Raw genomic sequence first — 55845 nt, 5'->3', positions numbered from 1 at the left:
AAAAACACTGCCACGGCCGTGTCATCTCCTGCCTCGAAGGTGGCTACGTGCTCAGCCCCCTGGCCCGCAGCGTGGCCGCACATGTCAGGGTCCTCATCGGGGCCGACTGAAAGAAATATGGACAAACACTACCTCACCCCCCTCTTCCAGCCCGAGTCCATCGCCGTCTTCGCCGGCAACCACGAAGACCCGGACAGCCAGATCGCCCACGCGCGCACCCTCTGCGCCGCGCTGACCGGCCAGCGCTTCTCGGGCACGCTGGTCTTCCTGGACATCCACACCAGCGGCACCCTGGCCGACCTGGCCCAGACCCGGGCCGACCTGGCCATCATCGCGCTGCCGCCGGCCGAGGCCCTGTCGGCGCTGGAAGTGGCCGGCCGCATCAAGTGCAAGGCCGCCCTGGTGGTGGGCAGCGGTGCCAACGCCGAGATCGCGGGCGAGATGCACCAGGTGGCGCGGCGCCACGGCATGCACCTGCTCGGCCCCAACAGCCTGGGCTTCCAGCGCCCGCGCAGCGGCCTGAACGCCAGCGTCGCCGGCCCGCTGGCGGCGGTCGGTCCGCTGGCCCTGGTGTCGCAGTCGGGCGCCCTGACCTCGTCCATCCTGGACTGGGCCACCCAGAACGGCGTCGGCTTCTCCACCGTGGTCTCATTGGGCCCCAAGACCTCGGTCGACATCGCCCAGGTGCTCGATTTCCTGGCGTCCGACGCACAAACGCACAGCATCGTCGTCTATCTTGAAGGCATCTCCAACGCGCGCCGCTTCATGAGCGCGCTGCGCGCCGCCGCCAACGCCAAGCCGGTGGTGGTGCTCAAGGCCGGCCGCAAGACCGCCGGCAACGAAGCCGCCCAGACTCACAGCGGTGCCATCGTCGGCAGCGACGACGTGTTCGACGCCGCCCTGCGCCGTGCGGGTGCGGTGCGGGTGCGCTCCTTCGTCGAACTGTTTTCGGCCGCCAAATGCCTGGCCTCGCGCTACCGCCCGGTGGGCAAGCGGCTGGCCATCATCACCAACGGCGGCGGCCCCGGCGTGCTGGCGGCCGACTGGGTCAGCGAGATCGCGCTGCAGCTGGGCAAGCTCTCGCCCGAGACCATGGCCGAACTGAAGCCCAAGCTGCCCCCGCTGGCATCGCTGAGCGACCTGGTCGACCTGTCCGAAGAAGCCGTCGCCGAACACTACCTGGCCGCCCTCCACGCCGCCGGTCAGGACCGCTCGGTCGACGGCGTGCTGGTGGTGCACTCGCCCAAGGCCGGCGTCGACGCCACCGACGTGGCGCGCGTGATGGCCGAGGCCAAGGCGCGCATGAACAAGCCCCTGCTGTGCTGCTGGATGGGCGATGCGTCCGTCGGCGAGGCGCGCGAGGTGCTGGGCAAGGCCGCCATTCCAAGCTTCCGCACGCCCGAGGCAGCGGTGGGCGCCTTCGGCAACATCGCCAGCTTCTATCAGAACCAGCAGCTGCTGCAGCAGACGCCGCCGCCGCTCTCCACCCTGGCCAACCCCGACATCGAGGGCGCACGCCTGATCATCGAGAACGTGCTGACCGAGCGCCGCAAGGTGCTGACGGAGATGGAGTCCAAGGCCCTGCTCTCGGCCTTCCACATCCCGGTCACCCAGACCATCCTGGCGCGCTCGCCCAACGAGGCCATGATGATCGCGACCCAGCTGGGCTACCCGGTGGCCCTCAAGATCGACTCGCCCGACATCAGCCACAAGAGCGACGTCAACGGTGTGGCGCTCAACGTGATGAACGCGACCGCGGTGCGCGACGTCTACAACACCATGATCCAGAGCGTGGCCAGGCTGCAGCCCGGCGCCCGGATCAACGGCGTGACGATCCAGAAGATGGCGCGCAGCAAGCGCGGCCGCGAGCTCTACATCGGCCTCAAGACCGACGACCCCTTCGGGCCGGTGATCGCCTTCGGCGCCGGCGGCACCATGATCGAGCTGATCGGCGACCAGGCCATGGAGCTGCCGCCGCTCAACCAGTTCCTGGCGCGCCGCCTGATCGAGCGCTCGCGCGTGGCCGACACCCTGGGCGAGTGGCGCGGCGCCACCGCGGTCGACATGGACGCGCTGGAACACGTGCTGCTGCGCGTCTCCGAGATGGTCTGCGAGCTGCCCCAGCTGCGCGAGATGGACATCAACCCCATCATCGTGGACGAGGACGGCGCGGTGGCGGTGGACGCCCGCATCGTGATCGAGAGCGCACCCGCCACGGCGCGCAACTACGCCCACCTGGCCATCCTGCCCTACCCGGCGCGCTACGAGCAGGTCTGGCCGCTGCGCGGCGGCGGCGAGTACACCATCCGCCCGATCCACCCGGACGACGCCCAGATGCTGCAGGACCTGGTGCAGAACCTCTCGCCCGAGAGCCGCTACTACCGCTTCGTCTCCAGCATGACCGAGCTGCCGCCGTCCATGCTCTCGCGCCTGACCCTGATCGACTACGACCGCGAAATGGCCCTGGTGGCCATCCACCGTGAGCGCAAGGTCGCCGACGGGGGCGAGTTCGTCGAGACCGAGCGCGTCGTCGGTGTCTCGCGCTACATCACCAACCCGGACAAATCGAGCTGCGAGTTCTCGCTGGTGGTGGCCGACGACTTCAACGGCAAGGGCCTGGGATCGCGCCTGATGCTCAGCATCATGGAAGAGGCCCGGGACAAGGGGCTGGCCGAAATCGAGGGCCTGGTGCTGGCCAACAACCCCGGCATGCTCAAGCTCATGAAGGGCCTGGGCTTCCAGATCAAGCCCTTCGCGGAAGACCCGGACTTCAAGCTCGTCACCCACACCCTCTGAACGGCCGCCAGCGCGGTTGAACACCCGTCAAAAAGCGCCCCGGAACCCCTTCCGGCGGCGCTTTTTTTGTCCCCATCTTGTTTAACTATTCCAATATCTCTAATTCGTTGTAGTAGTAGAGGGCGGCTTCTGGTGTGGACAAGTCTGTTTTTCCTTTTGAAATCAAACCTCTGAAGGCCTTAAAACACTGTTCGAAAAGTTCTGACGCTGTTCAGTCGAAAAAGGAACAACTTGGCGACAGCCGCTTCGATTGTGGATAACAATGGTGTTCTTAAAAAGTTATCAACAGAGTTGTTGAAAACTGCTCAGTGGTTCCAGCCCAGCCAGGCAAAACCAGCCGCCATGCCCAGGCCGTGCAGCAAGGTGGCCGCCACCGTCGCGGCCAGGGCCGGGCGCAGACGGACGGTCTGGTGCCGGTGGTGGAACAGCCAGCCCGAGGCGAACAACGACAGCGGCAGCGAGACCAGCCCCCCCAGCGCAGGCACTGGCGGAATCAGCAGCCACACCGATGCCGCCAGCCACGCGTGTGCCCCGAGCGTGAGCGCGGTGTACAGCGCCCAGGCGCCGGTGGGGCCCAGCCGGACCGCCAGCGTGCGCTTGCCGACCCGGGCGTCGGCGGTGGCGTCCGGCACCCCGTTGATCAGCAGCAAGGCCGCCACCATGGCCGCGAAGTTCAGGGCCACGCTGGCCGGGATCACGAAGAACTGGCGCCGCTGGACGAAATCGGCACCCAGCACCACCAGGAACCAGGCCAGCGCCACGGTGAGTTCGCCCAGGCCGCGCGACATCAGCTTCAGCGGCGGCGCCGAATAGGCCCAGACCAGCAGCAGGCCGGCCAGCCCCAGCCCGATCACCCCGCCCCCCGCCTTCACCGCCAGCAGCAGGCCGCCGGGCACCAGCAGCAGCAACAGGGCCCTGGCCAGATCGGCGGTCTCGCGCTCGCTGGTCTCGCCGTTCTGGATCAGGCGCGAGCCGCCGGTGAAGGGAAAGAGGCCACCGGTGTTGCCGGCGTCGGCGCCGCTGCGCGCGTCGTGCAGGTCGTTGAGCACGTTGCCGGCGGCGTGCGCCATCACCGCCAGCGCCGTGGTGCCGATGGCCAGCGGGAGGTCCAGACCGCAGCCGCAGGCCGAGGCCGTCGCCGTGCCCAGGGCGCAGGCCACCACGGTCAGCAGCAGGAAGGCCGGCCGGGTCATGCGCCACCAGAGGCCGGGCCGCCAGCCGGAGGAACCAGGGGGGGTATCGCGCGCGTCCATGGCGCGCAGTGTGCCCGACACATGTGGACACGGTGCGGGTGCGGGCCGCCGGTGGTCGGCTGGTAAACTGCCCGCCGACCTGGCCGGACCCTTTCCGGCCATCTGTTCAACGCCGGATTCATGTCCACTGTCCTCAGCGCCAGCGCCCCGACCAGTTTCGAAATCAAGAGCGCCCAGCTGCCGCTGGTGGCTTTGCTGCTCAAGACCGCCGACCTCGGCCAGCTGGCCGAGGAAATGACCCAGCGTTACGGCGACATCCCCGATTTCTTCGACCACGACCCGCTGCTGGTCGACCTGTCGCCGCTGCAGGCGGGCGAGCAGGCCGACAGCCCGGTCGATTTCCCTGCGCTGGTCTCGCTGCTGCGCCGGTTCCGGCTGGCGCCGGTGGCGGTGCGCGGTGGCAACGATGCCCAGGCCGCCGCCGCCGAGCTGGCCGGCCTGATGCCGGCCCAGGACGCCACCGTACAGCGCAGCGCCGCCGCGCGCGCGCACGAGGCGCCGGTCCAGCAGGCCGCCCCCGCCGCGCCGGCCCCGGTGTCGGCCCCTGTTCCCACCGCGCCGCCGAGCGCCCTGGTCATCGACAAGCCGCTGCGCTCCGGGCAGCAGGTCTATGCGCGGGGCCGCGACCTGGTCGTTCTGGCCATGGTCAACCCCGGTGCCGAGGTCATCGCAGACGGCCACATCCACGTCTACGCACCGCTGCGCGGCAAGGCCATTGCCGGAGCGCGCGGCAACGCCGAAGCCCGCATCTTCGCGATGTCCATGGACCCCGAGCTGATTTCCATCGCTGGCATCTACCGCACCAGCGACACCCCGCTGCCGGCCGAGGTGCTCGGCAAACCCGGGCAAGTGCGCCTGGTCTCCGGCCCCGAGGGCGACAAGCTCGTCATCGAATCCCTGAATCCCTGAACCCGAGGAACCCTCACCATGACCAAGATCGTTGTCGTCACTTCCGGCAAAGGCGGCGTGGGCAAGACCACGACCAGCGCCAGCTTCGCCGCCGGCCTGGCCCTGCGCGGCCACAAGACCGCCGTCATCGACTTCGACGTTGGCCTGCGCAACCTCGACCTCATCATGGGTTGCGAGCGGCGTGTGGTCTATGACCTGGTCAACGTCATCCACGGCGAGGCCAATCTGAACCAGGCCCTGATCAAGGACAAGACCTGCGACAACCTGTTCATCCTGGCCGCCAGCCAGACCCGCGACAAGGACGCCCTGACGCAGGAAGGCGTGGAGAAGGTGCTGAACGACCTGTCCGGCATGGGTTTCGACTACATCGTCTGCGACTCGCCGGCCGGCATCGAGACCGGCGCCCTGCTGGCCATGCACTACGCCGACGAGGCCCTGGTGGTGACCAACCCCGAGGTGTCTTCCGTGCGCGACTCCGACCGCATCCTGGGCATGCTGGGCAGCAAGACCAAGCGCGCCATCGAGGGCAAGGAGCCGATCAAGGAACACCTGCTGATCACCCGTTACAACCCCAACCGCGTGGCCGACGGCCAGATGCTCAGCCTGGAGGACATCCAGGACATTCTGCGCATCCAGCTGATCGGCGTGATCCCCGAGAGCGAGAACGTGCTGCAGGCCTCCAACCAGGGCACGCCGGCGATCCACCTCAAGGGCACCGACGTGGCCGAGGCCTACAGCGACGTCATCGACCGCTTCCTGGGGGCGGACAAGCCGCTGCGCTTCATTGACGCCGAGAAGCCCGGCTTCTTCAAGCGCCTGTTCGGGAGCAAATGAGCATGTCCTTCCTCTCTTTTCTGCTGGGCGAGAAGAAGAAGACCGCCAGCGTCGCCAAGGAACGCCTGCAGATCATCCTGGCGCACGAGCGCGCCGGCCGCAACGCCTCCACGCCCGACTACCTGCCGGCCCTTCAGCGCGAGCTGGTGGCCGTGATCAGCAAGTACATCCAGATCAACCAGGACGACATCAAGGTCCACCTGGAGCGCCAGGACGACCTGGAGGTGCTGGAAGTCAAGATCGAGCTGCCGGACCGCAAGTGAAGACGGGCGGGTAGTCCCTTGAGCCGCATCCAGTTCGACCTGCCCGGGCACTTCGTCTTCTCGACGCAGATCCAGATCTACATCAGCCACGTCAACCAGGGCGGGCACCTGGACAACGCCCAGCTGCTGACCCTGGTGTCCGAGGCGCGGGTGCGCTTCTTCAAGTCCCTCGGTTACCGCGAGTCCAATGTGGCGGGCTGTCCCATCGTGGTGGGCGACCTGGTGGCCCAGTACAAGTCCGAGGGCTTCCACGGCGAGACCATGCGGGTGCGCATGCTGCCGCAGGACTTCAGCCGCTGCGGCCTCGACCTGGCCTACTGCATGGACTGCGTGGACACCGGCCGCGAGGTCGCGCGCGGCAAGATCGGCATCGTCTTCATCGACCCCGCCACGCGCAAGCCGGCCGACGTGCCACCGGTATTTCTGGCGCAGCTGGGCACCCTCGCACCGCTGAGCTGACTATCATGGCTCCCATGGCGGCGAAAGCCGCTGACAGGAGCCCAGAATGCCGAGACTTCTCGCCAGCGCCCTGCTGCTGGCCGCGACCCTGCTGGCCGGCTGCGGCACCACGGTGGTCAACCCCGTCACCGGCCAGTCCGAGCGCACGGTCATGGACGAGCGCACCGAGCTGGCCGAGGGCAAGAAGGCCCACGACGAGGTGCTCAAGGAATACGGCGTCTACAAGGACGAGCGCCTGCAGGCCTATGTGAACGAGGTCGGTCAGAAGCTGGCGAAGCAGTCGCACCGCGCCAACATCCCCTGGACCTTCACCGTGCTCGACAGCCCGGAGATCAACGCCTTCGCGCTGCCCGGCGGCTACGTCTACATCACGCGCGGCATCCTGGCCTACATGGAAAGCGAGGCCGACATGGCCGGCGTGATCGGCCACGAGATCGGCCACGTCACCGCCCGACACGGCGCGCAGCGCGCCACGCGCCAGCAGACCGCGGGCCTGGGCGTGCTGGCCGCGACGGTGCTGGGCGCGGTGCTGGAGAGCAAGGTCGGAGTCTCGGGCGGCACCGAGATGTTCGGGCAGATGGCGCAGGGCGTGGCGGCCGGGTACGTCGCGAAGTACAGCCGCGAGCAGGAGCTGCAGGCCGACAGCCTGGGCGCCGAGTACCTGGCGCGCAGCAACTACGACCCGCGCAACATGATCGACGTGATCCGGGTGCTCAAGCTGCAGGAGGCGTTCGCCGTCGAAGAGGCGCGCGCCGAAGGCCGCCCCGCGCCCGAGGGCGCCAACTGGCTGTCCTCCCACCCCAGCAACGACCAGCGCCTGCAGCAGATCAGCCAGAACGCCGCGAAGTACCAGGGCAGCTACGCGTCCGACGGCGCGCAGCGCTTCCTTCAGGTGGTCCGGGGCATGCGCTTCGGCGAGAGCCCCGAACAGGGGCTGACGCGTGGCCAGAACTTCTACCACGCCGGGCTGGGCCTGGCGATGACGGCGCCGGCCGGCTGGCGCATCCAGAACGAGCCCGAGGCGCTGACCATCGTCGCACCGCAGGGCGACGCCGCGTTGCGCATGGTCGCGATGCCGCCCCGGGCCGGCCGCACGCACGACGAGATCATCCGCAACGCCCTGCAACCCAGCGAGGGCAAGGTGACGCGCGGCCAGATCAACGGCTTTGCCGCGACCCACTTCGTCGGTGCGCGCAAGGCGCAGAACGGAGAGTCCCAGGCGATCGAAGCCACCGTGGTCACCGGCCTGAAGAACAACAGCTATGTGATGCTCTACCTCGCGGCCGATGCTGCTGCGCGCAACCGTGCCATGCCCGGCCTGGTGGCGGCCGAGAAGTCCTTTCGCGCCATGACTGCGGCCGACCAGCAGGCCGCCCGGCCCTGGGTGGTGCAGACCGTGCCGCTGCCGCGCGGCGGCTTCACCGAACTGGCCCGACAGTCGCCCCTGACCGAAAAGCGCCTGCAGCTGCTCAACGGCACCTGGGGCCGCAGCGATCCGCCGGTGGGGCAGGTGGTCAAGACCGTGGTCGAACAGTAAGCGACCCTGGTGGCTGCAATGGCAACGCCCGACACGACCCCCGAACCCGACAACGGGCCAGACACCACGCCCGGCATCCCGCCTTCCCGGCCCGCGCCTTTGGCGCCGCCAACGCCGCACCAGGTATCCGACACCGCGTTCCGTCCGCCCGAGCGAGACGGCATGAGCGGCCTGACCATCGGGTTGCTGGCCGCGGTCGTGGTCCTGGGGCTGTATGTGCTGGTGAACTGGCCCTGGTCGCGACCTCCGTTGGCCGTCGCGGAGCCGGCAGCGGCGTCCGTCCCCGCCGCGCCCGCCGCTCCCTCAGTGGTCCCAAAACCCACGGTCACCGCTGCCGCTGGCCCGGCGCCCGCTGCCGAGCCACCACCCGCCGAGCCGTTGTCGGCGGTGCACCGCTGCGAAAACGCCAGCCAGGTGACCTACACCGACGGCCCCTGCCCGGCCGGCATGCGCGGCCACCCGGTCGACACCACGACCGCGCTGAACGTCGAGGGCGCGCAGGGCACCACGCTCTACCGCTGCCGCGGTGCCGGCCGGTTCTGGTCGGTGGTGCATTGCCAGCACCGCGGCGCCGAGATCGTCAGCATGCACACGGTGCCCGCGAACCTTTCGCTGGCCGAACAGATCGTGTTTGCCCGCAACCGGGAAGCCCTGGCCAGGCCCACCAAGGGGGTTGCGCCGCGGCCGACCGGTGTCGGCCCTGTCGCCCCCCCGAATGCTGCCCAGAAGAAGGCGGAAGATTGCAGGCGCCTGGACAACCTCGTGGCTGTGCTGGACGACTACGCGCGCCAGCCACTTCCGCCAAGGGAGCAGGACTCGGTCCGGCGCGACCGCAAGAAGGCGCGCGACGAACAGTTCCGCCTGCGCTGTGGCCGTTGAACCGGCCCCACTTGGCAATTTTTTCCACATCGTGGTACATTAGCGGCTTCGCCTTGGGCGACAGACCCGGTTGCAGCGCCCCTGGCGCGGCCCACCACCCCGGCAGAGGGTCGGTCTGTCCAGCCCCTCCATCGCGAGCCAAGCCCTCACCGCACCCAACGCGGTCCCCCGGCGAGGCACTTTTTCCCCGCTGCTCTCCCCATGCCTCTGCCGAGGGCTGGTACCAGAAAGCCCCGATGCCGCTGATGCGGTGCGGTGCTTCGGGTTGGCGCAGTTGGGCACCCCGGCACCCTGGGGCTGCCACCGTGTATGTCGGGCCTTGTCGGGCCGGCGGCCCAGCCGCAGGTCCTGCCCATAGAAGTTCTTGATGATCCAGACGTTTCCCGTGTCCGCCCCTGTGGTGCGGACCCCTTGTACCTCCGCCCCCCTGACCCTGGGGCGTTACCGCATCAGCGCCCGCCCGCGGGCCCTGGCGGACGGGCGCTATGCCGCCTTCGTATCCATCGCCAGCGGCACCGGCAGCGCCAGCACCGACCGCGTGATGCGCTTTACCGAAGATTTCGCCACCCACGAGGCCGCGGCAAGATACGCCATGGCCCAGGGCATCGACTGGGTGCGCGAGACCGCGCGCCCCGCGATCCGCACCAACTGATCCGAATCCCACGACTCCAGGAGAACCACACCATGGCCAAGGAAGAACTGATCGACATGATGGGCATCGTCAACGAGGTGCTGCCCGACACCCGTTTTCGCGTCACGCTGGACAACGGTCACCAGCTGATCGCCTACTCCGCCGGCAAGATGAAGAAGAACCACATCCGCATCCTGGCGGGTGACCGGGTCTCGCTCGAACTCTCGCCCTACGACCTGAGCAAGGGCCGCATCAACTTCCGCCACATCGAGGGCCGCGGCCCGATGGCGCCGCGCAAGCCGCGCTGATCGGCCCACCGCGGCATGGTCGGGTTCACATCCCCATGCCGCCGTCCACCGGCAGGCCCGCGCCCGTGATGAAGCGCGCGGCGTCGGAACACAGGAACACCACCGCATCGGCCATGTCGGCCACCGTGCCCAGGCGCCCCAGCGGCGTCTGCGCGACGATGGCGCCGACCGCGGCCTCCGGCGCCGGGAACAGCCCGGCCGTCACCACGTCGGCTGCCAGTTTCATGCCCATGTCGGTCGGCACCAGACCCGGGTAGATGCAGTTCACCCGCACGCCGTAGCCCAGCTGGCCGGCTTCCATCGCAGCCACCCGCGTGAGCCGATCCACCGCCGACTTGGTGGCCGAGTAGCCGGCGATCGCCGGGAAGGCGATGGTGGCCGCGACCGAGGCCACGTTGACCACGGCCCCTCCTTTCCCGGCCACGCCGCCCGGGCGCATGGCGCGGAATGCGTGCTTGAGGCCCAGCGCAGTGCCGACGATGTTCACGTCCAGCATGCGCCGCAGCGCATCGGCATCCAGCTCCGACACCAGCGCGGTCTCCTCGATCCCGGCGTTGTTGATCAGGATGTCGAAGCCGCCGAAGGTGGTGTGGACGGCATAGATCGCGGCGAGCCAGCCAGCCTCGTCGGTCACATCCAGCTGCACGAAGGCGGCTCGGCCGCCGGTGGCGCTGATCGACCGGGCCGTCTCGCGGCCCGTGTCTTCAAGAATGTCGCCGATCATCACGGCCGCGCCGGCCGCGGCGAGGGCCTGCGCCATGCCGGCGCCCAAGCCACGGGCACCCCCGGTGACCAGGGCGGTGCGGCCTTGCAAGAGAGAGCTCATGGGTGTTTCTCCGGTGGGGGACGGCCCGCCAGGGCGATCCGGGCCCACCATTGTCGGCAGCGCCGGTCCCGGGTCAGCCGAACAGCCCGGCAAGTTCGACAGTGCCGTGGCGACCGACGGCTGCCCGGTGCGTGTCCAGCCACTGCCGGCCCTGCCCCCGCCCCGCATCGAACAGCATCTCGAAGAAGCGCTGGCCGGCGGCGGCCTTGGTGTCGGTCCCCAGTTCCCCCAGCACCGGGCCGGGCTCGATGGCGTGAAAGCGTGCCCCGGCCAGCCGCCGCTCCAGAGGGCCGCGGCGCCACCAGCTGATGTGGGCGATGCGCTCGCGCAGGTGCGCGAACATGCGCATCTCGCGCAGGAAGGTGGCGTTGAAGGCCAGCTCCTGCATGCGGTGTTCGATGTCCTGCGCCGACTGCGGCGTGGCGGCGTAGCGCAGCGGCGTGAGCATCACCAGCAGCGTGTCGCGCGTGGGGGTTTCCAGCAGCAGCGGGTAGACGGCGGGGTTGGCCGAATAGCCGCCGTCCCAGTGCGGCTGACCGTCGATCAGCACGCTGCGGTGCAGGCGCGGCAGGCAGGCCGAGGCCAGCACCGCGTCCAGCGACAGGTCGGCGTTGCGGAACAGCCGCAGCCGGCCGGTGTTGGCCTCGGTGGTGGCGATGAACAGCCGCACCGGCGAGCGCTGGCGCAGGCCCTCGATGTCCAGCTGCTGGCGCAGCACGTCGCGCAGCGGGTTGAGGTCGAAGGGGTTGAGCTGCTCGGGCGTGAAGTGATGGGTCCACTGCAGCATCAGGCGCATGGCCGGCGCCAGCTGGTAGCCCGAGCCGTCGGCCCGCGGCACCGCCACCTCGAACGGCAGGCTGCCGGCCACGGCGGTCCAGAAGCGGCGCAGCGCGGCGCGCGCGCCCTCGCGGCCACCGTGCATCAGGCCCTGGGCCAGCACCACCGCGTTCATGGCGCCCGCGCTGGTACCGCTGACGCCGTCGAAGGCGAGCTGTCCGTCCTCCAGCAGCGCGTCGAGCACGCCCCAGGTGAAGGCCCCGTGCGCCCCACCGCCCTGCAGCGCCAGGTTCAGCGCGGGCGTGGCGGTCTGCCAGGGCAGGCGCATGTCGCGCGTCAGCGGGCGCGGCGCTGGCGCACGGCGGCCGCCAGCCCCTGCAGCACCGGTACGGTCTGCTCGAAGCTGATGCAGGCGTCGGTCACGCTCACGCCGGGCAGCAGCGGCTGGCCGGGCACGATGTCCTGCCGGCCCTCGAACAGGTGGCTCTCGATCATGATGCCGGTGATGCGCGCATCGCCCGCGGCGATCTGGTCGGCCACTTCGGCCGCCACGTCGATCTGCCGGCGGTGCTGCTTGCTGCTGTTGGCGTGCGAGACGTCGATCATCACCTGCTCGCGCTGGCCGGCGGCCTTGAGCAGGGTGCAAGCGGTGTTGACGTCCTCGGCGCTGTAGTTGGGCGCCTTGCCGCCGCGCAGGATGACGTGGCAGTCCTGGTTGCCACGGGTCTCGAAGATCGCGGCCTGGCCCATCTTGGTCATGCCCATGAAGGCGTGCGGCGCCTGTGCGGCCTGGATCGCGTCGCTGGCGACCTTGACGCTGCCGTCGGTGCCGTTCTTGAACCCCACCGGGCAGGACAGGCCCGAGGCCAGCTGGCGGTGGCTCTGGCTCTCGGTGGTGCGCGCGCCGATGGCCCCCCAGCTGACCAGGTCGCTGATGAACTGCGGCGAGAGCAGGTCCAGGAACTCGGTGCCCACCGGCAGGCCGGCGCCCAGCACGTCCAGCAGCAGCTGGCGCGCCAGCTCCAGGCCTTCGTTGATGGCGAAGCTGCCGTCCAGGTGCGGATCGTTGATGTAGCCCTTCCAGCCCACGGTGGTGCGCGGCTTCTCGAAGTACACGCGCATCACGATCAGCAGGTCCTCGGCCAGCGCATCGGCCTGCTCTTTCAGGCGCCGTGCGTAGTCCATGGCCTGGCCGTGGTCGTGGATCGAGCACGGCCCGACCACCACGATCAGCCGGTCGTCCTGTCCGTGCAGCACGCGCGAGAGCGCCGCGCGGCTGCTCTCCACCAAGGCCTGGGCGGCCGGCGGCGTGGGCAGCCACTCCTGCAGCAGCGCGGGCGTGATCAGCGGCCGCACCGCGCCGATGCGCAGGTCGTCGATGCGGGTGGTGTCGTGGGTGGACAGCGGCGGGGTGGCGTGAACGTGGGGCATGGCTCCGATTGTCGCCGGCTTGTCCGGAAAAACCGTGTCAGGGCCTGCGATAACGCACCGTCTGGCGCGCCCAGTAGCGGTTGTCCAGCCGGTCCAGCCGCACCGTGCCGCCGCTGGACGGCGCATGCACGAAGCGGCCGTCGCCGACGTAGATGCCCGCGTGCCAGGCCGGGTCGCGGCCGAAGATCACCAGGTCGCCGGTGCGCAGCTCGTCGGCATCCACCGCCTGGCCGAAGCCCGACAGCTGGGCCACGGTGCGCGGCGGCGCCACACCGGCGCGGTGCCGGTAGACATAGCCGATCAGGCCGCTGCAGTCGAAGCCGCTCTCAGGCGTGTTGCCGCCCCAGCGGTAGGGCGTGCCCACCAGGCCCATGGCGTGGATGGCGAGGTCGCTGCTGTGTTCGGCCGACAGCGGCGGCAGCGACGACGAGGGTGGGCGGGCCGGCGGCGCGCTGCCGCAGGCGGCCAGCAGCAGGGCGGTGGTGAGACTCAGGGTGTGCAGGACCAGACGCATGGCGGCGAGCTTACGGCATGCCCGTGGAGGCGTCGGTGTCCAACGGTGTCAGGACCGCCAGAGCAGCAGGCTGCCCAGATAGCCGGCGTAGGCCAGCACGAAGCCGATGCCCTCGCGGCGCGAGACCAGCCGGTCGCTGCGGAACACCGGCAGGCAGACGATGGCCACCAGCGCGGCCAGCGGCAGGTCGATCCACAGCACCTCGGCGCTGACGTCCACCCCGCTGGTGGGTGCGGCCACCATGGTCAGGCCGAGGATGACCAGCACGTTGTAGATGCTGCTGCCGATGAGGTTGCCGATCGCCACGTCGCGGTCGTTGCGCAGGGTCGAGATCATCGTGGTCACCAGCTCCGGCGCCGAGGTGCCGATGGCCACGATGCTCAGGCCGATGAAGGCGTCCGACACGCCGTAGGCCTTGGCCAGTTCGACTGCGCCGGCCACCAGCAGCTCGGCACCCAGCACCGCCAGCGCCATGCCTGCCAGCAGCAGCGCACCGTTCCAGGCCCAGGCCGCGGCACCGGTGGGCATGTTCAACCGCGGAGGCGCCTGCGCTGCCAGCGCGTCGCGGAACGCCAGCCGGGTGTCCGGCGCCTCCTGCCGGCTCAGCTGCACCAGCGCCACGGTGTAGACCACCGCCGCCAGCAGCAGGCCCAGACCCTCGGCCCGGGTGAGCACGCCGTCCATCGCCATGACGAGCAGGGCCACGGCGGTGGCAATCATCACCGGCACGTCCAGCCGCACGCTCAGCGAACGCGTGGGCAGCGGGCGGATGGCCGCACTCAGGCCCAGGATGAGCAGGATGTTGACGATGTTGGTGCCGGCGATGTTGCCCACCGCCAGCGGACCCTTGCCCTCGTGCGCGGCGGTCAGGCCCACCGCCAGCTCGGGCGCACTGGTGCCCACCGAGACCACCGTCAGGCCGATGACGATGGGGCTGATGCGCAGCAGGGTCGCAATGCGGGTCGCGCCGCGCAGCAGCATCTCGGCGCCCAGCACCACCACGACCAGGCCACCGAGGAACAGCAGGGCGGGATGCAGCGCCACGGCCCGTCCCGCGTCAGCCGGCGTCCTGCGGACCGCGCTTGTCGACTACCACCAGCACGTCGGCGTCGCCCTCGGAGAGCACCCGCTTGGTCACGCTGCCCAGCAGCAGTTCTTCGGTCACATGGGTGCCGTGTTTGCCCATCACCACCAGGTCGCAGCCCAGGCGTTGCTGGTGGCCGGTGATCAGCGCCACGGCGTCGCCGTGTTCGACCAGCGGTGTGTAGTCGCCAGCCGCCAGGCCCTGTTCGGCCGCCATCTCGCGCAGCTGCTGCAGGGCGCGCTCGCGCGCCTCGATGCGGTACTGGTGGATGATGTCCTGCGACACGCCGGCGTACTGCAGCATGCCCTCGAAGGGCACGTCGAAGGCGTGCAGCAGCACCAGGCCGGCTCGGGGCGCGAGTTCGCGCGCCAGTGCCAGCGCCAGCGCGGAACCGGGCGAGAAGTCCATGGGCAGCAGCACGCGGCGGTAGGGCTGCTGGAACGGGTTTTTGACCACCAGCACCGGGCAATGGCTCCTGCGCAGCAGGTGCGAGGCGGTGGAACCCACCACCAGGCGGCGCAGCAGGCTCTGCCCGCGCGCGCCCACCACCACCAGGTCGGTGTCGGTCTCGCGCACCAGCGCCGGCACCACGCGCGAGGCCAGGCCCTCTTCCACCCGCAGGGTGGGCGCCGGCCCGGGGTGGCGTGCCGGGTCGGCCATGGCGGCGGCCAGTGCGGCCTGCTGCTGCTGCACGGCGGTGTGGGCCACGCTGTCGGCGCGCTCGCCCAGCAGGTTGCGCAGCGGGCCCAGCGCGTCCAGCCCCAGCGCGTGCAGCACGGTGTGGCGGGCGCCGGTGGTCGTGGCCAGGTCGGCCGCGCGGTCCACCGCCTGCAGTGAGTGCGCCGACAGGTCGGTGGCGCTCAGGATGTGTCGGGTCATGGTCATGGCTCTCTCCTCGCAGGTTCTTCAGATGCGGCGCACACCGCGGCGACGCAACAGCGCCTTCTCGGCCTCCACCAGCACGAACACGCCCGCCCCCATGGCCAGGATCATGGCCCAGGAGCTGGCGTGCAGCGGCGTGGTGTGGAACAGCCGCTGCAGCGGCGGCGCGTAGGTGAACAGCAGCTGCAGCCCCACCAGCAGGGCCGCCACACCCAGCGCGACGGGGTTGCCGGTCAGCGTCTCGGACCGCCAGGCATGGCGGGTGAAGTGGCGCACGTTGAACAGGTAGAACAGCTCGCACATCACGATGGTGTTGACCGCCGCGGTGCGCGCGGTCTCCAGTGCGGTGCCGCGCGCGAGCTCCCAGTGGAACACCCAGAAGGTGGCGGCGATCATCAGCCCGATGACGAACAGGATGCGCCCGCCCAGCGCGCGGGTGATGATGGATTCCTGCGGGGGCCGCGGCGGGTGCCGCATCACGCCCGGCTCGGCCGGCTCGAAAGCCAGCGACAGCGCCAGCGTCACCGAGGTCACGGTGTTGACCCACAGGATCTGCCCGGCCGTCACCGGCAGCGGCAGGCCCGCGAAGATGGCCAGCAGGATCACGCCGGCCTCGCCGCCGTTGGTGGGCAGCATGTGCATCAGCGACTTCTTGATGTTGTCGTAGACCACCCGGCCCTCGCGCACGGCGCGCGCGATGGTGGCGAAGTTGTCGTCGGTCAGCACCAGGTCGGAGGCCTCGCGCGCCGCGTCCGTGCCCTTGCCGCCCATGGCCACGCCCACATCGGCGGCTTTCAGCGCGGGCGCGTCGTTCACGCCGTCGCCGGTCATGGCCACCTGGTGGCCCTCGGCCTGCAGTGCGGCGATCAGCCGCAGCTTGTGCTCGGGGCTGGCGCGCGCGAACACGTCGGTGTCCTGGGCGGCGCGGCGCAGCGCCGCGTCGTCGAGCGCGGCGACGGCGTCGCCCGTCAGTGCCCGGTCGGCCTGCAGGCCCAGCTGGCGGCCGATGGCCGCGGCCGTCACCGCGTGGTCGCCGGTGATCATCTTCACGCGGATGCCGGCCTCTCGGCACTCCGCCACGGCAGCCACCGCCTCCTCGCGCGGCGGGTCGATGATGCCCACCAGGCCCAGCATCTCGAAGCGCGGGGTGAGGTCGGCCAGGTCCACCTCGGTGCGCCCTGTGGGCCAGTCGCAGCGGGCCAGTGCCAGCACGCGCTCGCCCGCGCCGCCGGCGCGCTCCACCGCCGCGGTCCAGCGCGCGCAGTCCAGGGGGCGGCCGCCCGCTTCGCCCGTGCACAGCGCCAGCACCCGCTCGGGCGCGCCCTTGAGCAGCAGCTCGTGGTGGCCGGCGTGGTCGTGGTGCAGCGTGACCATGATCTGCCGCTCGGACTCGAAGGGGATCGCGTCCAGCCGCGGGAAGGCCTGGGCCGCGGTCGCGGCGTCCAGGTCGGCCTTGTGCGCCAGGGTGGTCAGCGCACCCTCGGTCGGATCGCCCGTGAGCACCCAGCCTTTGTCGTCTTCGCGGTGAATGCGCGCGTCGTTGCACAGCAGCGCGCAGTGCAGCAGGGCCATCAGCGCCGGCTCGTCGCCAGGGTGCAGCACCGATCCGTCCGCAAGGTGGAAACCGCCCTCGGGCACATAGCCGGTGCCGGTCACGCGCAGCTCGCGGCCCGGCAGCACCACGCGCACGGCGGTCATCTCGTTGCGGGTGAGGGTGCCGGTCTTGTCGCTGCAGATGACGGTGACGGAGCCCAGCGACTCCACCGCCGGCAGCCGCCGCACGATGGCCTTCTTGCGCGCCATCACCCGGGTGCCGATGGCCAGCACGATGGTCACCACCGCCGGCATGCCCTCGGGGATGGCGGCCACCGCCAGCCCCACCACCGCCAGAAACAGGTCGAACAGCGCCATGCCGGCCACGAAGTGGCCCCAGGCCATGGTCAGCACCGACACCCCGAGGATGAAGGCGGTGATCTGGCGCGCGAAGCGGTCGAGCCGGCGCGTCAGCGGCGTGGCCAGGGTCTGCACGCCGCTGACCAGCTGGCCGATGTGGCCGATCTCGGTGGCGCCGCCGGTGGCCACCACCACGCCGCTGCCGCTGCCGTAGGCCACCAGCGTGCCCGAGAAGGCCATGCCGTGGCGATCGCCCAGCGGCGCGCCCTCGGCCGCGGCGCCCGTGTCCTTGTCCACCGCGGCCGATTCGCCGGTCAGCGCCGATTCCACCGTGCGCAGGTTGCGGCCCTGCAGCAGGCGCAGGTCGGCCGGCACGCGGTCGCCCGGCTCCAGCCAGACGATGTCGCCCGGCACCAGCTCCCCGGCGTCGATCTGGTGGCGCTCGCCGCCGCGCTGCACCGTGGCGCGCGCGGCCAGCATGCGGCGCACGGCGGCCAGGGCCTGCTCGGCCTTGCCCTCCTGGATGTGGCCGATGAGCGCGTTGATCAGCACCACGCCCAGGATCACGCCCGCGTCCACCAGGCTGCCCAGCAGCAGCGTGGCCAGCCCGGCGGCCAGCAGCACATAGATCAGCGGGTTGTGGAACTGCAGCGCGAAGCGCTGCCAGGCCGGCCGGCGCGGCGGCTCGGGCAGGCGGTTGGGACCGTGCTGGGCCAGCCGCCGGGCCACCTCGCCGGCGTCCAGGCCGTCGGCCGGGTCCACGCCCAGGCGCTGCAGCACCTCGGGTCCTTCCAGGGCATGCCAGGAGTTCTTCATGCGGCCTCCCTTGCGGGTGCGGTCTCCTGCAGCCGGTCCAGGATGTGCGAGGCCATGCCGCGCGCCAGCTCGTGCTCGCCCAGGAACACCGTGCCCAGGCTTTCCTTGCGCAGCAGATCGGCCTCTTCCTCGTTGTGGGTGCGCAGCACCACGGCGATGCCGGGGTTGAGCGTGCGGGCGATCTCCACCATCTTGCGCACGTCCACCGCGTCGGGAATCGCCACCACCAGCATCGCCGCCTCGGCGATGTGGCCCTGCACCAGCACCTCGGGTGTCATGGCGTCGCCGCTGACGGCCGCGATGCCCTCGCGGCGCAGCGCGTCCACCGTCTCGCGGTTCTGCTCCACCACCACGAACGGCAGCTGGTGTTCGCGCAGCGCCTGGGCGATGCGCCGGCCCACGCGGCCATAGCCCACCAGCACCACCTGGCCGCTGAGCAGCTGGCGGTCGGTCGAGGTCGGCAGTTCGGCCAGCGGATCGTCGCGCATCTCCAGCTGGCGCGCGAAGGCCGACCGCGCCAGGACCCAGCGCCGCAGCGGCTCGACGGCCGAGAACAGCGCCGCGTTGGCCGCGATCGAGATCAGTGCGGCCGCCAGCACCAGGCTCTGGCCCTCGCGCGGCATCAGCTCCAGCGCCACGCCCAGGCCGGCCAGGATGAAGGAGAACTCGCCGATCTGCGCCAGGCTCGCGCCCACCGTCAGCGCGGTGTTCAGCGGGTAGCGGAACAGCAGCACCAGGGCCACGGCTGCCACGGTCTTGCCGATCAGGACGATGGCCACCACCGCCAGCAGCTTGACCGGCTGCTGAAAGACCACCGCCGGTTCGAACAGCATGCCCACCGAGACGAAGAACAGCACGGCGAAGGCGTCGCGCAGCGGCAGCGACTCGTCGGCCGCGCGGTGGCTGAACTCGGACTCGCGCATCATCATGCCGGCGAAGAAGGCGCCCAGCGCGAAGGACACGTCGAACAGCATGGCCGCGCCGAAGGCCACACCCACGGCGATGGCCACCACGCCCAGGGTGAACAGCTCCTGCGAGCCGGTGCGCGCCACCCACCACAGCAGCTTGGGCAGCAGCCGGCGGCCCACCACCAGCATCAGCACCACGAAGGCCGTGACCTTGGCCAGGGTGATGCCCACCGTGGTCCAGATCTCGCCGGCCTGGGGCGCCACCGCGGCCTCCCCGCCGTGCGCCTTGAGCACGCCCGCCAGCGCAGGCAGCAGCACCAGCACCATCACCATCACCAGGTCTTCCACCACCAGCCAGCCGACCGCGATCTGGCCGTTGACCGACTTGAGCAGGCCCTTGGACTCCAGCGCGCGCAGCAGCACCACCGTGCTGGCCACCGACAGGCACAGGCCAAACACGATGGCGGCGCCCAGGTCCCAGCCCCAGAGCATGGCCACGCCGCCCCCCAGCGCGGTGGCCACGGCGATCTGCACCACCGCGCCCGGCACAGCGATCTTCTTGACCGACATCAGGTCGGCCAGCGAGAAGTGCAGACCCACCCCGAACATCAGCAGCATCACCCCGATCTCGGCCAGCTGGCCGGCCAGGCCGACATCGGCCACGAAACCCGGCGTGGCCGGGCTGACCACGATGCCCGCCAGCAGGTAGCCCACCAGCGGGGGCAGCTTCAGCCGGGCAGCGAGCAGTCCGAACACCATGGCCAGGCCAAAGGCGGTCGCGATGGTGGCGATCAGCGTGACGTCATGGGGCATCCGTGCGGGCTTCCTTCGGGCGTGGAAAAAGGGTCTTTTGGCGGGTGGCGCTTTTGACCTTATCACGCGCGGGGCCACCCGCCCGGGTGTCCGAGCGTGGGCGTGGGCGACCCGGGCGGGCGCCTATTTCCGCAGGTGCCGGTAGACCAGGCCGCGCGAGACGCCGAGCTGGCGCGCGGTGCGCGCGACGTTGCCGCCGTTGGCCTGCAGCGCGTCTTCGATCAGGCGCTGCTGGGTCTGGGCCAGCGAGGGGGCGGGCGCCGGGGCGGGCGCCGGGACCTCGGGCTCGGCGGCGGGTACCGGCCCGGGCGCGGGTGGCATGGTGGCCGGCCAGGCGACCGCGTGCCGGAAGTCGATGCCATCGCGCAGACCCAGGGTCGCGCGCACCCAGATGCCCAGGCCGCTGGGCAGCTGCAGGCGCAGGGCTTCGGTGGCGCCGCACAGGGGCAGCAGCTGCGCCAGCCCGTGGCCGAACAGCTCTTCCACCGGCGCCACCTCCTGGCGCGACGGGCGGCCCAGCAGGCTGTGGCCGGTGGCGTTGACCCAGACCACGCGACCGCCGTGGTCCACGCCGGCCAGTCCCTCCATCGGCGTGCCCAGCAGCGCGGGGGCGGCCTGGAAATGCAGCACCAGGTGCTCGTCGGATTGCGCCTGCAGCAGGCGGTTCTCGATCGAGGTGGCGTACACGCCGACCACGGCCGCGGCGTCGAAGCCGAAGGCGCGCGATTCGGTGGACACGTCCAGCACACCGACCAGCCGGCCGTGCACGTCGTGGATCGGTGCGGCCGCGCAGCGCACCTGGCCGAACACCTCGTAGAAGTGCTCGCAGCACTGCACGGTGCAGGCCATGCCGGTCTGCACCACGATGCCCGGCGCGTTGGTGCCCAGCACCTCCTCGGCCAGCTGGACACCCACGCGCGTGGCGGCGTCCAGCACCTTCTGTTCGGGGTCGCCCGTGCCGCGCGAGGCGTGCACGATGACCCCGTGCGCGTCGGTCAGCATCAGGCGGCTGGCGGTGCCTGCGAGCGCGGCTTCGAGCTGCTGCAGGTCGCCGTGCGCCGCCTCCAGCAGGCGCCGGTTGCGCGCCAGCGCGGCGCTCAGCGCGCTGCGGTTGACCGGGTCCAGCGCGGGCATCTTGTGGCTGGCGTGGCCCAGCGTGCGGCTGCGGCCCCAGGAGCGGATCACCGCCTCGCTCACCAGACCGGCGGGGTGCTGCTGTTCCTCGAAGAAGCGCTGGCGCGCCAGCGCCGCACGCTGCTCGGGCGTCTGGAAGAACGGCTGCGGCGGAAGGTCCTGGGTGGACAGGGTTCGGTGGGTGGCGCGCATGGTGGTGGGGGCGAAGTCTCGCGTCCGAAGCGGCGGTGTGGGTGAGTGTTCCACTGCAGAACACTTTTCCCACCGGGAAAACCCGGACGTGATCCGCGGCGCCCAAATTCCCACAATGAAAGAGGACAGACAACAACCAGAGGCGCAGCCTCAACCCACAGGAGACATCCATGCAACAGACCACCCGATGGGCGGGCGCGGCCGCGCTTGCGCTGCTCGCCACCAGCCTGCACGCCCAGTCCCTGGACGACCTCAAGCGCGACAGCGCCACGCCCGGCGACGTGCTCACCTACGGCATGGGCTACAACAACCAGCGCTACAGCCCGCTCAAGCAGATCAACACGGGGAACGCGGCCAAGCTGCGCCCGGTCTGGGCCTACAGCCTGAACAACCCGCAGGGCCAGGAGTCGCAGCCCATCGTGCACAACGGCGTGATGTACGTGACCACGCACAACACGACGGTGGCGATCGACCCGGCCACCGGCAAGCAGATCTGGAAGCAGGAGATCGAGCTGCCCCAGGACGTGTTCAAGATGGCCTGCTGCGGCATCCTCAACCGCGGTGCCGCCATCTACGACGGCAAGCTGTTCCGCAGCACGCTGGACGCCCACGTGATGGCGATGGACGCCAAGACCGGCAAGCAGCTGTGGAAGAGCAAGGCCGCCGACTACCAGAACGGCCAGGCCATGACCAGCGCGCCGCTGATTGCCAATGGCGTGGTGCTGACCGGCATCGCCGGCGGCGAGTACGGCACGCGCGGCTTCATCGACGGCTGGGACCCGGCCACCGGCAAGCAGCTCTGGCGCTTCTACACCACCGCCGCGCCCGACCAGAAGGGCGGCGACACCTGGCCTGGTGACACCCACCTCAAGGGCGGCGCACCGACCTGGCTGACCGGCGCCTACGACCCCGATCTGGACCTGGTCTATTGGGGCACCGGCAACGGCGGCCCCTGGAACCCGAACGCGCGCAAGGGCGACAACCTCTACATCGCCTCCGTCGTGGCGATCCGCCCCAAGACCGGCGAGCTCGTGTGGCACTACCAGTTCAGCCCCAACGACCCCTACGACTACGACGCCACCGAGGTCGGCATGCTGGTCGACATGAAGATCGGCGGCAAGGACCGCAAGGTGCTGGCGCAGGCCAACCGCAACGGCTTCTTCTACGTGCTCGACCGCGCCAGCGGCGAGCTGCTGGCGGCCAATCCCTATGTGAAGGTCAACTGGGCCGAGCGCATCGACCTCAAGACCGGCCGCCCGGTGCCCACCGAAACCGACAAGAAGGCGCGCGCCGGTGAAGACGTGGAGATCTTCCCCAGCGTGCTCGGCGGCAAGAACTGGACGCCGATGTCCTGGAACCCGTCCACGGGCCTCGCCTACGCCAACACGCTCAACATCAGCTGGCCGTACCAGCTGGCCAAGCCCGAGTACAAGAAGGGCGAGTGGTACCTGGGCGTGAACTTCCGCGGCGTGAACATGCCCAAGAACGAACCGCACGGGTATCTGAGCGCCATCGACCCGATGACCGGCAAGAGCAAGTGGCAGATGGCGTGGCCGGGCCAACCGAGCATGGCCGGCACGCTGTCGACCGGCGGCGGCCTGGTGTTCACCGGCGCGGCCACGGGCGAGTTCATCGCGGTGGACGCGAACAACGGCAAGAAGCTCTACGAGTTCCAGACCAGCAGCGGCATCATCGGCCTGCCGGTGACCTTCGAGCACAAGGGCAAGCAGTACGTGACCATCGTCTCGGGTGCGGGCGGTGTGTGGGCGCTGATGGGCGACGAGCGCATGTCGCAGGTGCCCGCCGGCGGTTCGGTCTGGACCTTTGCTGTCGATTGACGATGCGCTGGCGCGAAACCATCCTGTGTGCGCTCGCCCTCACGGGCGCGGCGCTGGCGCAGTCGAACACCGTGCCGGCGGAATCGGTGCCGGTGGTGATGCCACCTGCGGCCCCCTTCACCGCCGAGGCGGTGGAGAAAGGCCGCGAGCAGTTCCACCGCACCTGCGCCCAGTGCCACGGCCGCAACATGGTCAACGCGGGCACCACGGTGTATGACCTGCGCAAGTTCCCCACCGAGCAGCGCGAGCGCTTCTACAACTCCGTGACCAACGGCAAGGGCAACATGCCCTCGTTCAAGGGCGCGCTGGAGCCGGAGGCGATCGAGCTGCTGTGGAACTACGTCGCCACAAGAGGAGGCAAGGAGTTGTGAACACCCCCCGCGCGCTGATGGCGCCGCTGCTGCTCGCACCGGTGATGGCGCTGGCGCAGGCGGCGCCGCTGACCGTTTGCATGGCCGAGGACAACCCGCCGTTCTCGCTGGCGCGCAAGGGCCAGGTCACGGGCTTCGACGTGAAGCTGGCGGAGGCCGTGGCGCGCGAGCTGGGGAGGGAGTTGAAGCTCATGCCCTTCGAGCCCGAGGTCGAGAAGGAGGCGATGCTGACGCACGAGGTCAACGCCATGCTCTCGGCCGGCCTGTGCGATCTGGCCAGCGGTTTTCCGCTGCTGGCCTCGGACCTGGGGCCGCCCACGCGCGAGCGTTTCAAGACGCCGGACCACCCGGGCGCCAAGCCGCCGCGCGAGCGGCCTTTCGTGCCGCTGGGCACGCTGGCAGCGAGCCAGCCTTACCAGGGCACGGCGCTGGTGATCGTGCAGCGCGCCGGTGCGCCCGTGGCGGCGTCGCTGGGTGATCTGAAGGGCCGCAAGGTGGCCGCGGTGGCGGGCACGCTCGAAGGCACGCTGGTGGCCATGTACGGCGGCGGTACGCTGGCCAAGGACATGGTGTCGCTGGGGCAGCGCGAGGATGTCTGGGCGGCGCTGGACAGTGGCCGGGTGGACGCGCTGATGGTGCCTTCTGCGGCGTTCGACACGCACCGGGCGCGCAAGCCGGGCACGACCCTGCAGGCGGGGCCCGCGCGGCCGCTGGGGATCAACCTGGGCTGGGTGGCGCTGTCGTCGAAGGCGGATCTGCTGGAGGCGGTGAACCGGGTGGTGGCGCGTGCTTCGGCTTCCGGGGAGCTGCAGGTGTGGGCGCGGGAGGCGGGTCTGTCGTGGCAGGCGTCTTCTGTGCCTGCTGTGACCGGGACTCTGTCGTTGGCTGGGTTGCTTCGGGACTGAGCTTCTTTCGTGTCTTTTCTGGGCTTGGACCTCGCGCCAGGGTGATGTCGCCGCCCGCAGGCTCCGGCCCACCTCGCACGCGCGCTCGCCTGTTCGCCGCCATTGCTTCATGAACACCGGGTGGGCGCGCCCAACTCTGTGGCATGCGCGAATGGGGCCTGCGCCTTCGGACAGCGCCATCACCCTGTGAGGAGCGCGAGAGAGCGCTTCGAAAGAAGGCTCCCGAACCACGGTGTTCCGTCTTCCTGCCGTGAACAGTGATGCCACTGGAGCCGGGTGTGCGCATGGGCGGGCGCAGGCCCCATTCGCGGTTGCCCGAGCGGAGGCGAACAACAAGCGCTGTTGACGAAGCAAACACAGCGAACAGGTGAGCCAGCCCGCGAGCGTGGGCCGGAGAACGCCCATGCGCACACCCGGCTCAGAACAACAGCAACGAAAGAAACAGGACGAAGGAAAAAATTCAGGCCAGCGCAGCCACCTGCCGAGCAAAGAACTTCGGCAAAGCAGCCTTCGAACACGCCTGCAAGGCACAAAGAAACGCGTGGTCCGGCCGCGCCACCCCGTGCTTCAACATCAGGTCGTGCCGGATGCGCCCCAGCAACTCCGTCGCCATCTCCGCATCCGCCAGCGCCCGGTGCGCCTGCCCCGTGCGCGGCAGGCCGAACCAGTCCACCAGCTGCCCCAGCTTGTGGCTTGGCGCCTCCGGGTAGAGCCGGCGCGAGAGCAGCACCGTGCAGGCGAAGGGCTGCAACGCCGGCAGGCCGCAGTGCGCCAGCTCGGCCTGCCAGTAGCGCCGGTCGAAGCCCGCGTTGTGGGCCACCATCGGCGCATCGCCCACGAAGCGCGCCGCCTCGGCCATCACCTGCGCGGCCGGCGGCGCGGCGGCCACCATCGCGTTCGTGATGCCCGTCAGCTGCGTGATGAAGGCCGGGATGCGCACGCCCGCGTTCATCAGACTCTGGAACCGGTCCACCACCCGCCCGCCCTCGGTCATCACGATCGCGACCTCGGTCGCGCGGTCGCCCAGGTTCGGCGAGGTGCCGGTGGTTTCAAAGTCGATGACGGCGATGCGGTTCATGCGGAAGTGGGCGTTCGTGAGGTGGCGCGCGGCAGGCGCAGCGTGAAGCTGACGCCGTCGCCGACGTTCGCGGCCGTGATGGTGCCACCCATCTTGGCCATGTAGGTGCGTGCGACGAACAGGCCCTGACCGCGGCCCTCGCCCTGCGCGCCGCTGGCCGCGCCGTCGCTCGCGCCGTAGTCGAAGATCTTGTCCAGCAGCGCCTCGGGAATCGCCGGGCCGGTGTTGTGGATCTCCAGCGCCACCATCGCCTCGCCCAGGCCCGACAGCGCCAGCGTCACCGGCGTGCCCGTGGGGCGGTAGCGGTCGGCGTTGCGCAGCACGTGGGTCACCACGTCCTCCAGCGAGTGTTCGTCGGCCTGCACCCACACCGGCGCGCCGGCCGGCGCGTAGACCACGTCGGCGATGCCGGCGTAGGGCGCGTTCTCGGCCACGTGGCGCAGGAAGGTGTCCAGGTCCAGCGCGTCCACCTCCACGGTCGCCGCCGTGATCGCCTCGCTCGGCGAGGCCGTGCCGTAGAGCGCGCGCACCGCCTGCTGCATGCGGTGCACATAGCGGTGGCTGGGGTCGGCCGCGTCGCCGTGCAGCACCATCAGCGACTGCAGCGGCGACATGATCTCGTGGCCCACCGCGTGCCACATGTCGCGCTCCTGCTCGTTGCGCAGGTGCTCGCGCCGCACGCCCTCCTTCACCCGCTGCAGCAGCGCCGCCAGCGAGCCGGCCAGGATGCCCATCTCGTCGCGTCCGCGGAACTCGCTCACGTCCAGATCGCCCAGCCGCCGCTCGACCTGCGGGTCCTGCATGTTGTAGTTCAGCGCCGCCGCGCGCTGGGTCAGCAGCGCCACCGGCCGGATCAGGCCCAGTTCGATCACCAGCCAGGCCAGGAAGATCGCCGCCAGCATCGCGCCCACAAAGCCACTCACGCGCGTGGCGGTGGCGCTCAGGCTGCGGTCCACGCTGGCCAGCTCGCCGCTGAGGCTCAGCTGGTAGCGGCCGCTGGAGGTGCTGACGGTTTCGCTGGCCGACACCTGCGTGCGGGTGTCGCTGGAGGGCAGCCGCAGGATCAGGCGCGTGAGCCAGGGCGCGGCCACGCCCTCGCCCTGCGCCTGGCCGCGCAGCTGCGTCACCAGCTGCGGCTGGTCGGCGCCCAGGCGCTCGATGCGCAGCACCTCGCCCTCGGACAGCGTGCCCGCCAGCTGCTGCAGCGAAAACGCCCGCTCCGCGCCCGGCCGCGCGCTGTCGAACAGCACCCGCCCGCCCGGCGCCACCCATTGCAGGTGCAGCCGCGTCTGCGCCAGATCGGCCGGCGGCCAGGTGCGTGGGCCCTTGGCAAACAGCGCCTTGCGCCAGGCCTCGACCGGCACGCGCAGCGAGAGCAGGCTGCGGCGCGCGCAGTCCGGCAGGGCCTGGCCCGGCACCGCGCAGCCGGCCTCCTGCCAGAGCCAGCCGCGGAAGTCGCGCACCGGCCGCGAGCCCTTGACCAGCAGCGTGCCCTCGCCCGCGAAGCCGGTGATGCGGCCGCGCAGGCCGCCGTCGCCCAGGTCGGCCGGTGCGTCGCCCGGTGCCTCGAAGGGCGCGACCCAGCGCTCGGTGCCGGCGGCGGTCTCGGCGCGGATCACCGCGTGGCTCACCGGGTCCAGCTCCAGCGTGCCCTTCTCGCGCGCCACCGCGGGCGGCAGCACCAGGTCGGCCACCAGGTAGACCACGCCGCCCGCGTACGCGCTGTTGCCCACACCCACACACAGCTGCCCGCCGTCGTTCGGCCAGTGCACCGCGCAGCCGCTCATCTCCACCGCCTGCCGCGCCTTGAACGGGTCGGAGTAGTCGAGCGCGGAGAACGGCAGCACCACCGGCGAGAGCCCCGCGTCCGAAGGCGCCACCGCGTCGGCGTTGATCAGCGCCAGCTGCCCGGTCGGGTGGCGCAGCTGCGCGGCCATGGTCGAGAGCGTCTGCCGGAAGCCCGCCTCGTAGCGCGCCCGCGCGCGCTGCTTCTCCTCGGCCAGCAGCGTCAGCGCCAGCCCCATCACCGCCAGCGCCAGCAGCAGGAACACGCCGTGAAACACGATGCGCCGTCGGAACGCCGCCAGCGGCAGCCGCGGCAGCGTGAGCGCCGGCAGCGAGGGCAGGTCCAGCGGGCCGAACTTCACGGCCGTGACCAGCGGAAGCCGCGCATGGGCACGTTTTCAATGGCGTCGAAGCCCGGGTCCAAGTCGCGGAACGCGTCGCGGATCGCGCTCACGTGCTTGCGCACGTTGTCGCGGTTGCGCCCGCTCTTGACCACCTCGAACAGGTCCTCGTAGCTCACCGTCTGGCCTTTGTGCTGCACCAGCACGGCCAGGATGCGCTGCGCGGTCAGCGGCAGGTTGATGCGCTGGCCGCGCCAGGTGGGCGAGCGCTGCCACAGCGGGTCCAGGCTCAGTTCCTCGTCGGCCGCGGCCACCGGCGCCGCGCCCTTCTGCGCCCGCGCGCTGCGCAGGATGTCCAGGAAGGTCTCGACGAACTCGGCCTCGTCGAAGGTGGTCTTCTGCAGGTAATCCCAGGCGTCCAGCGCCTTCATGATGCTGCGGTAGATGGCGGCCGGCATGGCCGAGACCACCAGCACCGGCGTGCCCTGGTGCAGCTTGTTGATGGTGTTGATGATGGCCACGCCCGCGTGCCGCTCACGGCCCAGTTCGATATCCAGCACCACCAGGTCGTAGCGCTCGCGCGCCAGCGCGGCCTCGGCGCTGTCGCGGTCGAACCACTGGTGCACGGTCAGTTCGGGGCGTGCGGCTTTGATCCAGCCGGCCAGCTGGTCGCTGGTGGGGCGGTCGTCTTCGATCACGGCAACGGTGGGCATGGGCCGATTATCGAAGCGGCCCGGAATGGGCCCCTGTGAGTATTTCTTCCGGGGCCGGCGGCAAACCCGCCCGCTGGCCGCATTGAGACTTCCGCGCGTCTTGGGAACGATGCAGGGCATGGCGAACCCGCGGTTGGGAACGCCAGCCACAACACCTGGAGGACCCCATGCTGCACCGACTCAAGACCCTCACCCGTTCCACCCGCCTGGCGCTGGCCCAATGGCTGCGCGGGGACCGCGCCGCCGCCACCGAAGAGGGCGACGAGGGCTCCACACCCCCGCTGCGCCCGATGCGCCCCATGCCCAGCGTCGGCCTGCGCCCCGTGCTGCTCACCCTGGGCACCGCCGCCGTCGCCGCAGGCGCCGCCTGGACGCTCGTGAAGCACCCACCGGTGCAGCCGCTGGAGCCCGGCCACCTGGCCGTGCGCACCAACAACCTGACGGGCGAGACCAGTGTCTGGCGCGAGGGCCCGGTCTGGGTCTGGCCCGGCCTGCACCAGCTCGCCACGCTCTCGCTGCAGGACCGCAGCTGGACCGCCGCGGCCATGGCCACCGCCGACGGCGCCGCGCCGGCCCAGACGGTGGAAGGCCTGTCCATCGGCATGGACCTGCGGGTGCGCTACGCCATCGACCCCTCGCGCATCGGCGGTGCCCAGGCCATGAGCTACCCGAAGGACATCGACGGCCAGATCATCGAACCCGCGGTGCAGGCCACGGTCTACAAGATCGTCGCGCGCCACACGGTGCGCGAGATCTTCTCGTCGCAGCGCGCCCAGATCGAACAGGACATCGAGACCCAGATCCGCGAGCGCCTGAAGGCCGACGGCCTGCTGCTGCGCTCGGTGCACATCGGCCAGATCGACCTGCCCGAGGACTACCGCCGCGGCATGGAGGTGCTGCTGACCGAAGGCCTGTCGGCCGAGAAGATGCGCTACACGCTGGAGCTGCGCGAGAAGCAGGTGAAGGAAAGTGAACTCACCGCCGCCGCCGAGAAGGCGCGGCGCGAGGTCGCGGCCGAGGCCGCGGCGCGCGAGCAGGTGATCGCGGCCAAGGCGCAGGAAGAGGCGATGAAACACGTGCTGCCGCTCAAGCAGCGCCAGATCGAACAGCGACAGCTGGAAGCCGAGGCCGCGCGCGTCTCGCGCGTGAAGCAGGCCGAGGGCGCGGCCCAGGCGCGCCGCATCGAGGCCGAGGGCGAGGCCGAAGCGCGCCAGAAGCTGGCCGACGCCGAGGCCTACCGCCTCAGGAACATCGGCAAGGTCAACGCCGAGCAGATGGCGATGGAAGGTGCGCTGATCACCAGGCACCCGCTGCTGATCCAGAAGACCATGGCCGACCGCCTGAGCGACAAGGTGCAGGTGATCATCGCGCCGCCGAACAGCAACGGCTTCATCGGCGGCAACCTGCTGGGCAACGTGGCTGCCGCGCCGCGCGACACCGAACTGCCCGACGACGACGGGGAGCAATGAGATGGGCCTCGGACCGAAGACCCGTTGGGCGCGCTACCTCTGGGCCGGCACGCTGGCCATCGCGCTGGCCGCCACGCTCTACACCGCCGCTGCACGCGCTGCGACCTCCGCACCCGTCACCGCCGTCGGCCTGGTGACGCGCGACAAGGTCGCCCTGCGCGCCGCGCCCAGCGACCGCGCCGCCAGCCAGACCCTGCTCTGGCGCGGCGAGGCGCTGGAGATCCGTGGTGCCCGGGGCGACTTCCTGCAGGTGTGGGACCACCACCGCGAGCGCGGCGGCTATGTGCGCGCCACGCAGCTGATGCGCGTGGCCGGCGACGCCGCCGAAGCGCCGCAGCTGCTGGCCCTGCTGGGCTTCGTGAGCGAGCAGCCGGGCGCCGAGCCGCTGGGCCTGGCGCTGGCCGCCGCCACCATCCAGGCCCTGCCCGCGGCCGCGCTGCAGGGGCCGCCCGGCGCGGCCGTGATGGACGCCATCGGCCGCCAGGCCGAGCGCCTGGCCGAACGCGCCACGGTGGGCACCGGCCGCGCCGACGACCCGCTGCTGACCGCTCACCTGGACGTGGCGCGCCGCCACGGCGTGGAACTTGTGACCCGTGAACGCGATGACCGCATGAGCGTCTGCTACGAAGGCGACGCCTGGCGCCGCCTGCTGGTCCTGCGCGCCGCCAGCGCCGAACAGAAGGCCCGCGCCGCGCTGGCCCTGACCCGCGCCGAGTGCGTGGAACAGCCGGCCCGCCTCGCCGACCGCGAGGCGCTGGACGAAGACCTGGCCGACCTGCTGGCCCACGCCGACGCACCGGCGCTCGCGCCCCACTGGCGCGCCCGCATCGCCACGCGCCAGGCCGAGGTCTGGAGCCGCATCGCCTACGCCCGCGCCCAGCGCGACCAGGCCGACACCGCGCGCCAGGCGGCACAACGAGCCATCGACGCCATCGACCGCATCGAGAAGGCCGAGCTGGTCGACGACGACCTCGCGCGCTTCCACGCCGCCGCCGTGCGCGTGAACGCCGTGCGCTGGGCCGCCGCACCGGCCGTGCCCGCATCGGGACGGCTCACAGTCGCCACCCGCCGCGCCGAGGACGGCCAGACTTGCGTGTTGCTGCGCGACCCGAAGGCCAGGGCCGACGCCCCCGCGCTGGCCGAGCGCTGCAGCTGGGGCCAGGTCTGGGCCGCCTCGGCCGCGCCCAACCGCGAAGGCACGGCGCTCGCGCTGGCGGTGCAGCCGGTCGACGGCTGGCGCGAGCTGTGGGTGTTCAGAAAGGACGCGGGCGGCTGGGGCGTGCAGGTGCTGCCACCCTCCGCGCTGCAACCCGGCATCGGTTACGCCGAGTTCGCCGGCTGGGAGCCCGGCGGCCGGCGGATGCTGGTGGCGCGCGAGGCCCTGGCCGAGGGCAAGACCATCCGCCGCTTCGAGGTGGTGAAGGTGGCCACGCTGACGCCCGAACGCACCGCCTTCGACGCCGAAGCCCTGGGCCCGTTCAGCCGCTGGCCCGATGCGGCGTGGAAGCGGGCGTCGCTGGCGTTGCGGTGAGCGACAGTGGGCCACCTCCGCCCTATGATCGCCGCATGCTGATCGAAACTTTGGGCTCGGCCCGCGACATGGGCCGCCTCAACCAGATCCTGGGCGTGCTCATCCGCCACGGCTTTGGCGACAGCGTGCGCCGGCTCGGCCTGGCCGACCGGCTGGAGCGCGCCGGCCATGCGCTGCGCTGGGAGCACGCGGCCGACCTCGCAAAACTGGAGCCGCCGGTGCAGCTGCGCCTGGTGCTCGAAGAGCTGGGGCCCACCTTCGTCAAGCTCGGCCAGATCCTCGCCGGGCGCGCCGATCTGTTCGGCCCCGAGTACATCGCCGAGTTCGAGAAGCTGCACAGCAACGTGCCCGGCCTGCCGCTGGACGAGCTGCGGCCGCAGCTGCGCGAGGACCTGGGCGGCGAGCCCGAGGCGGTGTTCGCGCGCTTCGACACCGAACCGCTGGCGGCGGCCTCCATCGCGCAGGTGCACCGCGCCCAGCTGCACGACGGCACCGAGGTGGTGGTCAAGATCCGCCGCCCGGGCATCGACCGCACCATCGAGGCCGACCTGCGGCTGATGGGCCGCCTGGCGGCGCTGGCCGAGGCCGAGTTGCCCGCTCTCAAGCCCTACCGCCCGCAGCAGCTGGTGCGCGAGCTGGCGCAGTCGCTGCGCCGCGAGCTGGACCTGGCCAGCGAGTGCCGCAACGCCGAGCGCATTGCCACCAACATGGCTGGCCTGCCCTGGATCGTGGTGCCCAGGGTGCACTGGGACTTCACCCGCTCGCGCGTGAACGTGCAGGACTTCGTCCAGGGCATCGCGGGCCACGAGCTGGCCCAGCTCGACGAAACCGGGCTGGACCGCACCCTGCTGGCGCGCCGCGGCGCCCAGGCGGTGCTCAAGCAGATCGTGCAGGACGGCCTGTTCCACGCCGACCCGCACCCCGGCAACGTGTTCTACCTGCCGGACAACCGCATCGCCTTCATCGACTTCGGCATGGTCGGCCGCCTCTCGGCGCGCCGCCGCGAGGAGCTGCTGCAGCTGCTGATGGGCCTGGTCGAGCGCGACCCGCGCACCGTGGCCGACGTGCTGCTGGACTGGGCGGGCGACGCCCACACCGCCAACCTCTCCTCGCTGGAAACCGAGATCGAGACCTTCGTCGACCAGTACCACGGCGCGCCGCTGGCCGAGCTCAACCTGGGCCAGATGCTGGGCGACGTGACGGGCATCCTGCGCGGCCACCAGCTGGGCCTGCCGTCCGACCTGGCGCTGCTGATCAAGGCCTTCATCACGCTCGAAGGCATGGGTCGCGGGCTGGACCCGGACTTCCACATGACCAGCGAGGCGCTGCCCCTGCTCAAGCAGGTGGTGCGCGCGCGCTACCAGCCCAAGGCCATGGCCACGCGGGCCTGGAAGACGCTGCGCCGGGTGCTCTCGGTGGCCGAGCAGCTGCCCGACGACCTCACGCGGCTGCTGCGCAATGCGCGCCGCGGCAAGGTGCACGTGGGCATCGACATCGCGCACCTCAAGCGGGTGGGCGACCAGATCGACCGCGCGGCCAACCGGCTGGCGATGGCGCTGATCATTGCCGCGCTCATCGTCGGCTCCTCGATCGTGATGACGGTGCAGGGTGGCCCGACCCTGTTCGGCTTGCCGGCGTTCGGCTTCATCGGCTTTGCCAGCGCGTTTGCCGGCGGCCTGTGGCTGGTGCGCGCCATCTGGCGCAGCAGCCATGGCAAGGACCTGGGCGACGACTGAGCGCCACCCGGTGCGCCAGGGTCCGGCGCACCAAGTCTGTTCACCGCCTGGCCGAAGCGCCCTGTTTCTGACGCGCTTTGGTGCGCCGGGCGCGTTCAAAGGCCCTGCCAACCCTGGCACGCTCCATGCATTGGGGGGTATCAGCATGGATGAGCGGTCTGTGACCGGTGGTTGCAGCGGCTCGTGCGTAGGTCCACTAGGGTTCCGTCTGCGGCAGCGCAGGGTCTGGTCCGAGAGTGGGCCGGCCTCATCGCAGGCTCCACGGAGGGACAAAAGCCCGGGAGAACGACATCAGATCGTCTCTCCTGCGCCCGTCCCTCACCACATGGAGCTTCACATGAAACTGGCTGGTCTCTTCTCCTCTCCCGCAGCGTCCACCCCTTCGTCGTCCCTGTTCGGCCGGCTGTTCAAGCCCGCACTGGGCGTGGCGCTCTCGCTGGCCACCGCGGCCGCGATGGCCGCCCCCACCAACATGAAGATCGCCACCGTGGTGTGGATCGGCTACGGCCCGTTCTACGTGGCCGAGTCGCTGGACCTGTTCAAGAAGTACAACCTCAAGGTCTCGCTGCAGGTCTTCACCGACCCGGCGCTGATCCCGCCCGCCATCGCCTCGGGCGCTGTGGACGGCGGCATGCTGACCTACGACCAGGTGGTCGGCCAGGTGGCGGCCGGCAAGGCCATGAAGGTGGTCATGCCCATCGATTACTCCAACGGCGGCGACGCCATCGTGGCCGACGCGTCCATCCAGTCGGTCAAGGACTTCAAGGGCAAGAAGGTGGGCTACAACCCGCTCTCGCCGAGCGACTTCCTGCTGTCCTACGCGCTCAAGATCAACGGCCTGGGCGAGAAGGACATCAGCCCGGTCAGCATGACGCCCGAAGCCGTGCCCGCCGCGATGGCCTCGGGCCAGCTGCCGATCGGCGTGACCTACGAGCCCAGCCTGTCGCAGGTGCTGGGCCAGGGCGGCGGCAAGAAGTTCAAGGTGGTGTTCTCGTCCAAGGACGCGCCCGGCCTGATCGCCGACGTGCTGGTGTTCGACGACAAGGTCATCAAGGCCAAGCCGACCGAAATCACCGGCCTCATCAAGGCCTACCTCGACGGCATGGCCTACATGAAGGCCAAGCCCGACGAGGCCGCCAAGATCATCGGCAAGTTCATGGGTGTCTCGGCCAAGGAAGCCAAGGAACAGATGAGCGGCGTCTACAACATCCCGCTGGCCGAGATGCCCAAGGCCTTCCTGCCGGCCAAGGAAACCACGTCCTACTACGCCAGCGGCGAGGTGATCGGCCAGCTGCTCAAGGCCAAGGGCCAGATCAGCGCCATCCCGGCCACCGAGGCCACCTTCGACGCTTCGCTGGTCAAGGCGCTGGTCAAGTAAGCGGGGTGCGCGCCATGCCCGCCCTGTTCCGGCACGCCGACGGCGCGCTGCCCAACACGCTCGCCCTTGCGGTGACCGTGCTGGGCTGGCCCGCAGGGATCTGGATGCTCGGCCAGAGCGCCTGGTGGCTGAATGCCACCGGCGTGCTGCTGGTCGCGCTCACCCTCACCTGGTCGGCCTACTTCATCCACGAGTTCGCCCACCAGGCCATCTTCCGCACGCCGCAGGCCAACGAGCGCTGGGGCGTGGCCATGAGCTGGATCAACGGCAGCGCCTACGCCAGCTTCGACGACCTGCGCCGCAAGCACATGCGGCACCACGTCGAGCGCGCCGATGTCATCACCTTCGACCACCAGGCCTTCCTGCGCGCGCACCCGCTGGTGCGGCGCGTGGTGCTGGCGCTGGAGTGGCTGCACATCCCGGCGGTGGAGTTCGTGATGCGCGGTTTCGTCATCGCCCTGCCCTTCATGGACGAGCGCAAGAAGGCGGCGCGCGGCCGCATCCTCGGCGTGGCCGTGGTGCGGCTCTCGGCCTGGGCGCTGCTGGCGGCGTGGTCGCTCAAGGCGCTGGTGCTGTACGCGCTGGCCTACCTGCTGTTCGTGCACCTGTTGCGGTTTGCCGACTGCTTCCAGCACACCTACGACGCCTACCCCATCCTGGACGACAAGCCGATCCCGCAGGACAAGCTGCGCGACCGCGCCTACGAACAGGCCAACACCTACAGCGACGTGGTCGGGCTCGATGCGAAGTGGCTCAACATGGTGTGGCTGAACTTCGGCTTCCACAACGCGCACCACGAGCGTCCCGTCGCGCCCTGGTACCAGCTGCCCGCGCTGCACCGCCAGCTCTATGCCGACAAGAGCCCGCAGGTGGTGACCGTGGGCGAGCTGCTGCGCGCCTACCACCGCCACCGCGTCACGCGCGTGCTGGCCAAGGACTACGGCCAGGTGCTGCCACCCGGCACCCCGCACCGCGCCGACGGCTTCATCGGTGCCGTGGGCGTGTCCTTCCTCACGGCGGTATGACCGTCCGCTACGGCCTGGAGGACCGCACCGTGTTGCTCACCGGCGCGGCCGGGGGCATCGGTCAGGCGCTGGCGCGCGCGTTCGCGGCGCAGGGCGCGCGGCTGTTGCTGGTGGACCGTGAGGCGGCGGCGCTGGATGCACTGATCGAGTCCCTGCACAGCCACCGGGTGCACAGCGCCGTGTGCGAACTCGGCAGCGACGCCGCGGTGGCCGACGTCGCCGCCCAGGTGGGCGACCGGTTCGGCCGGCTGGACGTGCTGGTCCACAACGCCGGCACCGAATACCCGACACCCGTCGACGACGCGTCCGAGGGTGCCACCGCGCGCTGGGCCGCGCTGCTGGACAACAACGTCAGCGGCATGTGGCGCCTCACGCGCTCGCTGCTGCCGTGCCTGCCCCGCGGTGCCAGCGTCATCCACCAGTCCTCCATCTGGGGGCGCATCGGTGTCGCGGGTTTTTCGGCCTACAGCGCCAGCAAGCACGCCATCGTCGGCCTCACGCGCTCGCTGGCGCTGGAACTTGGGCCGCGCGGCATCCTGTCGCGCCAGGCCGTGCCGGTCATGCTCACGCCCGAGGACCTGGCCGACACCTTCCTCTTCCTGGCCAGCGACGGTTCGGCCGCGCTCACGGGGCAGTGCCTGTGCCCAAGCCACGGCGAGGTGATGCTGTGACGGTCTCGACGCTCCCCACGATGTCGTTGCAGGGCCGCACGGCCCTGGTCACCGGTGCGGCCACCGGCATCGGCCGCGCCTGCGCACTGCGCCTGGCGCAGGCGGGTGCGTTCGTGTGGGTCAACCACCTCGGGCAGGCGGGCGCGGCCGACGCCGTGGTGCGCGAGATCGTCTTGGCCGGCGGCCATGCGCAGGCCGTCGAGGCCGACGTGAGCGACGCCGCCGCGGTGCAGCGCATGGCCGACGCCGTGGGCGCCGTGGACGTGCTGGTGAACAACGCCGGCATCATTCAGGAGAAGCCCTTTCTGGAGACCACCGAGGCCGACTGGGACCGGATGCTGGCGGTGGACCTCAAGGCCGTGTTCCTGGTCTGCCGTGCGGTCATCCCCGGCATGCTCGCGCGCGGCGGTGGCGCCATCGTCAACATCGCGTCCGATCTCGGCATCCTGGGCCGCGAGCGCTACGCGCCCTATTGCGCGGCCAAGGCCGGTGTGATCGGCCTGACCAAGTCGCTGGCGCGCGAGTTCGCGCCGCAACACATCCGCGCCAACGCGGTCGCGCCCGGCCCGGTGGCCACCGCCATGGTCTCACTCGAACACATGAGCGCCGAGTGGGTGGAGAAAGAGCTGGCGATCCCGCAGCACCGGCTCGGTGCACCGGAGGAGATCGCCGACAGCGTGCTCTTCCTCGCCAGCGACCTCTCGCGCTTCTACACCGGGCAGGTGCTGGGCCCCAACGGCGGCTCGGTGATGACCTGAACCTTCCCCCATGACCCTGCTGCCCGCCCACCCCACCGACCGCGTCGCCACCGCCGTGCTGCTGTTCTCGGCCACGCTCTGGGGCCTGACCTGGATGCCGCTCAAAGGCTTCATCGCGCAGGGCCTGCCCGGCCCGCTGGTCTCGCTGCTGACCTACGGCTCGGTGGGGCTGCTGGCGCTGGTCGTGCTCTGGCGCGACCGCAAGGCCTGGCGCGCCCAGTGGGGCCTGGTGCTCGCGCTCACGCTGGTCGGCGGCTGGGCCAACACCTCGTTTGTCAACGCGGTGATGCTGGGCGACGTGGCGCGGGTGATGTTCCTGTTCTACCTCTCCCCCGTGTGGTCGGTGCTGGGCGGCTGGCTGTTCCTCAAGGAGCGCATCCCGCCCGCGCGCTGGGCCGCGGTGGCGGGCGCCATCGTCGGGCTGTGGCTGGTGCTGGGCGGGCCAGGCCTGGGTGGCGCCGAGGTGCTGGCCTTCACCTGGGTCGACGCGCTCTCGCTGTCGGCAGGCTTTGCCTTCGCCGCCAACAACGTGATCGCGCGCGCCGCGCACCGTGTGCCGCTGCGCACCAAGACCTTCGCCGTCTTCGTCGGCTGCGGCCTGCTGTCCGCCATCGCCACCGGCCTCACTGGGCGCGAGCTGCCCGCCGTCGGTGCGTGGCTGTGGCTCGCGCTGCTGGCCTACGGCTTCGGCTGGATGCTGCTGGCCACCGTCACCTGGCAGTACGGCGTGAGCCACCTGGAAAGCAGCCGCGCCGGCGTCATCCTGCTGGCGGAACTGCTGGTCTCGGTGGGCACGGCCATTGCATTCGGTGGCGAGAGCCTCAGCCCCATGGGCTGGGCCGGCGGCGCGCTGATCAGCTTCGCGGCGCTGGCCGAAGCCCTGTTGCCACCCGCCGACCAGACCATGAACGAGACAAGCACCTCCACCCCCGTCGCCGCCACCGGCCCCCGCACACCATGAACACCACCACCGTCTGGATGAACCAGCTCTCCTGGGTCGACTACCAGCGGCACATCCGCACCGGGCACCCGCCCGTGCTGCTGCCGGTGGGCGCCCTCGAACAGCACGGCCCGCACCTGCCCCTGGGCACCGACGGCCTGCTGGCCAGCGCGGTCGCCGCCGACACCGCGGCGCGCGTGGGCGGCCTGGTCGCACCCACGCTGAGTTACGGCTACAAGTCGCAGCCCAAGTGCGGCGGCGGCCAGCACTTCTGCGGCACCACCAGCGTCGACGCCGCCACCCTCATCGGCCAGGTGCGCGACGCGGTGCGCGAGTTCGCGCGCCACGGCGTCGACAAGCTCGTCATCGTCAACGGCCACTACGAGAACCAGTGGTTCCTGATCGAAGGCATCGACCTCGGCCTGCGCGACGCCAAAGCGGCCGACCCGGCGTGTGCGCTGCAGGTGATGCGGCTGGAGTACTGGGACTTCATGACGCCCGAGACCCTGGGCCATGTGTTCCCCGAGGGCTTCCCCGGCTTCGCGCTCGAACACGCGGCCGTGCTGGAGACGTCCATGATGCTGCACCACCACCCCGGCCTGGTGCGCATGGACCTGCTGCCCGACGACGGCCCGGCCGACTTCCCGCCCTACGACATGTATCCCAGCCGCACCGACTGGGTGCCGCCCTCGGGCGTGCTGTCGTCCGCGAAGGGCTCCGATGCCACCAAGGGAAAGCTGCTCGCCGATGAAGTGGCGCGCCGCATGGCTGACGCCATCACCACCGGATTCACCCGCCCATGAACAGCCTTGCCGACCTCGACCCCGCCACCACCGCGCTGATCGTCATCGACATGCAGCGCGACTTCTGCAGCCCCGGCGGCTATGCCGACCAGGCCGGGCTGGACATCGCGCGCATGCAGGCCGTGGTGGGCCAGGTGAAGGCGCTGCTGATGGCCGCGCGCGGCGCCGGCCTGCACGTCTTCCACACGCGCGAAGGCCACCTGCCCGACCTCTCGGACTGCCCGCCGGCCAAGCTCGCGCGCAGCGTGGCGGCCGGGGCGCGCATCGGCGGCCCCGGGCCGCTGGGCCGGTTGCTGGTGCGCGGCGAACAGGGCCACGACTTCGTGCCCGAGCTGCGCCCGCTGGCCTGCGAACACGTGATCGACAAGCCCGGCTACGGCGCCTTCCACAAGACCACGCTGGGCGCGCTGCTGGGCGCCTTCGGCATCCGCCGCCTGCTGCTGTGCGGCGTCACCACCGAGGTGTGCGTGCACTCCACGCTGCGCGAAGCCATCGACCGCGGCTTCGTCTGCACCACCGTGGGCGACGCCACCGCCGCCAGCCAGCCCGAGCTGCAGGCACCGGCCCTGGCCATGATCGGTGTCGAGGGCGGCATCTTCGGCGGCGTGTGCAGCACGGCCGAGGCCGTGGCCGCGCTCAACGCGCTGCCGCGCGCGAACCGGGAGGCGGCATGAGCTTCTGGGTGAACCTGCCCGCGCCCGACGAACCCGTGCCCGCCGCCTACCGCGGCGTCTGGCAACGCACCCTGCTGGAAACGCCGGAGGGCCGCGACACGACCACGCAGGTGCACTGGCTGCAGACCGAGGGCTGGCACGCCGACCTGCGCGTGCCCGCGGGCATCGACCCAGCGACGTCCGCCGGCCGCGCGTTGCTGCAGGGCTTCTGCGGTATCACGCGCATCACGCCCGGTGTGGGCGGCCAGCCCGACATCTGCACCTGGCACCGCCGCTGGGACGTGCAGCCCCCGCGCAGCACACCCGACGCCGGCACCATGGTGTTCGAGACGCCCGAGCGCGTGATCGAGACCGGCGTGCATGGCCGCTACCTGGAAGTGTGGGAGCGCCTGCCCGGCTCCACCGGCCCCTACGCCGCGCAGGCCGAGCTGGATGGCCAGGGCCAGCACACCGGCGCGATGCGCTTCACGGCCGGTCGCTACACCCTCACCGTGCGCCCGCGCCGCGCCGCCTGGCCCACCGACCTGCGGCCCGACGAGACCCTGGCCGAACTGGTGCAGCGCCACCCCGATGCAGCCGATGCGTTGCTCGACTTCGAGCTGGTGTTCAGCGAGGCACCGGCCTAGACTGGCCGCCACCACCACAGGCCCACCATGCTCCCCACCCTCGACGGCGACTGGTTCGAATTCCGTTCCCTCGGCGACGGCCTCACGCTCATCACCGAGCCGCACGTTGTCCCGCTGCTGCGCTGCAACATCTGGCACATCCGCGGCCGCGACATCGACCTGGTGGTCGACACCGGCCTGGGCGTGAGCAGCCTCTACCAGGCCTCGCGCCACCTGTTCGGCCAGCGCGTCGCCGCGCTCGCCACGCATGTGCACCTGGACCACGTGGGCGGCCACCACGAGTTCGCCGAATGCTGGTGTCACCGGCTCGAAGCGCCCGGCCTGCGTGGCGCCGACCCGGCCTACACGCTGGGCGACATCGACCTCGCCCACCTGGACTTTGCGGCGCCCGGCTACGAGACCGGTGGCGCCGCCCTCACCGCCCTGCCGCGCCCGGACTACGACCTCTCGGCCTGGGAGATCAGGCAGGCCACGGTCACGCGCGAGCTGGAAGACGGCGACGTGATCGACCTGGGCAACCGCCACTTCGAGGTGCTGCACCTGCCCGGCCACTCGCCCGGCAGCATCGGCCTGTGGGAGGCCAGGACAGGCACCCTGTTCTCGGGTGACGCGGTCTACGACGGTCCGCTGCTCGACGCCCTGCCGCACTCCGACCGCGCCGCCTACGCGCGCACCATGGAGCGCCTGCTCGGCCTGCCGGTGAACGTGGTGCACGCCGGCCACGACCCGAGCTTCGGGCGCGAGCGGCTGCACGAGCTGGTGCGGGCCTACCTGGACCGCCTGCCTCTGTCATAGCAGCACCCACATGGCACAGGCACCCGAATGCGCCGACACTGCGGGCATGAACGCAACTCCTGCCGACCCGTCGACCACGCCCACGCCCACGCCCACGCCCGCCGTGGACCCGCTGTTCCTGGCCACGCCGGGCGTCACCACCTACGACGGTGACATCGCCCTGACCAACGCCTCCGGCTTCTTCTTCCAGCGCGACGACCGCCTGTTCCTCGTGACCAGCCGCCATGTGCTGATCGACGAACCCAGCCACCACCACCCCAGCCGGCTGGCGATCACGCTGCACCTGGATGCCCAGAACCTCTCGCGATGCACCGAGTTTTCCATGCTGCTGTATGCGAACGGGACGGCCGTCTGGCGCCAGGGCACCGACGGCGGTGGCGAGATCGACGTGGGCGTGCTGGAGATTGATCGCAGCGCCTTGCCCGGAGGGGCCATCGTCTTCGCCTTCACGCCGGAACACCTGCCCGGCGACTTCGACAGCGTGCCCATCGATGCGGCCCTGTGCATCGCCGGCTTCCCGCTGGGCTTTCGCGACACGGTGTACCAGCTGCCGGTGCTGCGCCACGCGGCCATCGCCTCACCGTTCGGTGTGCGCTTCCAGGGCCGGGGTTTCTTTCTCACCGATGCGCGCACCCACCGCGGCACCAGCGGGGCGCCGGTGGTGACGCGCCACCACGGCATGACGCGCGAGGGCGCACCACTGCCCTGGCAGCTGCTGGGCGTGCACTCGGCGCGCATGGACATGGGCAACCGCGACCGCGTGCAGGACGAGTCCCTGGGGCTGAACTGCGCCTGGTACGCGGACATCCTGCTCACGCTGACGGCGTGAGCGCGGGGGCTGGATGACCTATGACCGCGCCTCCGTCGGCGGTGGCGTGGTGACCACCTGCCCATCCTTCACCGGCAGCGTGGCGCCGGGTTCAAAGGATGTGCGCGTCTTGCCCTCCTGGCCGCCCAGCCGGTAGGTCACGTCGTAGCCCACCAGGCGCTGCGACTTCTGCTGCACCGTCTTGCAGCGCTGCTCGGTGGTGGTCACCACGTCGCGTTCCTGCAGATTCTTTTGCACCTGGTTACCGGCGTAGCCCCCGGCCACCGCGCCCGCCACCGTGGCCACCTTCTTGCCGTTGCCGCCGCCGATCTGGTTGCCCAGCAGGCCGCCCGCCACACCGCCGATCACCGTGCCGGCGATGCGGTGTTCGTCCTTCACCGGCGCCTGTCGGCGCACCGCCACGTTCTCGCAGCGCACCTGCGGCGTCGACACGGTCTGCAGCACCTGCTTCACGGCCACCACCTCGGCCACCTCGGGTTGCGCCAGCTTCTGGTACCCGGTGACCGCGCCGGCCCCCAGCACCACGGTGGCGATGCCGCCCACCGCCATGCCCTTCATCAACGACTTGTCCATTGTTCTGTTCCTTTCAGGGCGCGCAGTCTGGCGCCGCCCGCCCGCCAGGGCGTGACAAACGGTGTCAATCGCACACCACTGTTCACGCCCGCACCGCGTTCAGGGCAGCGCAATCGCGCCCTTGGTCACGTAGCGTTTGAAGTCGGTCAGCGGCATGGCCGCAGCCCCGTGGGTTTCGCCTTCCACCCAGCTCAGGGTGGCTTCGAGCCTGGTGGTTTCGATCTCCACCGGACCCTTCGGGATGCGCATCAGCGCGCCGTCGCCCGGGCGGAACTCGACCTTACCAACGATGAATCCAGTCTGTTGTGTCATGAGGCACTCCTTTCTGTTGTGGTTCATTCTGTTGGTCATGCCGTTGCCCCGGCATCGGTGAACGCGCAATCCGGCGGTAGGACGGGTCCTACGCCGGCAGCGCCACCACCGCCGGGCGAATGGCCCCTGGCAACCCGGGGTCACTTTCATGCAACTAATAATGTTGCATGAAACAAAACAGCCAGCTGTCCGACGTGCTCCATGTGCTGCTGCACATGGCCGAGCGCGATGCGCCCATGACCTCCGACACCCTGGCCACGGCCATGCAGACCCACCCGGTGGTGCTGCGCCGGCTGATGGGCGGGCTGCGCGATGCGGGTTTTGTCGGCTCGGCCAAGGGCCATGGCGGCGGCTGGGTGCTCACCTGTTCGCTGGAGCAGGTGACGCTGCGTGACATCCACGAGGCGCTGGGTGCGCCGGCCCTGGTGTCGCTGGGCTTTCGCGAAGACCGGCCGGAGTGCCTGGTCGCCCTGGCGGTCAACGACGCACTGACCAGCGCCGTGCAGGAGGCCGAGGCGGCGCTGCTGCGGCGGCTGGACGGCGTGACGCTGGCGGCGCTCTCGCGCGACTTTCATCGACGTCTGTTGGCCCGTGGTGCGGTGCGCCAACGGCCCGAGGAGCACTTCCATGATGAACACTGAATTCGCCGTCATCGGCGGCAGCTACGCCGGCATGTCGGCCGCGCTGCAACTTGCGCGGGCGCGCCGCCAGGTGCTGGTGGTGGACGCCGGCCAGCGCCGCAACCGCTTTGTTGACGAGGCCGGCGCCACGGCGCACGGCTTCCTGGGGCAGGACGGGCGCGCACCCGCCGCCATCGCCGCCGAGGCGCGCCAGCAGCTGCTGGCCTACCCGAACGTGCGGTGGATCGACGGCCTGGCCGAAGACGCGCACCACCGGCCCGACGGGCGCTTGGGCTTCCGCGTGGGCGGCGCCGAGGTGAGCGCCGCGCGGCTGGTGCTGGCCACCGGCGTGCGCGACGAAATGCCGCCCGTGCCCGGGCTGGCCGAGCGCTGGGGCCGCAGCGTGTTTCATTGCCCCTACTGCCACGGCTACGAACTGCACGAGGGCGCCATTGGCGTCGTTGCCACCTCGCCCGCCGCCCTGCACCAGGCCGCCATGCTGCCCGACTGGGGCCCGACCACGCTGTTCCTCAACGACGCCTTCACCCCGTCGGCCGACGAGTTGGCCCTGCTCGCCCGGCGCGGCACGCAGATCGAGCGCACCCCCGTCGCGCGCATCGAAGGCGTTGCTGACGTGGTGCTGGCCGATGGCCGCCGCTGCGCCATGGCCGGGCTGTTCGCCCAGGCGCGCATGCACATGGCCAGCCCCGTGGCCGAACAGCTGGGCTGCGCCTTCGAGCAAGGGCCCCTGGGCCCGTTCATCCATGTGGACCGCATGGGGCAGACCAGCGTGCCTCATGTGTTCGCCTGCGGCGACGCCGCGCGCGCCGCCGGCAACGTGGCGCTGGCCGTGGGCGATGGCGCCATGACCGGCGCGGCGGCGCACCGCTCCGTCATGTTCTGAACGCCGCCAGCCTGTCAGACTGCGCCATGCCCGCCACATCCACCCTCATTTGCGAATCCGACGCCGGCGTCCTCACGCTCACGCTCAACCGCCCGGACAAGCTCAACGCCATCCACAACCCGCTGGCCGAGGCCCTGCTCGACGCGCTCAACACCGCCGCCACCGACCCCGCGGTGCGCGCCATCCGCCTGCGCGGCAACGGCCGCGCCTTCTGTGCCGGCCGCGACGTCAGCGCTGCGCCCACCGACAAAGACCTGGAACTCGTGCAGGCCGTCTCGCGCGCCATCGTGGCGCACCGCTGCCCGGTGATTGCCGCCGTGCACGGCTGGACGGTCGGCGCGGGCTTCGAATGGACGATGAACGCCGACATCGTCTTCGCCGCCGACGGCGCGAAGTTCAAGCTGCCCGAAGCCTCGCTCGGCGTCTTCGTCACCGGCGGCCTGGTGGCCACCCTGCCCGCCGCCATCGGTCCCATGCGCGCCAAGGCGCTGACGCTGCTGGGCGAACCGTTCGACGCCACGCAGGCGCTGGCCTGGGGCCTGGTCTACCGCTGCGTGCCGGCGGACGAACTCGATGCGGTGTCGCTGGCCGCGGCCCGGCGCATTGCGGACCTCAAACCCGAGGTGGCCCGCGAGTTCAAGCGCGTGCTCAACCAGATCGGGCTGGAGCGCTTCGAACGCGCGGTGGAAGAGGAGTCGGCCGTCCAGCGGCGCTGGGGCGCGGGCGACGCGGCGGTGTGATTCAGCCCGCCGGCGGGCGCTGCTTCTTCGCGATGCGGTCCCAGTCGCGCAGCGTCTGCAGCAGCCGGTTCTTCGCGTCGGTGTGGCTCTGGCCGAAGGTCTCGGCCATCCGCCGGCGCAGCGCCTCGTCCGGCGGCGGCGCGCCCAGCGCTTTGAGTTTGTCGATCACCAGCATCAGCACCTGAAAGCTGCCCGAGCCCACCGCCATCGTCAGCGGCGTCTGCCCATCGGCCGCCGCGTCCAGCACGTTGGCGCCGTGCTCGATCATGAACTTGACCACCCCCGCCTTGCCGCCCGCACAGGCCCAGTGCAGCGGCACCAGCCCGCCCTCCAGCCGCGCGTTGAAGTCGGCGCCGGGCGCGAGATGCTCCGCGGCCAGGGGCCAGCCGGAGGCTTTGATCATTTGCTGGAGTTGCCAGGGGGTCATGGGTGGAATCTGGGTGGTGCGCTTGTATTGCGTGGAAGCGAGGGGAGAAAAAGCATGTCAGGTTGCCCTGACATGCTTTGACCAGCTATCGCTGTTGCGCGAAGACCAACAACTGCCACTTGATAGGACCGCTTCCAGGGGCATGTTGGTGGTGGTTTTGTGGGGGCAGCGTGTGACCCTTTGCGATCCCAATTTCGTCGCCACAGACTGCACACCGGTAAATACCTGCATTGGCCGCTTGAGTGCCAGGGGACGCCAACTCATCGAAGGCTTTGTGCTGGCTTTGAACTAACAACTGACCGTATTTGTACTGAGCCATTTTTTGCTCTCTCAAAGTGAATAGTTTGCGAGCCGGTGCGGGCATGTGTCGCCCGCACTTCTTGAGCGCTTAAACTACCCGCACACGGCTTTGCACACCGTGTGCAGGTAGCGGTCAAGCTCTTCTTTGGTTGCTCGAATAAGACACGAGACCTCTCATATCTGCTAGCTCAAGTTCACTAGCTGAACTCCCGGTCAAGGGGCTGTTGTGCAATGAAGGGTCAAGCGGTCGCACGCTTGGCCCTTCGCCTTTTGGACGACGATCTAGAACGGAATGTCGTCGTTCATGTCCTCAAATCCGTTCTTTGTCGTAGTGGTCGTCGGGGCTTGTTTGGGTTTCGTTCGAACCCAGGTCGGCAGCTCCTTAGCACCCAGTTCACCCGAGGCAACTTTTTGAAAGAGGCTCCAGTGCTCGCGGAGTCTTTCAAAAATCAGTGACTGTTCTTCCACATCCCAGGTGAACTCTTGGTCGAAGCCAACATACCTCCCGTGCCACAGAAGCCCGTTCTCACGGACGAGCTTCCAAAGGATCTGCTCCTCGTGAGTTAGTAGGTCTTGGTGACGCAATGCCAGCTTGGCAAAGCGATCTGCTTCGTCAACGTCCCAAAGTGCTTCCGCCTCGTCGGCAATGGTGGCATTGCCGTTGAGGTCCAAATGGACCGACGCCAGACTGTTCTCTATAGCCCACTCTATGTAGCTAGAGAGAGCGCGCCGCTGACGCTTTGCCGCGAGTTCTGCGAGATAGCGCAGCTTCGGGTCCAGTCGAACCGAAACGGTCTCTGAGCGAGAGAGCTTCCCGCCGCCTGTCTTGCGTCGATCTGAAGTGGTCATCGGAATTTCTGTGTTCATATCCAGTATTCTCCATGAAATGACATGACTGTCAACACAGAGAATCAAAAAAAGTTCATGTACTCAGAGTCAAGTTTTTTGGCTGAGAGAAGATCATTCGCCTGAGTTTTTAAGGGTTTGCTTATCTTGGTGGCTCCGTTGTTACAAAGTGTTGTAACCAAGAACGTTTGCTTGTCGCATTGACAGCTTTGTCGGCTCGTAGTTGTTAGCACTACGCAGCAATGCCCCTACGGAGCTTTGCTGGGTCCGTATCAGCTGCTGTAGTCCTGGCACCAAACCTGCTAACTAAGCAGCACAGAGAGGCGAGTGCACCAAAACAGTGACTCGCAGCCTTGAATGACCGCTAGGGTTCCGGGTGCCGACAGGCACTGACTGGTCCGAGAGCGGTCGGCCACGATCGTGTGGCTCCACGGAGGGACAAAAGCCCGGGAGAAGCTGGCATGCCGCTGATGCGGTGGCGCGAGCCTCTCTGGCCGTCGTCCCCCCGTACAGGAGCCCGCGCATGTCCACGTCTCCCCCTTCGTTTCCGCTGGTGGTCCCGGCGCCTGCCGCCGAGGCGGCTGCGCTGCCGCCAGCGCGCCGTCCGCTGTCCTCGCTCTGGACGGTGCGCGCGCCCATCAACCGCCGCGCCTACTGGGTGCTCGCGCTCTCCGGCCTCGTGCTGCCGCTGCTGGCCTGGGCCGCGCTGGCCGCCTGGGGCGGGCTGGACCCGACCTTCATGCCTTCGCCCGCGGCGGTGCTGGGCAAGTTCTGGGTGTGGCTGACCGAGAACGACCTGATCGACGACATGGCGGTCAGCACCTACCGCGTTGTGGCCGGCTTTCTGCTCTCGGCGGTGATTGCGCTGCCGCTGGGCCTGTTCATCGGCTCCTACCGTTCGGTGCAGGCGCTGCTGGAGCCGCTGACCGACTTCATCCGCTACATGCCGGCGGTGGCCTTCATTCCGCTGGTGATGCTGTGGGTGGGCATCGACGAGGGGTCCAAGATCGCCATCATCTTCATCGGCACCTTCTTCCAGATGGTGCTGATGGTGGCCGAGGACGTGCGCCGCGTGCCGGCCGCGCAGGTCGAGGCGGCGCAGACCATGGGCGCCACCCGCAGCGAGCTGATCGAAAAAGTCATCCTGCCCAGCGCCAAGCCCGCGCTGCTGGACACGCTGCGCATCACCATGGGCTGGGCCTGGACCTACCTGGTGGTGGCCGAGCTGGTGGCGGCCAACTCGGGCCTGGGCTACGCCATCCTGCGCGCGCAGCGCTTCCTGCAGACCGACACCATCTTCGCCGGGATCATCGTCATCGGCCTCATCGGTCTGGCGACGGACCAGGCCTTCCGGCTGCTGCACCGCCGCGCCTTTCCCTGGCTCTACCTGAAAGGCTGACCGCCATGCGCTTTCCCGCCTTCAACCCCCTGATCCCCAAGATCCAGATCCGCGACCTGCACAAGCGCTTCGACGGCGCGCCGCTGAACGCGCTGGAGCACATCAACCTCGACATCGCGCACAACGAGTTCGTCACCTTCGTCGGCGCCTCGGGCTGCGGCAAGAGCACGCTGCTGCGCACCATCGGCGGGCTGGAGACGCACACCAGCGGCGAGCTGCTGGTGGACGGCCGGCCCGTCACCGGCCCCGACATCGACCGCGCCATGGTGTTTCAGCACTACAGCCTCTACCCCTGGATGTCGGTGATGGAGAACATCAAGTTCTGCCGCCAGCTCGCCGCGCACCGCAAGGACCACACGTCCGCTCAGGTCGAAGCCGCCTCGGGCCGCGCCGACGCGCTGCTGCGCCTGATGGGCCTGCAGGCCTCGGCCAACGCCTGGCCCAACCAGCTTTCGGGCGGCATGCAGCAGCGCGTGGCCATTGCGCGTGCGCTCATGGGCCGGCCCGGCATCCTGCTGATGGACGAGCCCTTCGGCGCGCTGGACGCGCAGACGCGCGAGGTGATGCACGACCTGATCCGCCACGTGCACCGGCTGGAGCGCGCGACCATCGTCTTTGTCACCCACGACGTGGAAGAAGCCATCTACCTGGGCGGCCGCGTGGTGCTGATGGCGCCGCGCCCGGGCCGCATCGACACCATCTACGACGTGCCCTTCGGCGACCAGCGCACCCAGGACCTCAAGCACGCGCCGGAGTTCCTCGCGCTCAAGCGCGAGATCCTCGAACGCATCCGGGAAACCTCGGGCATGAAGACCGACCTCGAACAACTGCAGCGCCTGTCCGGCCTGACCGCGGAGACCGTATGACACCCACCCCCACCTACCCCCTGCCCGAGACGCTCACCGACCCGCTGAGCGTGATCCCCTCCAACCCGCCGGCCGCGATGCCGGTGGACGCGCCCGCGCTGTGGCAGCGTTTTCCGCAAACCGCGCTGGCGGGCGTGCACACCGGCCACGCGATGTGGAGCGAAGTCATGCCCGGCGGCAGCCACTGGAGCTGGCGCATGCCGCGCGGCAGCGCGATCCGCTTCGTGGCGCTGGAAGCCGGCGCCAATGTGAGCGTGGTCATGTACTCGGCGCTGGAAAAGCTCGAGCGCTACAACATGCCCGACAGCCTCAAGGCGCAGCACACCGCGCACTACGGCAAGGGCCATGTGCTGATGAGCGACATGGGCCGCAGCATGGCCAGCGTCACGGCCGACAGCCTGGGCTGGCACGACCCGCTGGGCGCACTGCTGGACAACGAGCTGATGGACGCGAAGTACGGCGCGCTGCCCTACGAAAAGGCGCGCAACGCCATGCACCGCTCGGGCAAGGACGGGCTGCTGATCGAGATCGGCAAATACGGCCTCACCAAGCGCGACCTCGTGGCGCCGGTCAACCTGTTTTCCAAGGTCAGCGTGGACGAACAGGGCCGCTTCCATTTCGCAAAGGACCACAGCCGCGCGGGCGACTTCGTCGAACTGCGCTTCGACATGGACGTGATCGTCGCGGTCTCCAGCGCGCCGCACCCGCTGGACCCGTCGACCGAGTGGTCGCCGAAGAAGGTCGGTCTGCTGGCCTGGCGCTGCGGCGCCGCGCCGGCCAACGACGCCTGCCGCGCCTTCCGCCCGGAGAACGCGCGCGCCCTGCACAACAGCGACATGCTCTACCTGTGAGCGAGGAGACGAAGCCATGAACGCCACCACCGAATCCACCGCCACCGACATCCGCATCCAGGAAAGCGCGCTCGACCCGGCGAACGCTGTACTCAACCAGCGCCACCCCGCGGGCGAGCCCATCCTGTTCGCCGTCAACAAAGGCCAGACCCTGCGCATCGTCGACCTCGAAGGCAACCAGGCCGCCGACGTGATCTTCTACAACCGCGACGACCTGGCCGAGCACTACAGCGCCACCGATACCATGCTGCACCAGGGCGGCATCTACCTGACCACCGGCTCGGTGATCCGCAGCAACGAGGCGCGGCCCATGCTCACCATCGTGGCCGACACCTGCGGCCGGCACGACACGCTGGGCGGCGCCTGCGCGGCCGAGAGCAACACCGTGCGCTACGCGCTGCAGAAGAAGTTCATGCACAGCTGCCGCGACAACTACCTCATCGCGCTGCAGCGCGCCGACATCGGCCTGACCAAGCGCGACCTGGTGCCCAACATCAACTTCTTCATGAACGTTCCTGTTACCGGCGAAGGCGGGCTGAAGTTCGACGACGGCGTGTCCGGCCCCGGCAAGTACGTGGAGATGCGCGCCGAGATGGACCTGTGGGTGCTGATCAGCAACTGCCCGCAGCTCAACAACCCCTGCAACGCCTACAACCCGACGCCCATTCAATTGATCGTCTGGGACCCCGCCTGACCGAACCCTTGTGAAACCGGCCAGCAGGACGGCCTGCTGCGCGACACCCCTCGGCAGGACGGCCTGCCATCGGAGAGCCCATGTTCCGCAAGGTCCTGATCGCCAACCGCGGCGCCATCGCCTGCCGCATCATCCGCACGCTCAAAGCCCTGGGCGTGCAGAGCGTGGCCGTGTATTCCGAAGCCGACGCGCAGGCGCGCCATGTGCGCGAGGCCGACGAGGCCTGGCTGCTCGGCCCGGCGCCCGCGGCCGAGAGCTACCTCAAGGCCGAGCGCATCCTGCAGATCGCCAAAGACTGCGGCGCCGAAGCCATCCACCCCGGCTACGGCTTCCTGTCCGAGAACCCGGGCTTTGCCCAGGCCTGCGAAGACGCGGGCATCGCCTTCATCGGCCCCACGCCCGATCAGATGCGCGCCTTCGGCCTGAAACACACGGCGCGCGATCTGGCCGAACAGCGCGGCGTGCCGCTGTTGCCCGGCACCGGCCTGCTGGCCGATGCGGCGCAGGCCCGCGCCGAGGCGCTGCGCATCGGCTACCCGGTCATGCTCAAGAGCACGGCCGGTGGCGGCGGCATCGGCATGCGCCTGGTGTGGAGCGAAGACGAACTGAGCGACGCGTTTGCCTCGGTGCAGCGGCTGGCCAGCGCCAACTTCAAGGACGCCGGCCTCTTCCTGGAAAAGTACGTCGAGCAGGCGCGCCACATCGAGGTGCAGGTGTTCGGCGATGGCGCGGGCACGGTGCTCGCGCTGGGCGAGCGCGACTGTTCGGTGCAGCGCCGCAACCAGAAGGTGATCGAAGAGACGCCCGCGCCGGGCCTGAGCGATGCGCAACGCCACGAGCTGCACGCCACCGCGGTGCGGCTGGCGCAGGCGGTGAACTACCGCTCGGCCGGCACGGTGGAATTCGTCTACGACGCCGCCACCGGCCAGTTCTACTTCCTCGAAGTCAACACCCGCCTGCAGGTGGAACACGGCGTGACCGAGCAAGTCACCGGGGTCGATCTGGTCGCGTGGATGGTGCAGCTCGCGGCCGGCGACCTGCCGCCGCTGGCCACGCTGGCGCCCACGCCGCAAGGCGCGTCCATCCAGGTGCGGCTGTACGCCGAAGACCCGGCGAAGAACTTCCAGCCCAGCGCCGGTCTGCTGACAGAGGTGGTGTTCCCCACCGACGCGCGCGTGGACGGCTGGGTCGAGCGCGGCACCGAGGTGCCCGCCTGGTACGACCCCATGCTGGCCAAGCTCATCGTCACCGCGCCCGACCGCGAACAGGCCTTGCAGAAGCTCGACGCGGCGTTGGCCGCCACGCGCCTGGCCGGCATAGAGACCAACCTGGGCTACCTGCGCCAGGTGGTGCGCGACCCGGTGTTCCGCGAAGGCCGGCAGGTCACGCGCTTTCTCAACAGCTTCCACTTCCGCCCCGCGACGGTGGAAGTGGTCGAGCCCGGCGTACAGACCAGCGTGCAGGACTGGCCGGGCCGCCTGGGTCACTGGGACGTGGGCGTGCCGCCCAGCGGCCCCATGGACGCCTACGCGCACCGCATGGCCAACCGCCTGGTGGGCAACGCTGCCGACGCGGCCGCGCTGGAGATCACGCTCGCCGGCCCCACGCTGCGCTTCAACGCCGACGCGGTGATCGCCGTGACCGGCGCACCGGTGAAGGTGCTGCTCGACGGCGCGCCGCTGCCCCTGTGGCAAAGCCACCGCGTGGCCGCCGGCAGCGTGCTCGCCATCGGCCGCGCCGAGGCCGGCGCGCGCCTGTGCCTGGCCGTGGGCGGCGGCTTTGACGTGCCGCTCTACCTGGGCAGCCGCAGCACCTTCACGCTCGGCCAGTTCGGCGGCCACGCCGGCCGCCACCTGCGCACCGGCGACGTGCTGCACCTGGCCGCGCCCGGCGCCGGCACCGCGGGCGTGAGCGCATCCAGCGACACCGTGCCCGCTTTCACCCACCACTGGGACGTGGGCGTGCTCTACGGCCCGCACGGCGCGCCCGACTTCTTCACAGAAAGCGACGTGGCCACCTTCTTCGCCACCGACTGGGAAGTGCACTACAACTCCAGCCGCACCGGCGTGCGCCTCATCGGCCCCAAGCCGCATTGGGCGCGTGCGGACGGCGGCGAGGCCGGCCTGCACCCCTCGAACATCCACGACAACGCCTACGCCATCGGCGCCATCGACTTCACCGGCGACATGCCGGTCATCCTCGGCCCCGACGGCCCCAGCCTCGGCGGCTTCGTCTGCCCTGCCGTGGTGGTGGACGCCGAACTCTGGAAGCTCGGCCAGCTGCGCCCCGGCGACACGGTGCGCTTTCACCGGCTCTCGCTCGATGAAGCACTCGCGCGCAGTGCGTCAGTCGAAGCCGCGTTGACATCCCTCACGCAGGCCCTGCCCGCCACCCCAGCCGACGACGCGTCAGCCCACCCCACCCCCATCATCCTGGCCGACCCCGCGCGCGAAGACGAGGCCGTGCCCGCCATGGTGGTGCGCCAGGCCGGCGACCGTTACCTGCTGGTCGAGTTCGGTCCGCTGGTGCTCGATATCGAACTGCGCCTGCGCGTGCACGTGCTCATGCAGGCGCTGCAAGCGCGCATCGCCGCCGGCACGCTGCCCGGCATCGTGGACATGACGCCCGGCATCCGGTCGCTGCAGCTGCACTTCGACCCCGCCAAGGTCTCGCGCGCCGAACTGCTCAAGGTGCTGGTCGAGGCCGAGGCCGCGCTGCCCGCGGTCGACGACATGGAGGTGCCCAGCCGCATCGTCCACCTGCCGCTGAGCTGGGACGACCCGCAGACCAAACTGGCGATCGAGAAGTACATGCAGTCGGTGCGGCCCGACGCGCCCTGGTGCCCGAGCAACATCGAATTCATCCGCCGCATCAACGGGCTGGACAGCATCGAAGACGTGTTCAAGGTGGTCTTCGACGCGAGCTACCTCGTGCTCGGCCTGGGCGACGTGTACCTGGGCGCGCCGGTGGCCACGCCGGTGGACCCGCGCCACCGCCTGGTGACCACCAAATACAACCCCGCGCGCACCTGGACGCCCGAGAACGCCGTCGGCATCGGCGGCGCCTACCTCTGCGTGTATGGCATGGAAGGCCCCGGCGGCTACCAGTTCGTCGGCCGCACGCTGCAGATGTGGAACCGCTGGCGCCACGGTGAGCCGGGCTCGGTGTTCGAGCAGCCCTGGCTGCTGCGCTTCTTCGACCAGATCCGCTTCGTGCCGGTGGACCAGGACGAGCTGCTGCGCATCCGCGCCGCCTTCCCCCACGGCGGCTACGCGCTGCAAATCGAAGAGACCAGCTTCAGCCTGCGCGACTACCGCCGCTTCCTGGCCGACAACGCCGCCAGCATCGGCGCCTTCAAGGCGCAGCAACAGGCCTCGTTCGACGCCGAGCGCGAGCGCTGGGCCGCCAGCGGTCAGCTCAGCTACGCGGGCGATGCCGACGTGGCCGCGGCCGACGCCAGCGTCGAGCTGGACCTGCCGCCCGGCGGCCGCCCGCTGGCCAGCAGCGTGCCCGGCAGCGTGTGGAAGGTGCTGGTCAGCGAAGGCCAGCGCGTGGCCGCGGGCGACGTGCTGCTCGTCGTCGAGTCCATGAAGATGGAATTCAGCGTGCTCGCCCCGCAGGACGCCACCGTGCACCGCCTCATGTGCCGCGAAGGCGCGCCCGTGGCCGCCGGCCAGGACGTGCTCGTCCTCGTATCCGAAGACTGAATCCCCGGAGCCCCCATGACCACGAACCTGCAAGACCTGTCCTTGGACCTCGCCAGCCTGCGCGCCGCCTACGCCGCCGGCACCCCCGTGCGCGCCGTCATCGCCGAGGCCATGCGCCGCTGCGCCAGCGACGCCCACCACGCCTTCATCCACCGCCTGACCGACGCCGAGATCGAGCCCTACCTCGCGCACCTCGACGGCGTGGACCCGGCCAGCCTGCCGCTCTACGGCGTGCCCTTCGCGATCAAGGACAACATCGACCTCGCGCACATCCCCACCACCGCAGCGTGCCCCGAGTACGCCTACACGCCGGGCGAGAGCGCCTTCCTCGTGCAGCAGCTCATCGCGGCCGGCGCGGTGCCGCTGGGCAAGGCCAACCTCGACCAGTTCGCCACCGGCCTCAACGGCACGCGCTCGCCCTACGGCGCGTGCCAGAACGCCTTCAACCCCGACTTCGTCTCGGGCGGCTCCAGCAGCGGATCGGCCGTGAGCGTGGCCAAGGGCTGGGTCAGCTTCTCGCTGGGCACCGACACGGCCGGCTCGGGCCGCGTGCCCGCCAGCTTCAACAACCTCATCGGCCTCAAACCGACCATCGGCCTGCTCTCGGCCACCGGCGTGGTGCCGGCCTGCCGCTCGGTGGACACCGTGTCCATCTTTGCGCTCACTGCGTCGGACGCGCAGGCCGTGCTCGCCGTCGCCGCCGTGCCCGACGAAGCCGACGCCTTCAGCCGCGCCGCGAAGCCCTTCGGCGTGGACTTCTCGGCCGGCCCCTTCCGCTTCGGCGTGCCGCGCCCGCAGGACCTCAACTTCTTCGGCAACGATGCGGCCGTCGAACTCTTCGCGCAGAGCATCGAACGCCTGCACGCCCTCGGCGGCACCGCCGTCGAAGTCGACCTCACCCCCTTCCTCGACGCCGCGCGCCTGCTCTACGAAGGCCCATGGGTGGCCGAGCGCTATGTGGCCATCAAAGACTTCATCGACGCACAACCCGAGGCCGTGTTCCCGCCCGTGCGCACCATCATCGAAGGCGGCAAAGCCAAAACCGCGGCCGACGCCTTCGCCGCGAGCTACAAGCTCAAGGCCCTCAAGCGCGTGTGCGACGCCGTGTGGCAAGACGTGGACTGCCTGCTCACGCCCACCGCCGGCACCATCTACCGCATCGCCGACATGCAGGCCGACCCGATCCGCCTGAACAGCAACCTCGGCCACTACACCAACTTCATGAACCTGCTGGACTACGCCGCCGTCGCGGTGCCCGCCGGCTTCCAGGCCAGCGGCGACGCGCAAGGCCTGCCCTGGGGCGTGACCCTGGCCGCGCCCGCGTTCAAGGACGTGCCCCTGCTGCGCCTGGCCGATCGCTTCCACCGCGCGCAGGCGGCGCTGTCACTCGGCGCCACCACCGCAACGCTGGCCGACACCCCCGCCATCGCCACCACCGAGCTGCCCAAAGGCAGCATCACCCCCGGCACCGTCAAGGTCGCCGTCTGCGGCGCGCACCTCAGCGGCCTGCCGCTCAACGGGCAACTCACGCAACGCGGCGCGCGCCTGCTCGGCGCGGTGCAGTCCGCGCCCGAATACAAGTTCTACGCCCTCGCCGGCGGCCCGGTCCAGCGGCCCGGCATGGTGCGCGTCAACGAAGGCGGCGCCGCGATCGACATGGAGGTTTGGGAACTGCCCGCCGAACACTTCGGCAGCTTCGTCGACGGCATCCCCGCCCCGTTGGGCATCGGCAAGGTCATGCTGGCCGATGGGTCGTGGGTGAGCGGGTTTGTGTGCGAGGCGATCGGGGTCGAGGGTGGGACCGAGATCACGCAGCTGGGGAGCTGGCGGGCGTGGTTGGCGCGGCAGGGTTGAGGTCCGGTTCTCGCTCTTGGCGTGAGCGGCAGCTTTTTCTGCTTGCCGCCCTTGGCCGTAAGCAGACTTTTAGTCCCATCCAAGTCAACTGGAACTGTCCGAAAAGGAGCTCCTCACTGTCTGCAGTGAACGTCGTATGCATATGGTCGTCATTGCTGCGACCAGTCGAGAAATGGCGTCAGAGCTCCGCGTCCAGTTCGATCCTACTAATCGGGACTACGCCTTTGACGTAGCACCCGCTGCTATCGCGCACACGAAACCGAACGCGGACAGTCGCTAGACGGGTATCGCCAGGTCGAAGCTCAACTACCTCTGCGGTGAGTCCTGCCTCTTGGAACTGAACCTTT

The 55845-nt window shown here is 70.0% G+C and carries 53 protein-coding genes and 2 riboswitches (2 of these 55 only partly in view); of the genes, 35 read left to right on the top strand and 18 right to left on the bottom strand.

The genetic code is table 11. From position 1 onward, the window contains the following. Positions 1-110, top strand: partial view of a histone deacetylase family protein gene (locus BC358_RS14340; protein WP_066152086.1) — the 3' portion only. Its footprint begins 817 nt before the window's first position; only the last 110 of its 927 coding nucleotides appear in the window; its start codon lies beyond the left edge, outside the window; the stop codon is at positions 108-110. 7 nt (positions 111-117) lie between these two features. Continuing rightward, positions 118-2796 (top strand): bifunctional acetate--CoA ligase family protein/GNAT family N-acetyltransferase, encoded by a 2679-nt coding sequence (locus BC358_RS14335; RefSeq protein WP_079366359.1) that lies wholly within the window; start codon positions 118-120, stop codon positions 2794-2796. A gap of 305 nt (positions 2797-3101) precedes the next feature. Here BC358_RS14335 and BC358_RS14330 read toward each other — a convergent pair whose 3' ends face one another. Continuing rightward, on the bottom strand, positions 3102-4049 hold the full coding sequence (locus tag BC358_RS14330) for a prenyltransferase (protein WP_218669496.1): 948 nt from the start codon (positions 4047-4049) through the stop codon (positions 3102-3104). Positions 4050-4169: 120 nt separating this feature from the next. Between BC358_RS14330 and minC the strand changes: the two genes are divergently transcribed. The 8 genes from minC to infA all read left to right on the top strand — a co-directional run bounded on the left by minC (position 4170) and on the right by infA (position 9869). Continuing rightward, entirely contained in the window at positions 4170-4958 is a 789-nt protein-coding gene (gene minC / locus BC358_RS14325; RefSeq protein WP_079366357.1) for a septum site-determining protein MinC, read from the top strand. Positions 4959-4976: 18 nt separating this feature from the next. Beyond that, positions 4977-5792 (top strand): septum site-determining protein MinD, encoded by an 816-nt coding sequence (gene minD / locus BC358_RS14320; protein ID WP_079366356.1) that lies wholly within the window; start codon positions 4977-4979, stop codon positions 5790-5792. A gap of 2 nt (positions 5793-5794) precedes the next feature. Further along, positions 5795-6055 (top strand): cell division topological specificity factor MinE, encoded by a 261-nt coding sequence (gene minE, locus BC358_RS14315; protein WP_066152072.1) that lies wholly within the window; start codon positions 5795-5797, stop codon positions 6053-6055. An 18-nt stretch (positions 6056-6073) separates the two neighbouring features. Next, a complete protein-coding gene (locus tag BC358_RS14310) occupies positions 6074-6514 on the top strand; it encodes a thioesterase family protein (protein ID WP_079366355.1) in 441 nt (146 codons plus the stop codon). Positions 6515-6560: 46 nt separating this feature from the next. Continuing rightward, entirely contained in the window at positions 6561-8051 is a 1491-nt protein-coding gene (locus BC358_RS14305; protein WP_079366354.1) for a M48 family metalloprotease, read from the top strand. 18 nt (positions 8052-8069) lie between these two features. Continuing rightward, positions 8070-8930, top strand: a complete 861-nt coding sequence (locus BC358_RS14300; RefSeq protein WP_143434313.1) for a hypothetical protein — start codon at positions 8070-8072, stop codon at positions 8928-8930. 367 nt (positions 8931-9297) lie between these two features. Continuing rightward, positions 9298-9582: a hypothetical protein gene (locus BC358_RS22350; protein WP_256861523.1), complete on the top strand. Its 285-nt coding sequence runs from the start codon at positions 9298-9300 to the stop codon at positions 9580-9582. 32 nt (positions 9583-9614) lie between these two features. Continuing rightward, on the top strand, positions 9615-9869 hold the full coding sequence (gene infA, locus BC358_RS14290; RefSeq protein WP_066152059.1) for a translation initiation factor IF-1: 255 nt from the start codon (positions 9615-9617) through the stop codon (positions 9867-9869). A 25-nt stretch (positions 9870-9894) separates the two neighbouring features. On the opposite strand, the gene BC358_RS14285 is transcribed toward infA, so the two are convergent. The 9 genes from BC358_RS14285 to BC358_RS14245 all read right to left on the bottom strand — a co-directional run bounded on the left by BC358_RS14285 (position 9895) and on the right by BC358_RS14245 (position 21139). Beyond that, on the bottom strand, positions 9895-10695 hold the full coding sequence (locus BC358_RS14285; RefSeq protein ID WP_079366352.1) for an SDR family NAD(P)-dependent oxidoreductase: 801 nt from the start codon (positions 10693-10695) through the stop codon (positions 9895-9897). Positions 10696-10768: 73 nt separating this feature from the next. Continuing rightward, on the bottom strand, positions 10769-11800 hold the full coding sequence (locus tag BC358_RS14280) for a patatin-like phospholipase family protein (RefSeq protein ID WP_079366351.1): 1032 nt from the start codon (positions 11798-11800) through the stop codon (positions 10769-10771). 8 nt (positions 11801-11808) lie between these two features. Next, entirely contained in the window at positions 11809-12903 is a 1095-nt protein-coding gene (locus BC358_RS14275; protein ID WP_079366350.1) for a 3-deoxy-7-phosphoheptulonate synthase, read from the bottom strand. Between the two features lie 37 nt (positions 12904-12940). Beyond that, entirely contained in the window at positions 12941-13417 is a 477-nt protein-coding gene (locus BC358_RS14270) for a C40 family peptidase (RefSeq protein WP_079366349.1), read from the bottom strand. Between the two features lie 48 nt (positions 13418-13465). Continuing rightward, positions 13466-14461, bottom strand: coding sequence for a calcium/sodium antiporter (locus tag BC358_RS14265; RefSeq protein WP_218669495.1), 996 nt, complete (start codon positions 14459-14461; stop codon positions 13466-13468). Between the two features lie 13 nt (positions 14462-14474). Further along, positions 14475-15386: a universal stress protein gene (locus BC358_RS14260; protein WP_079366348.1), complete on the bottom strand. Its 912-nt coding sequence runs from the start codon at positions 15384-15386 to the stop codon at positions 14475-14477. Between the two features lie 21 nt (positions 15387-15407). Next, positions 15408-18092 carry an HAD-IC family P-type ATPase gene (locus tag BC358_RS14255; protein ID WP_079366347.1) on the bottom strand — a complete coding sequence of 895 codons (2685 nt, stop codon included), beginning with the start codon at positions 18090-18092 and terminating at the stop codon, positions 15408-15410. Next, positions 18089-19813 (bottom strand): YbaL family putative K(+) efflux transporter, encoded by a 1725-nt coding sequence (gene ybaL / locus BC358_RS14250; protein WP_079366346.1) that lies wholly within the window; start codon positions 19811-19813, stop codon positions 18089-18091. Before ybaL ends, BC358_RS14255 begins: the two co-directional genes overlap by 4 nt. Positions 19814-19936: 123 nt before the next feature. Then, entirely contained in the window at positions 19937-21139 is a 1203-nt protein-coding gene (locus BC358_RS14245) for a helix-turn-helix domain-containing protein (RefSeq protein WP_079366345.1), read from the bottom strand. 170 nt (positions 21140-21309) lie between these two features. Between BC358_RS14245 and BC358_RS14240 the strand changes: the two genes are divergently transcribed. Genes BC358_RS14240 through BC358_RS14230 form a run of 3 tightly spaced genes read left to right on the top strand, consistent with a single transcriptional unit; the run spans position 21310 to position 24253 of the window. Beyond that, complete coding sequence (locus BC358_RS14240) at positions 21310-22977, top strand: PQQ-dependent dehydrogenase, methanol/ethanol family (protein WP_079366344.1); 1668 nt, start codon at positions 21310-21312, stop codon at positions 22975-22977. A gap of 2 nt (positions 22978-22979) precedes the next feature. After that, the gene (locus BC358_RS14235) at positions 22980-23348 is read left to right on the top strand and encodes a c-type cytochrome (RefSeq protein WP_079366343.1); all 369 of its coding nucleotides are present in this window, start codon (positions 22980-22982) and stop codon (positions 23346-23348) included. Then, positions 23345-24253 carry an ABC transporter substrate-binding protein gene (locus tag BC358_RS14230; RefSeq protein WP_079366342.1) on the top strand — a complete coding sequence of 303 codons (909 nt, stop codon included), beginning with the start codon at positions 23345-23347 and terminating at the stop codon, positions 24251-24253. Before BC358_RS14235 ends, BC358_RS14230 begins: the two co-directional genes overlap by 4 nt. A gap of 460 nt (positions 24254-24713) precedes the next feature. On the opposite strand, the gene BC358_RS14225 is transcribed toward BC358_RS14230, so the two are convergent. The 3 genes from BC358_RS14225 to BC358_RS14215 are packed head-to-tail and all read right to left on the bottom strand — an operon-like array spanning position 24714 to position 28170. Then, positions 24714-25331, bottom strand: coding sequence for a PolC-type DNA polymerase III (locus BC358_RS14225; protein ID WP_079366341.1), 618 nt, complete (start codon positions 25329-25331; stop codon positions 24714-24716). Next, the gene (locus BC358_RS14220; RefSeq protein WP_256861522.1) at positions 25328-27478 is read right to left on the bottom strand and encodes a HAMP domain-containing sensor histidine kinase; all 2151 of its coding nucleotides are present in this window, start codon (positions 27476-27478) and stop codon (positions 25328-25330) included. Before BC358_RS14220 ends, BC358_RS14225 begins: the two co-directional genes overlap by 4 nt. After that, positions 27475-28170: a response regulator transcription factor gene (locus BC358_RS14215; protein ID WP_079366340.1), complete on the bottom strand. Its 696-nt coding sequence runs from the start codon at positions 28168-28170 to the stop codon at positions 27475-27477. The genes BC358_RS14220 and BC358_RS14215 overlap by 4 nt, the downstream gene beginning before the upstream one ends. A 167-nt stretch (positions 28171-28337) precedes the next feature. Here BC358_RS14215 and BC358_RS14210 point away from each other — a divergent pair, with 167 nt between their 5' ends. The 13 genes from BC358_RS14210 (at position 28338) to BC358_RS14150 (ending at position 41405) form a co-directional block, all read left to right on the top strand. Next, the gene (locus BC358_RS14210) at positions 28338-29639 is read left to right on the top strand and encodes an SPFH domain-containing protein (RefSeq protein ID WP_079366339.1); all 1302 of its coding nucleotides are present in this window, start codon (positions 28338-28340) and stop codon (positions 29637-29639) included. Position 29640: 1 nt separating this feature from the next. Continuing rightward, positions 29641-31170 (top strand): hypothetical protein, encoded by a 1530-nt coding sequence (locus BC358_RS14205; protein WP_256861521.1) that lies wholly within the window; start codon positions 29641-29643, stop codon positions 31168-31170. 35 nt (positions 31171-31205) lie between these two features. After that, the gene (locus BC358_RS14200; protein WP_079366338.1) at positions 31206-32906 is read left to right on the top strand and encodes an AarF/ABC1/UbiB kinase family protein; all 1701 of its coding nucleotides are present in this window, start codon (positions 31206-31208) and stop codon (positions 32904-32906) included. A 185-nt stretch (positions 32907-33091) separates the two neighbouring features. Continuing rightward, positions 33092-33192: riboswitch (guanidine-I (ykkC/yxkD leader) on the top strand. Positions 33193-33243: 51 nt separating this feature from the next. Beyond that, positions 33244-34284 carry an ABC transporter substrate-binding protein gene (locus tag BC358_RS14195; RefSeq protein WP_079366337.1) on the top strand — a complete coding sequence of 347 codons (1041 nt, stop codon included), beginning with the start codon at positions 33244-33246 and terminating at the stop codon, positions 34282-34284. 14 nt (positions 34285-34298) lie between these two features. Beyond that, positions 34299-35309: a fatty acid desaturase gene (locus tag BC358_RS14190; RefSeq protein WP_218669494.1), complete on the top strand. Its 1011-nt coding sequence runs from the start codon at positions 34299-34301 to the stop codon at positions 35307-35309. After that, the gene (locus BC358_RS14185) at positions 35306-35980 is read left to right on the top strand and encodes an SDR family NAD(P)-dependent oxidoreductase (RefSeq protein ID WP_079366335.1); all 675 of its coding nucleotides are present in this window, start codon (positions 35306-35308) and stop codon (positions 35978-35980) included. Before BC358_RS14190 ends, BC358_RS14185 begins: the two co-directional genes overlap by 4 nt. 20 nt (positions 35981-36000) lie before the next feature. Next, on the top strand, positions 36001-36738 hold the full coding sequence (locus BC358_RS14180; protein ID WP_079366334.1) for an SDR family NAD(P)-dependent oxidoreductase: 738 nt from the start codon (positions 36001-36003) through the stop codon (positions 36736-36738). A gap of 10 nt (positions 36739-36748) precedes the next feature. Then, entirely contained in the window at positions 36749-37699 is a 951-nt protein-coding gene (locus tag BC358_RS14175; RefSeq protein WP_079366333.1) for a DMT family transporter, read from the top strand. Next, positions 37696-38481 carry a creatininase gene (locus BC358_RS14170; RefSeq protein WP_079366332.1) on the top strand — a complete coding sequence of 262 codons (786 nt, stop codon included), beginning with the start codon at positions 37696-37698 and terminating at the stop codon, positions 38479-38481. Before BC358_RS14175 ends, BC358_RS14170 begins: the two co-directional genes overlap by 4 nt. Then, on the top strand, positions 38478-39155 hold the full coding sequence (locus tag BC358_RS14165; protein WP_079366331.1) for a cysteine hydrolase family protein: 678 nt from the start codon (positions 38478-38480) through the stop codon (positions 39153-39155). Before BC358_RS14170 ends, BC358_RS14165 begins: the two co-directional genes overlap by 4 nt. Next, positions 39152-39781, top strand: coding sequence for a hypothetical protein (locus tag BC358_RS14160; RefSeq protein ID WP_079366330.1), 630 nt, complete (start codon positions 39152-39154; stop codon positions 39779-39781). Before BC358_RS14165 ends, BC358_RS14160 begins: the two co-directional genes overlap by 4 nt. Before the next feature lie 27 nt (positions 39782-39808). Continuing rightward, on the top strand, positions 39809-40576 hold the full coding sequence (locus BC358_RS14155; RefSeq protein WP_079366329.1) for an MBL fold metallo-hydrolase: 768 nt from the start codon (positions 39809-39811) through the stop codon (positions 40574-40576). Positions 40577-40622: 46 nt separating this feature from the next. After that, positions 40623-41405, top strand: a complete 783-nt coding sequence (locus BC358_RS14150) for a trypsin-like peptidase domain-containing protein (RefSeq protein WP_079366553.1) — start codon at positions 40623-40625, stop codon at positions 41403-41405. 18 nt (positions 41406-41423) lie between these two features. On the opposite strand, the gene BC358_RS14145 is transcribed toward BC358_RS14150, so the two are convergent. Continuing rightward, entirely contained in the window at positions 41424-41978 is a 555-nt protein-coding gene (locus tag BC358_RS14145; RefSeq protein WP_079366328.1) for a glycine zipper 2TM domain-containing protein, read from the bottom strand. 99 nt (positions 41979-42077) lie between these two features. Next, entirely contained in the window at positions 42078-42290 is a 213-nt protein-coding gene (locus tag BC358_RS14140) for a hypothetical protein (protein WP_079366327.1), read from the bottom strand. 167 nt (positions 42291-42457) lie between these two features. On the opposite strand from BC358_RS14140, the gene BC358_RS14135 reads away from it, so the two are divergent. The 3 genes from BC358_RS14135 to BC358_RS14125 are packed head-to-tail and all read left to right on the top strand — an operon-like array spanning position 42458 to position 44554. Further along, positions 42458-42931 (top strand): Rrf2 family transcriptional regulator, encoded by a 474-nt coding sequence (locus BC358_RS14135; protein WP_079366326.1) that lies wholly within the window; start codon positions 42458-42460, stop codon positions 42929-42931. Then, positions 42918-43814 carry an NAD(P)/FAD-dependent oxidoreductase gene (locus BC358_RS14130; protein WP_079366325.1) on the top strand — a complete coding sequence of 299 codons (897 nt, stop codon included), beginning with the start codon at positions 42918-42920 and terminating at the stop codon, positions 43812-43814. The genes BC358_RS14135 and BC358_RS14130 overlap by 14 nt, the downstream gene beginning before the upstream one ends. A gap of 26 nt (positions 43815-43840) precedes the next feature. After that, the gene (locus BC358_RS14125) at positions 43841-44554 is read left to right on the top strand and encodes an enoyl-CoA hydratase/isomerase family protein (RefSeq protein WP_079366324.1); all 714 of its coding nucleotides are present in this window, start codon (positions 43841-43843) and stop codon (positions 44552-44554) included. 1 nt (position 44555) lies between these two features. On the opposite strand, the gene BC358_RS14120 is transcribed toward BC358_RS14125, so the two are convergent. Beyond that, complete coding sequence (locus BC358_RS14120) at positions 44556-44957, bottom strand: ankyrin repeat domain-containing protein (RefSeq protein ID WP_179130084.1); 402 nt, start codon at positions 44955-44957, stop codon at positions 44556-44558. Positions 44958-45563: 606 nt separating this feature from the next. Continuing rightward, positions 45564-46148: a hypothetical protein gene (locus BC358_RS14110; protein WP_079366321.1), complete on the bottom strand. Its 585-nt coding sequence runs from the start codon at positions 46146-46148 to the stop codon at positions 45564-45566. A gap of 332 nt (positions 46149-46480) precedes the next feature. Continuing rightward, a riboswitch (guanidine-I (ykkC/yxkD leader) is annotated at positions 46481-46582 on the top strand. 68 nt (positions 46583-46650) lie between these two features. Here BC358_RS14110 and BC358_RS14105 point away from each other — a divergent pair. The 6 genes from BC358_RS14105 to atzF all read left to right on the top strand — a co-directional run bounded on the left by BC358_RS14105 (position 46651) and on the right by atzF (position 55498). Continuing rightward, complete coding sequence (locus tag BC358_RS14105) at positions 46651-47526, top strand: ABC transporter permease (protein WP_079366320.1); 876 nt, start codon at positions 46651-46653, stop codon at positions 47524-47526. A 5-nt stretch (positions 47527-47531) separates the two neighbouring features. Then, on the top strand, positions 47532-48392 hold the full coding sequence (locus BC358_RS14100; protein WP_079366319.1) for an ABC transporter ATP-binding protein: 861 nt from the start codon (positions 47532-47534) through the stop codon (positions 48390-48392). Positions 48393-48544: 152 nt separating this feature from the next. Beyond that, on the top strand, positions 48545-49243 hold the full coding sequence (locus BC358_RS14095) for an urea amidolyase associated protein UAAP1 (RefSeq protein WP_218669501.1): 699 nt from the start codon (positions 48545-48547) through the stop codon (positions 49241-49243). Positions 49244-49259: 16 nt separating this feature from the next. Continuing rightward, positions 49260-49937, top strand: coding sequence for an urea amidolyase associated protein UAAP2 (locus BC358_RS14090; protein ID WP_079366318.1), 678 nt, complete (start codon positions 49260-49262; stop codon positions 49935-49937). Positions 49938-50017: 80 nt separating this feature from the next. Further along, positions 50018-53644, top strand: coding sequence for an urea carboxylase (gene uca, locus BC358_RS14085; RefSeq protein WP_079366317.1), 3627 nt, complete (start codon positions 50018-50020; stop codon positions 53642-53644). Positions 53645-53659: 15 nt separating this feature from the next. Further along, positions 53660-55498 (top strand): allophanate hydrolase, encoded by a 1839-nt coding sequence (gene atzF / locus BC358_RS14080; protein ID WP_079366316.1) that lies wholly within the window; start codon positions 53660-53662, stop codon positions 55496-55498. Between the two features lie 178 nt (positions 55499-55676). On the opposite strand, the gene BC358_RS14075 is transcribed toward atzF, so the two are convergent. Next, positions 55677-55845, bottom strand: partial view of a hypothetical protein gene (locus BC358_RS14075; protein WP_143434312.1) — the 3' portion only. It continues 800 nt past the right edge of the window; only the last 169 of its 969 coding nucleotides appear in the window; its start codon lies off the right edge, out of view; its stop codon occupies positions 55677-55679.

The sequence above is a fragment of the Hydrogenophaga sp. H7 genome, assembly GCF_002025745.1.
In the GTDB taxonomy this organism is placed as follows: Bacteria; Pseudomonadota; Gammaproteobacteria; order Burkholderiales; family Burkholderiaceae_C; genus Hydrogenophaga; species Hydrogenophaga pseudoflava.
The sequence above is the reverse complement of the archived record's forward strand: the minus strand, read 5'-3'. Positions and strand labels throughout refer to the sequence as shown.

What these genes read in the sequence shown, in the direction of transcription:
- BC358_RS14335 (WP_079366359.1), top strand. Translation starts at nt 118, where the DNA reads ATGGACAAACACTACCTCACCCCCCTCTTCCAGCCCGAGTCCATCGCC.
- BC358_RS14330 (WP_218669496.1), bottom strand. Translation starts at nt 4,049, where the DNA reads ATGGACGCGCGCGATACCCCCCCTGGTTCCTCCGGCTGGCGGCCCGGC.
- minC (WP_079366357.1), top strand. Translation starts at nt 4,170, where the DNA reads ATGTCCACTGTCCTCAGCGCCAGCGCCCCGACCAGTTTCGAAATCAAG.
- minD (WP_079366356.1), top strand. Translation starts at nt 4,977, where the DNA reads ATGACCAAGATCGTTGTCGTCACTTCCGGCAAAGGCGGCGTGGGCAAG.
- minE (WP_066152072.1), top strand. Translation starts at nt 5,795, where the DNA reads ATGTCCTTCCTCTCTTTTCTGCTGGGCGAGAAGAAGAAGACCGCCAGC.
- BC358_RS14305 (WP_079366354.1), top strand. Translation starts at nt 6,561, where the DNA reads ATGCCGAGACTTCTCGCCAGCGCCCTGCTGCTGGCCGCGACCCTGCTG.
- BC358_RS14300 (WP_143434313.1), top strand. Translation starts at nt 8,070, where the DNA reads ATGGCAACGCCCGACACGACCCCCGAACCCGACAACGGGCCAGACACC.
- BC358_RS22350 (WP_256861523.1), top strand. Translation starts at nt 9,298, where the DNA reads ATGATCCAGACGTTTCCCGTGTCCGCCCCTGTGGTGCGGACCCCTTGT.
- infA (WP_066152059.1), top strand. Translation starts at nt 9,615, where the DNA reads ATGGCCAAGGAAGAACTGATCGACATGATGGGCATCGTCAACGAGGTG.
- BC358_RS14285 (WP_079366352.1), bottom strand. Translation starts at nt 10,695, where the DNA reads ATGAGCTCTCTCTTGCAAGGCCGCACCGCCCTGGTCACCGGGGGTGCC.
- BC358_RS14280 (WP_079366351.1), bottom strand. Translation starts at nt 11,800, where the DNA reads ATGCGCCTGCCCTGGCAGACCGCCACGCCCGCGCTGAACCTGGCGCTG.
- BC358_RS14275 (WP_079366350.1), bottom strand. Translation starts at nt 12,903, where the DNA reads ATGCCCCACGTTCACGCCACCCCGCCGCTGTCCACCCACGACACCACC.
- BC358_RS14270 (WP_079366349.1), bottom strand. Translation starts at nt 13,417, where the DNA reads ATGCGTCTGGTCCTGCACACCCTGAGTCTCACCACCGCCCTGCTGCTG.
- BC358_RS14260 (WP_079366348.1), bottom strand. Translation starts at nt 15,386, where the DNA reads ATGACCATGACCCGACACATCCTGAGCGCCACCGACCTGTCGGCGCAC.
- BC358_RS14255 (WP_079366347.1), bottom strand. Translation starts at nt 18,092, where the DNA reads ATGAAGAACTCCTGGCATGCCCTGGAAGGACCCGAGGTGCTGCAGCGC.
- ybaL (WP_079366346.1), bottom strand. Translation starts at nt 19,813, where the DNA reads ATGCCCCATGACGTCACGCTGATCGCCACCATCGCGACCGCCTTTGGC.
- BC358_RS14245 (WP_079366345.1), bottom strand. Translation starts at nt 21,139, where the DNA reads ATGCGCGCCACCCACCGAACCCTGTCCACCCAGGACCTTCCGCCGCAG.
- BC358_RS14240 (WP_079366344.1), top strand. Translation starts at nt 21,310, where the DNA reads ATGCAACAGACCACCCGATGGGCGGGCGCGGCCGCGCTTGCGCTGCTC.
- BC358_RS14235 (WP_079366343.1), top strand. Translation starts at nt 22,980, where the DNA reads ATGCGCTGGCGCGAAACCATCCTGTGTGCGCTCGCCCTCACGGGCGCG.
- BC358_RS14225 (WP_079366341.1), bottom strand. Translation starts at nt 25,331, where the DNA reads ATGAACCGCATCGCCGTCATCGACTTTGAAACCACCGGCACCTCGCCG.
- BC358_RS14215 (WP_079366340.1), bottom strand. Translation starts at nt 28,170, where the DNA reads ATGCCCACCGTTGCCGTGATCGAAGACGACCGCCCCACCAGCGACCAG.
- BC358_RS14210 (WP_079366339.1), top strand. Translation starts at nt 28,338, where the DNA reads ATGCTGCACCGACTCAAGACCCTCACCCGTTCCACCCGCCTGGCGCTG.
- BC358_RS14205 (WP_256861521.1), top strand. Translation starts at nt 29,641, where the DNA reads ATGGGCCTCGGACCGAAGACCCGTTGGGCGCGCTACCTCTGGGCCGGC.
- BC358_RS14200 (WP_079366338.1), top strand. Translation starts at nt 31,206, where the DNA reads ATGCTGATCGAAACTTTGGGCTCGGCCCGCGACATGGGCCGCCTCAAC.
- BC358_RS14195 (WP_079366337.1), top strand. Translation starts at nt 33,244, where the DNA reads ATGAAACTGGCTGGTCTCTTCTCCTCTCCCGCAGCGTCCACCCCTTCG.
- BC358_RS14190 (WP_218669494.1), top strand. Translation starts at nt 34,299, where the DNA reads ATGCCCGCCCTGTTCCGGCACGCCGACGGCGCGCTGCCCAACACGCTC.
- BC358_RS14185 (WP_079366335.1), top strand. Translation starts at nt 35,306, where the DNA reads ATGACCGTCCGCTACGGCCTGGAGGACCGCACCGTGTTGCTCACCGGC.
- BC358_RS14180 (WP_079366334.1), top strand. Translation starts at nt 36,001, where the DNA reads ATGTCGTTGCAGGGCCGCACGGCCCTGGTCACCGGTGCGGCCACCGGC.
- BC358_RS14175 (WP_079366333.1), top strand. Translation starts at nt 36,749, where the DNA reads ATGACCCTGCTGCCCGCCCACCCCACCGACCGCGTCGCCACCGCCGTG.
- BC358_RS14170 (WP_079366332.1), top strand. Translation starts at nt 37,696, where the DNA reads ATGAACACCACCACCGTCTGGATGAACCAGCTCTCCTGGGTCGACTAC.
- BC358_RS14165 (WP_079366331.1), top strand. Translation starts at nt 38,478, where the DNA reads ATGAACAGCCTTGCCGACCTCGACCCCGCCACCACCGCGCTGATCGTC.
- BC358_RS14160 (WP_079366330.1), top strand. Translation starts at nt 39,152, where the DNA reads ATGAGCTTCTGGGTGAACCTGCCCGCGCCCGACGAACCCGTGCCCGCC.
- BC358_RS14155 (WP_079366329.1), top strand. Translation starts at nt 39,809, where the DNA reads ATGCTCCCCACCCTCGACGGCGACTGGTTCGAATTCCGTTCCCTCGGC.
- BC358_RS14150 (WP_079366553.1), top strand. Translation starts at nt 40,623, where the DNA reads ATGAACGCAACTCCTGCCGACCCGTCGACCACGCCCACGCCCACGCCC.
- BC358_RS14145 (WP_079366328.1), bottom strand. Translation starts at nt 41,978, where the DNA reads ATGGACAAGTCGTTGATGAAGGGCATGGCGGTGGGCGGCATCGCCACC.
- BC358_RS14140 (WP_079366327.1), bottom strand. Translation starts at nt 42,290, where the DNA reads ATGACACAACAGACTGGATTCATCGTTGGTAAGGTCGAGTTCCGCCCG.
- BC358_RS14135 (WP_079366326.1), top strand. Translation starts at nt 42,458, where the DNA reads ATGAAACAAAACAGCCAGCTGTCCGACGTGCTCCATGTGCTGCTGCAC.
- BC358_RS14130 (WP_079366325.1), top strand. Translation starts at nt 42,918, where the DNA reads ATGATGAACACTGAATTCGCCGTCATCGGCGGCAGCTACGCCGGCATG.
- BC358_RS14125 (WP_079366324.1), top strand. Translation starts at nt 43,841, where the DNA reads ATGCCCGCCACATCCACCCTCATTTGCGAATCCGACGCCGGCGTCCTC.
- BC358_RS14120 (WP_179130084.1), bottom strand. Translation starts at nt 44,957, where the DNA reads ATGATCAAAGCCTCCGGCTGGCCCCTGGCCGCGGAGCATCTCGCGCCC.
- BC358_RS14110 (WP_079366321.1), bottom strand. Translation starts at nt 46,148, where the DNA reads ATGAACACAGAAATTCCGATGACCACTTCAGATCGACGCAAGACAGGC.
- BC358_RS14105 (WP_079366320.1), top strand. Translation starts at nt 46,651, where the DNA reads ATGTCCACGTCTCCCCCTTCGTTTCCGCTGGTGGTCCCGGCGCCTGCC.
- BC358_RS14100 (WP_079366319.1), top strand. Translation starts at nt 47,532, where the DNA reads ATGCGCTTTCCCGCCTTCAACCCCCTGATCCCCAAGATCCAGATCCGC.
- BC358_RS14095 (WP_218669501.1), top strand. Translation starts at nt 48,545, where the DNA reads ATGTGGAGCGAAGTCATGCCCGGCGGCAGCCACTGGAGCTGGCGCATG.
- BC358_RS14090 (WP_079366318.1), top strand. Translation starts at nt 49,260, where the DNA reads ATGAACGCCACCACCGAATCCACCGCCACCGACATCCGCATCCAGGAA.
- uca (WP_079366317.1), top strand. Translation starts at nt 50,018, where the DNA reads ATGTTCCGCAAGGTCCTGATCGCCAACCGCGGCGCCATCGCCTGCCGC.
- atzF (WP_079366316.1), top strand. Translation starts at nt 53,660, where the DNA reads ATGACCACGAACCTGCAAGACCTGTCCTTGGACCTCGCCAGCCTGCGC.